Here is a 57,391-nt window from a genome sequence, read left to right as displayed (position 1 = left end):
AAGTGTAGATACCTCTATGGGCCTCACCCCACTTGAAGGTCTGGTGATGGGTACCCGTAGTGGTGATGTTGATCCATCTTTACACACTTTCCTGGCCAGCAACCTGGGTTGGGATATCTACAAAATTGACAAGATGCTGAACAGCCAAAGCGGTCTACTCGGTTTATCTGGCCTCTCTAACGATATGCGCACCCTGATTGAAGCCTCTGAACAAGGCAATGAAGATGCAGCTCTGGCGATTGAAGTATTCTGCTACCGTTTAGCGAAATCTTTAGCAGCATTAAGCTGTGGCTTACCGCGTCTAGATGGCCTGTTCTTCACAGGTGGTATTGGTGAAAACTCGGCTTATATCCGTGAAAAAACTCTGTCTTACTTACCACACTTCGGCTTTAACTTTAGCAAAGAGAAGAATGACAGCCTGAAACGTGGCACCGAAGGTCGTATCGATAACGGTACTGGTCCACAAATCTGGGTGGTTCCAACCGATGAAGAAGGCCGTATCGCCAAAGAAACCAGCGCGGTGGTGGAGTCTGAGTTGGGAGCAACTCCGGCAAAAAAGTCTGAATTAGAAACTGCGATTGCTTAAGCAATCGCAGTTTTACCCTGTTTACTTTTGGCTGATTTGAATAATACCTTATGAAAACAATTCTACTTGTCCCGACTGGAGAAGGTGTTGGTCTAACATCTGCATGTTTAGGTCTGGTGTATGCTTTGGAATGCCAGGGCATTAAACCCGGTTTCGTCAAACCTTTCTCTCAAGAATTACAGCCTGAAAACGAACGGACGACAGCGCTGTTTGAGCATGTCTCTAAAACCAAAACGGTTCAACCCATTCCTTATGCACAGGTGGTGCATCAACTAAGCCATGACCAGCAAGATGAATTGCTGGAAGAAGCGGTTCGCTTACACCGCCAAGTGGCCAAACAGCATGACCTGATTATTGTCGAAGGCCTGTTACCGAATTTCCGTGACAGCTTCGCAGATGACCTGAATGCCCTGCTGGCTCAAGCCCTAGATGCACAGGTAGTGATTGTCAGCGGTGCCGACATCAACAATCCGCTTCGCTCTGCTGAACGAATTGAACACCAGATTCGTAACTTCGGTGGTGCAGAATCGAACCGTTTACGCGGTGTGCTGTTTATGCGTACCAAAGGTTTGCCAGAAGATTCTGCGCAAATTCCTGTGACGATTGATCCAAACCTGCGTTTACTGTCAGATACCAGCAAGTTTGTGGCCAGCATTCAGCAAACTTATAGCTACATTGGCACAGAAAAACTGCCAGTGATTGGTTTGGTACCATTTAGTAATACCCTGAGCGTGCCGCGCCTGTCTGATCTAGCAGCGCATATTTCTGCCCAGTGGATTCATGAGGGCGAAGCCAATACACGTCGTGTGTTACATAGCAGCCTGATTACTTCGAATATCGAGCATGAACTGCACAAATTCGTGGCCGGTGAACTGATTATTACCGCAGCTGACCGTACCGATGTACTACTGGCCAGCAGTCTGGCAAACAGCAACGGTATTCCTTTAGCAGGCTTAGTCTTAACCGAGCAGCATCAACCGAATGAACAGGCCTTAAATTTCTGTCAAACTGCCATCAAGCAAGGTTTGCCAGTATTACATACCCCTTTAACCACCTTTGAAACTGCGCAACAGCTCTCGACTTTCGGTAACGAAATTCCGGTCGATGATATTGAACGTGCCGAACAGGTGACCCGTTTTGTGTCCAGCCATATTGATCCGGAATGGTTAAACTCGTTGATTAGCGGTGCGCATAGCCCACGTTTATCGCCTTCTGCCTTCCGTCATGAGCTGGTACAAAAATCAATTGCAGCGAAAAAACGCATTGTTTTACCTGAGGGTGATGAGCCACGTACAGTTCAGGCTGCGGCCATCTGCCAATCGCGTGGTATTGCGCACTGTATCTTGCTGGCCAAACCTGAAGCCGTAGTTGAAGTGGCCAAAGCCCGTGGTATTGAATTGCCGCATGACTTAGAAATTATTGATCCGGATCTGATTCGCGAAAACTATGTCGAGAAAATGGTTGAGCTGCGTAAAGGCAAACTTAACGAATTACAGGCACGCGAACAGCTTCAGGATACGGTGGTTTTAGGTACCATGATGCTGGCACTGGATCAGGTTGATGGCTTAGTTTCAGGTGCAGTACATACCACGGCCAATACCGTACGTCCGGCCTTCCAGCTGATTAAAACTGCACCTGAATATTCACTGGTATCTTCAGTATTCTTTATGCTGCTGCCAGATGAAGTTTATGTGTATGGTGACTGTGCGATTAACCCGGACCCGGATGCAGAACAACTGGCTGAAATTGCCATTCAATCTGCTGACTCGGCCAAAGCCTTTGGTATTGACCCGCGTATTGCCATGATCTCTTACTCAACCGGAACTTCAGGTGCCGGTGCCGATGTAGAAAAAGTAGCGCAAGCGACTGAAATTGCCAGACAGCGCCGTCCAGACCTGCTGATTGATGGCCCGCTGCAATACGATGCTGCATCGGTTGAAAGTGTTGGTCGCTCTAAAGCGCCAAACTCTCAGGTGGCTGGTCGTGCCAATGTGTTTATTTTCCCTGACCTGAACACGGGTAATACCACTTATAAAGCAGTACAACGTTCTGCCAATGTGGTGAGCGTTGGCCCAATGTTGCAAGGTTTGAACAAGCCAGTGAATGACCTGTCACGCGGTGCATTGGTCGATGATATTGTGTTTACCATTGCTCTAACTGCAATTCAGGCTGAACAGCAGTCGAGCTAAGCAAATATCTGCCTGATATTCAAATCAGACCATTCAATGATGTAAAAATTGAATGGTCTATTTGTATCTGAACTATGTTTACTGTATCTTTTAGATTCGTTATTTTATGTATACGACTCATTGATATATAAAGTAATTTTTAGCTAAAACTTTAAAAATAAAATAATTTCTAGCTCATTTTTTAGAGGAAATAAGACATGATTCGTCAACTCATGCTACTTGGCTGTTTCACCTTGACCAGCACCTTTACTCAAGCTGGCTGGCTCACCAAAGCCATTGACAAATGGAATTCGTCGAGCGACCTAAATGAAAACATTTTTGTTCAATATCCAACAGTTCAAGAGTATTTTCACGATAAATTTAAAAGTCCACGTCAAATTACATTGAATAATGTTTCATACAAAGCTGGTGTGGTGATGTATGAACGCGCTCAACAATATTGTGAAAAGGACTTGGGACAACTCGTTCAAATTGAACAACATCCTAAATCTTTATATCCATATCGTGGGGCAGAAATTTTAGATACACCAAACTTACAAAAATATTATGGTTTATTTGAATGTCAAAATATTGCCAATCCTTGGAAAGTCTATTTTGATCATCAAAATCAACGCATTATTCAAAGCTTAACGCCAATTTTATCTGTCGATGTCAGTTATGTATTTGAGTAATGATCATGAATAAGAAAATTTTAATCATCACATCAAGTCTGTTGTTACTCACAGGCTGCCAAGTGACAGGCGAACAAAATAATCTTTATCAAAAAGTTTTAAGCTATTCAGGTCAATCTACCAAAAGTGACCCATTAAATGGCGCAAAAAATCGTTTTAGTATTATTGTGCCAAAAAGTAGTGTCAATGAAACCACACGTTTTAAGGGATTGGTGTCAAACCAAAACTACTTTTCTAGTTTAGCGCGTAGTCAATATTTTGATCATATTTGGAAACGTTATTATTCATCTTTAAGATCACTCTCTGATACCACGACAAAGCTGCGTATTTGTAACAGTACTTTTGCTGAAGATCGAAGACAGCCTTCTTCTGTCTCCAACTCATGCAGTGAAGTCACCTTAAAAACGCATGTCAAAGATATGGGTTCAGCCTATCAGATTAATTTTGAAGGTATTAACGTCGACCAGCATCAGCAAAGTTTTGCACTCTCAAAAATTGAGGTTCCTAATGTCTATAGCTCCGTTGGCGTACTGGATCAAAACCTTTTGAAATCCACCTTCGGATATTATGATCGTATTGAATTTAAGTCGAAGCTCAAAGCTGAACAATTAGCACAAAAACTTGGGCATCAATTTGGTTCAGTCCAAATCTATAAAGATAATGGTGAAATATATCTTCAAGTCAATTTTGACCATGAATATCGAGTCGATCAAGCTGTCTCACCGATTAACTGCAAAACCAACCCTACAAAGCCAAATGTTGCACCGATCGTCAGATGTGATTATGCAATTTTTTCTGCCAAAGGTATTTCAGACTACCGTCAAAATAAAATACAAACAGAAAATTTTATCAAAAAAGTCTTTTTAAATTAGGATGAAAATAAAAAATGAAAAAAATACTTCTTATACTCATGAGTATCATTACGATCCAAAGTGTATACGCAGAAAACTTTAAAACTATGCTGAGAAATAATGGAATCACCTTCCAAATTGATTTAGATAGCATTAAGAAACAAGGGCAATATCACCATGTCGTTGTGGCACAAAAATTTAACAGCAGCAAAACAGAAGGTACACTCAAATATAATGAATTACGCTCAGATTTCATTTTGGACTGCGCTTCAAACCGTGAATACATTTCACGCTTAAGCCGTTACCAAAATGGCAGCATGGTTTGGGAAATGGCCAATCCAGAAAGCTTTAAACTGGAGAAAAACGATTCCGGCATGATTGAATATATTTGTGAAAATGAAATTAAATCTTAAAAATTAATTTTTTGTGATTTTAAATATTCGATTATTTTTATGATCAATACTAAAGACATAAAAAAAGAAGATAAAGCTTAAGCTTGATCTTCTTTTTGGCCATACATCCAAGTTGCAGCGATATATACACAAAAGCCCGCAACCATCAAAATACCTGTTGTCATCTTTAAGGTCTCATTTTTGGATGTGACAATTATGCGAAAGTTTTATGACAGTTATATGACAAAACCGAAATATTTAAATTTTATTAAATAATTAAAATTCAACAACTTAATGAAATTTCATCTAAACTTAAGCTGTAATATGACATTAATTTCAGCTCAAATATGACAAAACCGCCCGCCAAATACAGTAAAAATCACCCAAAATCCCGCGTAAAAGCACCACTATAAACTTTCGGCCAATCCGCTTCTAAAACGCCCACAATGCCGTCATTTTGTCTTATAATTTAGCCCGCTAGCTATCAGCCCGCTCAAGAGAATTTTGATATGACAACTATTATCAAGCAAGATGACTTGATCACATCGGTTAAAGATGCGCTTCAGTTCATTTCTTACTATCACCCACAAGATTTCATCCAAGCGATGAGCCGTGCGTATGACCGTGAAGAAAACAAAGCTGCAAAAGATGCGATTGCACAAATCTTAATTAACTCTCGTATGTGTGCAGAGGGTCACCGCCCAATCTGTCAAGATACCGGTATCGTCAACGTATTCGTTGAAGTGGGCATGGATGTTAAATTTGATTTAACAATGAGCTTAGACGACGCAATTAACGAAGGTGTACGCCAAGGTTACTTAGAAAATTCGAACGTCCTGCGTGCATCTGTACTTGCTGACCCTGCATTTGGTCGTAAGAACACCAAAGACAACACCCCTGCGGTGATTTACCACAAACTGGTTCCAGGTAACAAAGTCGACATTACTGTTGCAGCCAAAGGTGGCGGTTCAGAAAACAAATCTAAACTGGCAATGCTCAACCCATCTGACTCTATCGTAGATTGGGTACTGAAAACTGTTCCAACCATGGGTGCAGGCTGGTGTCCACCAGGTATGCTTGGTATCGGGATCGGTGGTACTGCTGAAAAAGCCATGATGCTTGCCAAAGAAGCACTCATGGAAGAGATCAACATGGACGAACTGCTTCGTCGTGGTCCACAAAATAAACTTGAAGAACTTCGTATTGAAATCTTCGAAAAAGTAAACGCGCTGGGTATTGGTGCACAAGGTCTGGGCGGTTTAACCACTGTACTTGACATCAAGATTAAAGATTACCCTTGTCACGCTGCGGGCAAACCAGTCGGTATGATTCCAAACTGTGCTGCAACGCGTCACGCACACTTCACTTTAGATGGTTCAGGCGTTGCCCATATTCAGGCACCACGTCTTGAAGATTATCCTGAAGTTACTTGGGACTCATCTTCGTCTAAACGTGTTGACCTCGACAACATCACCCAAGAAGAAATGAACTCTTGGCAACCAGGCGATACACTGCTGCTAAACGGTACCATCTATACCGGCCGTGATGCTGCACACAAACGTATGGTTGACATGCTCAACAATGGTGAAGAATTACCGGTTGATTTAAAAGGCAAGTTCATCTACTACGTAGGTCCTGTTGATCCAGTGGGTGATGAAGTGGTTGGTCCTGCAGGTCCAACAACAGCGACTCGTATGGACAAGTTCACTCGTCAGGTGTTAGAAGCGACTGGTCTTTATGGTATGATTGGTAAAGCAGACCGTGGTCCTGCTGCCATTGAGGCGATTAAAGACAACAAAGCAACTTACCTGATGGCTGTCGGTGGTGCTGCGTACCTGGTATCTAAAGCAATCCGCGAAGCTGAAGTAGTTGCTTTTGAAGACTTGGGTATGGAAGCGATCTACAAGTTTGTAGTAAAAGACATGCCTGTATCTGTCGCAGTTGACGTAAACGGTACTTCTGTACACGCGACTGCACCAAAAATCTGGCAAGCTAAAATTGGCAAGATTCCAGTGGTTGATGCCGCTGCTGGCTAATGAATGCTGTTGAAGCGATTAAAAAAGCACCCAAATCTGGGTGCTTTTTTTTATTTCTCGATTCAAGCATTTTTACCAGGTGCGTGGGTCCCACAATTTAAATGGCTTAGTCAACTGCACATCGCTGGCCGGGTCATAATCGGCATGTTTGATTTTTTGTGCCTTGGAGCGAATTTTACCGGTGCTCTGGTCTTCAGCCACAAAATTATAACTGTGCGATTTCAATTGAGTAAAAGCAATTTCATTGAGGCCTACCGTTTCCGGCATCATGATTAAGGGACCAGAAATCGTGCGGCGGGTACTGCTATTTTCTTCATCATATTTAATAAAATAGGACTTGCCTGCTTCAACGGAAAAATCCAGATACTTCGGCTTTTGGAAATGCTGCACACCTAAAGGACGGCTGGTAGATAAACGATAATCCCCGGCAGGCAATTCAATCCAGTAATAATGATTATGCAGCAGGCTTGGAATGCGTTCGCTATTGATAAATAGGCTGGAGGCTACAATTTCCTGACGGTTCCAGCGTGAATCCGGACGATATAAATACACCACAGCGGCCTGATCATGCTGCGGCTGAATGGCTTGAAAGCGCTGGCCTAATTTCTGATTGACCCAACCGCCAATGGTAAACATGCCAAAGCGGTACTGTTCCAGCAAACTCGGCTTTTCGTTCTGATCAATAGCTTTTAACGTAGAGGTGGGCGGCAGTTGCGCCTCGGTTGACGACTTCCCATGACAGCCAGCCAATGCGACAGCCAGAAATACGATTGATATAGCACGCATGAACATCCCTCATTCCTTCGTTTTTATTTTTACACTTAACACTTTTTCAATATTTTTATTGGGTTGGGCATCCAGGCCCTGATGCAGAGATTAGCACTCTGTCTTATTTTTTCAAATAAAAAAACGTGCGAAAACCGTTGATTTCCGCACGTTTCTGACGAATAGCGTCTTAAGCCGTTTTTGAATTCACGACTTTTAAATCGGCTTTCGGCTGTTCTACCACAGCTTCTTTGCTTTGACGTTCCGCTTTTAATTCTGGCTTGGCCTGACCATTAATCACTGCTTCAGTGATGATGACCGTGCCTACATCACTACGACTTGGCAAGTCATACATGATTTCAAGCAAGGCGTTTTCCAGAATTGAACGCAGACCACGCGCACCTGTATTACGTTCCAAGGCTTTTTTCGCCACTGCACGTAATGCAGCATCATCAAAGATCAGGTCGACATTTTCCATCTCGAACAGATATTCGTATTGACGCGTCAAGGCATTCTTCGGCTCGGTCAGAATCTGCATTAATGCGTCTTCATCCAGCTCATCTAGCGTTGCAATGACTGGCAAACGGCCAATAAATTCCGGAATTAAACCGAATTTCACCAAATCTGTTGCTTCAACCTGACGGAACAGTTCAGACAGCTTTTTACTTTCATCCTTGTTACGTACTTCAGCGGTAAAGCCAATACCACCTTTTTCCTGACGTTGCTGCACAATTTTCTCTAGACCCGAGAATGCACCACCACAGATAAACAGGATGTTTGAAGTATCAATCTGGATAAATTCCTGCTGCGGATGCTTGCGGCCACCCTGCGGCGGAATAGACGCCACTGTGCCTTCAATCATTTTCAGCAAGGCCTGCTGCACACCCTCGCCCGATACATCACGGGTAATCGACGGGTTTTCAGACTTACGGGTAATCTTGTCGATTTCATCGATATAGATAATGCCTTTTTGCGCCTTTTCGACATCGTAATCGGCTTTTTGCAGCAGCTTCTGCACGATGTTTTCTACATCTTCCCCCACATAACCGGCTTCGGTTAAGGTGGTGGCATCGGCCATGGCAAACGGAACATCCAGCAAACGCGCTAAGGTCTGTGCCAATAAGGTTTTACCCGAACCGGTTGGACCCACCAGCAGGATATTACTTTTGGCAATTTCGACTGCATCATTGGTTTTCTGACCGTTATGCGTCACTTTCAGACGCTTATAGTGGTTATAAACTGCCACCGATAAAGTCTTTTTCGCCAGGTCCTGACCAATCACATACTGATCCAGTGCAGCGCGAATTTCATGCGGTTTTGGCAACGGACGGGCGGCCCAGTCACTCGACTCAACTTGTTGACTGGTCTGAACCAGATCCAGGCATACGTCCACACATTCATTACAGATATATGCGTCCTCGCCTGCAATCAGCTTCCCGACTTCAGACTGCGTTTTACCGCAAAATGAACAATGTTTTTGTCCTTGAGGATGTTCGGACATATTCTCTCCAATTTAAATCTTTAAAACTTATGGACGCTTAGATAACACTTCGTCCACTAAACCGTATTCTTTGGCCTGCTGTGCAGTCATAAAGTTATCACGGTCGGTATCTTTGGCCACTTTTTCATAGTCCTGGCCACTGTGCTCTGCCATCAAACGGTTCAAGCGCTCTTTAATGAACAGGATTTCACGCGCATGAATTTCAATATCAGAGGCCTGACCACGGAAACCGCCTAAAGGCTGATGAATCATGACCCGGGCATTTTCCAGGCAGTAACGTTTACCTTTAGCACCGGCATTCAGCAGGAATGCACCCATTGACGCTGCCTGACCCATACAGTAAGTCACCACATCTGGCTTGATAAACTGCATGGTGTCATAAATCGCCATACCGGCAGTAACTGAGCCGCCTGGCGAGTTAATGTATAAATGAATATCCTTATCTGGGTTCTCTGCTTCTAAAAACAACATTTGCGCCACAATCAAGTTGGCCATGTTGTCTTCAACCTCACCCGTTAAAAAAATCACCCGTTCACGCAAAAGACGTGAATAAATATCAAAAGAACGCTCACCACGAGATGATTGCTCAACGACTACTGGAACCAATGCGTTATCAATTGATGGAACATACATACGTTTATTTATTCCTAAATTCTTGTGAGTTCACCCATGATCACAATATGAGGGATAATCATCTAAATTGCAAAATATTCACCCACAATTCATGGATATTTTTTGCATAAGCTTTGTAAACTTTAAAACCATCCAAGTTTTTATATTATATAAAAAAGGCGCCTTAGGCGCCTTTTTTACTTCAGCTGAAATTAGCCTTGTTGACGAGCTTGTTGCTCTTTCAATAAGTCTTCGTAGCTGACTTGTTTGTCAGTCACTTTTGCAGCTGCAAGAATGTGATCAACTACTTGGTCTTCTAACACAACTGCTTCAATTTGAGCACGTTGCTGTTTGTCATTTTTGAAGTATTCAATTACTTCGTTTGGATCTTCATAAGAAGATGCCATGTCTTCGATGTAAGCATCAACACGTGCAGCATCCACTTCAAGTTTCGCGTCTGCTAAAACTTTGCTCACCAATACGCCAAGTTTTACAGATTTTTCAGCTTGTTCTTTGAACAGTTCGTCTGGAAGCATGCTTGAGTCAAATGCTTTCGCACCTTGCGCACCAAACTGCTGAGTGAACTGTTGGATCATTTGTTGACGTTGACGGTCAATTTCTTGCTTAACCATAGATTCTGGAACTTCGATTTCGTTCGCAGCAACCAGTGCATCAAACGTTGCACCTTTCACCTGGTTACGAAGACCGTTTTTCACTTCACGTTCCATGTTTTTACGAACGTCAGCTTTTAACTTTTCAACGCCTTCTTCTTCAGTTAAACCGAAGATTTTTAAGAATTCAGCATCAACTTCTGGAAGTTTTTGTTTTTCAACCAGTTTTACATTGATTTTGAACTGAGCTGCTTTACCTGCCAGCTGTTCAGCTTGGTAGTCTTCCGGGAAAGTTACATCAATAACTTTCTCTTCGCCTTTTTTCATGCCCACGATGCCATCTTCAAAGCCCGGGATCATACGGCCAGAACCTAATACCAGTTTGAAGTCTTCAGCAGAACCGCCTTCAAATTTCTCGCCATCTACTGTGCCTTCGAAATCAAAAGTTACTTGCATGTCTTTTTTCGCCATGCCTTTGGTTTCAGCCCAAGTTGCGCGCTGCTTTTGCAGGTTTTCGATCATTTGATCTACATCTTTGTCGCTAACTTCAGATGCTTTACGCTCAACTTCCAGACCTTCGAATTTCACTTCAACTTCTGGATAAACTTCAACAGTCGCTTCATATACTAAAGCGTCGTCTTTCATTTCAGTTTTTTCAATATTTGGCATACCAACAGCATTGATTTTTTCTTGTTGGATTGCTTCAAATACGGTGTCACGAATGATGTCGTTTACAACTTCTTGATAGATACCCGCGCCATATTCACGACGTACAACGTTTACAGGCACTTTACCTGGACGGAAGCCGTTAATCTTCGCAGTTTTAGCTGTGCGTTTTAAGCGAGCTTCGAACTGCTCGTTAATACGGCTCGTCGGTACAGATACATTTAAACGACGGGCAACGCCCGAAACCGCTTCAGAAGTTACTTGCATGGCTTCCTCGATATTTAGTAATAACAGTTTTTAAAAAAGTGCCATATTATATGACAACATTTAAAGATATACAAAATAACAAGCGATCAGAACAATTTTTCGGCTTAAATTCTTCATATTCCCTTCGCTATTTTTATCTATTGTCTAATATTTGTTGCAAATGATAAGTACTATCATTAATATTCAATGGTTTTTAACTCATATTTTTAACTATTCTTCTTATATCCCAATACTGGAATTCGGTTATGCGCACCTTTAACCTTCGCCCGCTTTCGCTCGCGATTCTTGGAATTTCTGCTAGTTCCGCATTTGCAAATACAACCACTGAAACAACAGCTGACCCGACACATCAATTATCCACAATTGTGGTCTCTGCGGCGGGTTTTGAACAAGATATTAAAAATGCACCTGCTTCTATTAGTGTGGTCACAAAAGAAGATATTGAAAAGAAAAATGCCACCAGTATTGCTGATTTGTTAGTTGATGTACCTGGTATTGATATTCGTGATGGTGTAGGCAAAACCTCCGGCTTAAATATTAAAATGCGCGGTTTAGGTAACGAATACTCTTTGATTTTAATTGATGGACGTCGCCAAACCACCTCTTCTGATGTTGCGCCTAATGGTTTTGGTGAATCGTCAAATGGTTACTTACCGCCTCTTTCATCAATTGAACGTATTGAGGTCATCCGTGGACCAATGGCAACCCGCTATGGCTCAGAAGCGATGGGTGGTGTAATCAACATCATCACCAAAAAAGTCAGTAATGAATGGAATGGCAATGTCACGGTTAGTGGCAATGCAATGGAACATAATGGTGAAGCTGATTCCTGGAAAACTAGCGTTGTTGTTAATGGTCCGATTATCAATGATCGACTTGGTATGCAACTACGTGGCTCATATTTAGACCGTCAACGTTCAGAGCGAGTACCTGGCTCAACAGGTCGTGATCCACGCCCAAGTAAAGCAGACAATTATGATGCAGGTGCTAAGCTTACTTACCAGTTAAATGATACAAATACTTTATGGATAGACGGCTTCCATTCCAGTCAAAAATATAAAAATGAAGACAACCGTTTAGGTAATATTGATAAACCTAACAAAGCAAATGGCTATAAAGATGAATTAGAGTTTAACCGTACACAAGTTTCTGTAGGACATGATGGTGACTATAGTTTTGGTCAATGGAAAACTTATGTTAGCCATACTGAAACAGAAACTATAGGCCGTACGATTCCTAATGGCACCTTCCCAAACAATGCATATGAAGGTCAAGATCGTACTTTAGAAAATACAGATTTAGTTGTTGACTCACACATTGTCATGCCTTTGGCAAATCACACCGTGACTGCAGGTGCTGAATATAAAGATGCAATAGTTGCTGATGATATTGCAGGTATTGGCCAAGAATTCTCTAAAGATTCCTGGTCGTTATACGCAGAAGATGAGTGGGCATTACGAGATAATCTCCGCTTTACCTTTGGGGGACGTTACGAAGATCACTCAGGTTTTGGTGGACAATTTAGTCCACGTGCTTACTTAGTTTGGAACACCAACGATATCTTCACTGTGAAAGGTGGTGTGAGTACAGGTTATAAAGTTCCATCTCCAAAAGCTTTACATGACGGAATTATTAACTACAGCGGACAAGGTGAAACTCCGACTTTAGGCAACTCAAACTTAAAGCCTGAAACTTCGATTAACTATGAATTAGGTTTTAATTTCCAACCTAGTGATCAATTAAATCTAACTGCAACAGCTTTCTTTAACCAAATTGAAGACAAAATTATATCTTCACGATTCAACTGCCCGGCCTCTCCTGAATGTGCCAATTTAGCTACAGGTGTGACCGAATACACACAAAGTGCCAATGCAGATGAAGCTGAAACAAAGGGTTTAGAAGTTAGCCTAAATTATTCAATATTGCCAGAATGGGATATTAAAACAGCCTATACGCTGATGGAAACTGAGATCACCAAAGGTAAAAATAAAGGCGCTTACTTCAGCAACGTACCAAAACACGCGCTGAATACGACCTCGACTTGGCATATTAACCCTGCTTTAGATATCTGGTTACAACACGAATATCGTTCAAGTAAAGACCGATTCCAGACCCAACCCAAAACACCAGCATCTGGACTTGGTTCTTCAGACTATCAAGAGTCTTTGATTTTTGGAGATAAATTTGCAGGCTATAACGTGTTTAACTTAGGTGCAAGTTATACAGTGAATGATCAGATCCGAATTAATATGGCGGTAAATAACTTATTAGACAAAGATTTTACTGAAGACAATCAAACCTACCAATATGATTCAACTGATAAGAGCGGTAATCCAATTATCGCCAGCGCAACTGCTTACAAATACTTAGACATTGCCTCTGGTATGTCTGGTACTTACCTCCCAGGCCGCAACTACTGGTTATCTATCTCTTATGACTTCTAATCCAGATTTCACATAAGAACCCAAAACCCTGCCCCGGCAGGGTTTTTTAATTCCAAAAACCGATCAAATTAAATCAAAAATACGATTATTCAAATATTCTTATTGATTTATTTCATTAAATACGAACACTCCATAAATATTTTCTTAATTGTTTAGCTTGTTTTAACCAATTTCCATATTGTTACTGAGAATTATTATCACTAAAATTCGCATTACTTATTGAACGCATACAATAAGTCCATCATTACTCTGCATTTGAACTGCGCACTCAAATCATTGTGGTAAGGGAATTTTGTCATTCATATCAGGAAATACACCACCATGGCACAGATTAAGAGCCGTAAACATCAACGCACTGCATCATTCGTTGCCCTTGCAGCCACCCTGCCGCTCATGGCACATGCAACCACAGCAACCGAAGAAGTCACCCAGCTTCCTGAAATCACGGTAAAATCTCAGGCTGAAAATAAATATAAAACCAATCAGCTCAGCTCCGCGAAACAGACCCAGCCACTGGTCGATACCCCACAAACAGTTTCTGTTATTAATCAAACCCTATTAAAAGAACAAGGCGCGACATCACTGGTTGAAGCGCTACGCAACACCCCGGGCATTACCTTACAAATGGGGGAAAACGGCAATACCAGCGCCGGTGATACCTTCCAGATGCGTGGTTTCTCGACCCAAACCTCTACCTATGTCGATGGCATCCGTGATTTGGGCGCAGTCAGCCGCGATGTATTTAACCTGGAACAGGTTGAAGTCGTGAAAGGCCCGGCCGGTGCCGAAGCCGGTCGTGGTTCAGCATCCGGTTATATCAACCTGGTCAGCAAACTGCCACATCTGCAAAACAGTAGCGAAGTCTCTGCCAGCTACAATACCGCAGAAAATGCCCGCCTCTCGGCCGATATCAACCAAGCCATCAATGACAATACCGCTTTTCGTCTCAATGTCATGGGACAAGAAGGCGGCGTGCAAGGCCGTGATGTGCTCGAAAACAACAGTTATGCCATTGCCCCATCTGTTGCCTTTGGCCTGAATACTCCGACCCGCCTGTATTTATATTCACAGCACGTCCGTCAACGTAATATTCCAGACGGCGGTATTCCAACCATTGGTATGGAAGGCTTCTGGAATGCCAATCCGGATATTGCCCAAGCTGGCAAGGTTAATCGTGAAAACTATTATGGCCATGTAGATGATTACGAAGATGTCGATGCCGACATGTTCACCGCGAAAATTGAAAGTGATCTGGCAGATAATCTAAAACTGACTAATATCACCCGTTTGGGTCAAACCCAGATGAACCGAGTCCTGACCGGGATTAACACCATTTCTGCACATGATTCGACCAATCCAGCCGACTGGACCATCAGCCGTTCACGTCAGGGGGTTGATCAGGAAAATAAAATCCTGGCCAACCAGACCACTTTAAATTTGAACCTGAAAACCGGTGCTATTGAACATGATGTGGTAGCTGGCCTGGAATTTTTAAAAGAGCAGCAATACACCCGCAATCTGGCCACCCAAATGCCGGATGGGCCTCCAGTATCCACCACTGAAGCCAACCTGTATAACCCAAACCCCAATGATCCAATGGCCGACCTGATCTATAACGGTGCTTATAGCGATGGTGAAACCCAGACGGCTGCGGCTTATCTGTTTGATACCTTAAAGTTTGGCGAACGCTTCCAGTTAAACGGTGGAGTACGGGTAGATTATTACGAAACTGACTATCAAGGCCTGTCCTTACCTCGCGGCACAAATGCCCTTGTAGCTTCAGATATCAGTGCACATGACACCCTGCTGAGCTGGAAACTTGGCGGTCTGTACAAACCAACTGCTTACAGCAGCGTTTATGCTTCTTATGGCAAATCCTTAACCCCACCGGGCAGCACCAACTTTGTGATGTCTGAGTCGGGCATTAACAGTGCAGCGGCAGAACCGCAAGAAACCCATCATTATGAACTGGGTAGCAAATGGGATCTGCTTGATGGTCGTCTAGCCCTCAATGCCGCAGTCTATCGCACGGAAAATGAAAACCAGTTTACCCAGGATGCGATTACCCAGGAATCCATCCAGGAAGGTAAAACTATTGTCGATGGGGTTGAGCTGAGTGCAGTCGGCCAGATTACCGATGCCTGGAATATTTCTGCCGGTGTGGCGCATATGAAAACCAAACAGGAAGATCAGCAAAGTTTCCGTGACAATGTCATGACCCGTACCGATAGCGTGCGCTGGTCACCGGAATGGACCGCCTCATTATGGACCACCTATGACATTGCCGGCTTTAAACTGGGTCTGGGTGCACGTTATGTCGATGAGCAAAAACGTGTCGTCACCGACAGCACTGCTCCAGCCAATATGCCAAGCATTCCAAGCTATGTGGTATTTGATGCCATGGCCGGTTATCAGTTCAATGAAAATGCCTCACTGAACCTGAATGTCTATAACCTGGCAGATGAAGAATACATCAGCACCTTGAACAACGGCGGTTCGCGTATGACGCTTGGTCAGGAGCGCAGTGCCAGCCTGACCTTTAACTATAAGTTCTAAGTTTTATTTTGTTCTGTTGAAGCAGCATTTATCTGAAATGCTGCTTCATTTTTTATTTGGCTTTATGATGACAGACAGCGCTCTGTCTGAAGGATGATTCAAGTCTCATGATGCTGCATGTTCCTCAAGTTCTCAGTAAAGCGGCCGTGGCTGATATTCGTCAGCAGCTTAACCAGCATACCGCCTGGATTGATGGCCAGCACAGTGCCGGGCCACAGGCAAAAAAAAGCAAACACAATCTGCAATTTGACCCACAGCATCTGGTGTATCCAGCGCTGGCTGAACAGATTGAACAGGCACTGAGACAGCATCCGCTGGTACAATCTGCGACCTTAGCCAAACATATTCTGCGGCCAATGTTTAACTGCTATCAGCAGCAAGGGACGTATGGCAATCATGTCGACAGCGCGGTGCATTATTCGGCTGCACATCAGCAGCTGATTCGTACCGATGTTTCCATGACCTTATTTTTGTCTGAACCGGAAGAATATCAGGGCGGCGAACTGGTGATTGAAGACACCTATGGCGCACATGAAGTTAAACTGGATGCCGGTGATGTGATTCTCTATCCCGCCACCAGCCTGCACCGGGTAGAACCGGTCACTGCCGGGCGGCGCATTGCCGCCTTTACCTGGGCACAAAGCATGATTCGCGATGACTGGCAGCGCAGCATGCTGTTTAATCTGGATATGACCATTGGCCAACTGCGTCAGCAACTTGGCGATAATGAACAAGTGCTGCAACTGACCGCGCATTATCATAATCTGCTGCGTCAATGGGGCGAACTATGACATCTGCCCAGCCACTGCCGCCACTTACCCAGATTCCAGCCTATCTGCAAACCATTGCTGACTATGAAGCTCAGGCCAGCAAACATTTAACGCCGGCCACCTGGCACTATTTACAAGGCGGCGCCATGGATGAGCGCAGCCTGCAACAGAATCTGGACCAGTTTCAGCAGCTGCAACTGCTGCCCAGAATGCTGCGTGACCTAAGCCAAGGCCATACCCGCTGCGAACTGTTCGGGCAGGAATTTCCCCATCCAATTTTTCTAGCCCCGGTTGGCCATCAGCAACTGTTTCATCCACAGGGTGAACTAGCCACTGCCCTCGCAGCAGAAGCGGTGGGCAGTAATCTGGTCCTGAGTCATTTAAGTACTACCGATCTGCGTGAAGTTGCGCCAACAACCCCTCTTAAATGGTTTCAGCTGTATTGGCAAGGCAATCGCGAACAATCGCTGGCACTGGTGCAACTGGCAGAGCAACAACAGTTTAAAGCCATTGTGGTGACCGTCGATTCACCGCATAGCGGCGTTCGTGACCGTGAACGTCGGGCCGGTTTTCAAGTGCCGGCGCATCTGCCTCATCCGCATCTATCTTCCTTTACATCCCCCATCCTCAGGCCAGAGCAACATCCCCTGTTTGATGGTCTGATGCAACAGGCACCGACCTGGGAAGATATCGCCTGGCTGGTACAGCAAACGTCTTTACCGGTGCTGCTCAAAGGCATTGTGCATCCTGAAGATGCTCAACTGGCATTGCAATACGGTGTACAGGGACTGGTCATTTCCAATCATGGTGGCCGGGTGCTAGATGACTGCATTAGCCCACTGACAGCTCTACAGATGATACGCGCACAACTGCCGGCAAATTTTCCCTTAGTGCTGGATGGTGGCATCCGCCGCGGCTCCGATATTTTTAAGGCGCTGGCCTTGGGCGCATCCGCCGTGCTGATTGGCCGGCCGTATATTTATGGTCTGGCAGTAGCCGGTGCGTTAGGTGTGGCGCATGTGATTAAAATTTTGCGGGAAGAACTGGAAGTGACCATGGCTTTAATGGGAACGGCGCGCCTGCAAGAGATCAATAGTCGCTATATTTTTCACAAAAACTAGATCCAGTGAAATTTTTTATCTCCACAACCTTTAATGATGCAAATTAAGAGAATAATTTCCACTTCAGTTGGCTTATATTTATCTTAGGAATTTGCAAGACCGCGAACGGTACCAGCCAGGTAGCAACTCTTTCTGAGAATGTGGACTGATCCTAATATTTTCCGGAAATACGCTTGTAAATTGATACCATAGATACCATCTATATAAGTAGTACGTTGCTTTTTTATAAGCTTAAGCAACCCATGCTTCACAAGGAGTTACCTCATGATGTTGGCTGATCCAAGTAAAAAATATCGTCGCATGTATCAACGTGTTGACTTGCCAGACCGTCAATGGCCGAACAACGAAATTACAAAAGCACCTATCTGGATGAGCACCGACCTGCGTGATGGTAACCAGGCAATTTTCGAACCAATGAGCATTGAACAGAAGTTCAAAATGTTCCAGATGTTGGTGAAAATTGGCTTTAAGCATATTGAAATTGGCTTCCCGTCTGCTTCACAAATTGACTTCGATTTCACCCGTAAATTGATTGAAGAAAACCACATTCCAGATGATGTGTATATCGAGGTTTTGGTTCAGGCACGTGACCATTTGATTCAGCGTACCTTTGAAGCATTGGAAGGTGCAAAACGCGCGATTGTACATATCTATAACTCCAACTCGCCAACCTTCCGTCAAAAAGTCTTGAATGTTGATGTCGCGGGTGCCAAACAGTTGGCCATTAACGCTGCTGAAAAAGTGAAAGAATACGCAGCGCAATATCCAGAAACGGACTGGATTTTCCAGTACAGCCCGGAATGTTTCACCGCAACCGAATTGGAAGTGGCTAAAGATGTCTGTGACGCCGTGACTGAAATCTGGGAAGCTTCTCCTGAAAACAAAGTCATCTTAAACTTGCCTGCGACTGTAGAAGTTTCGACTCCAAACGTATATGCCGACCAGGTCGAGTGGATGCACCGCAACATCAAACGTCGTGACGGGGTGATCATCTCTGTTCACTGTCATAACGACCGTGGCTGTGGTATTGCTGCCTCTGAATTGGCAATTATGGCCGGTGCTGACCGTGTTGAAGGTTGTGTGTTTGGTAACGGCGAGCGTACCGGTAACGTTGACGTGGCAGCAATTGCCTTGAACATGTACACCCAGGGCGTGGCACCAGAATTGGATTTCTCTAACATCAACGAAATTATTGCGACCGTAGAAGAATGTACCGGTTTACCTGTGCATCCACGTCATCCATATGCCGGTGATTTGGTGTTCACGGCGTTCTCGGGTTCACACCAGGATGCAATTAAAAAAGGCTTTGAATACCAGAAAAACGAAGAAATCTGGGATATGCCTTACTTGCCAATCGATCCGAAAGACTTGGGCCGTGACTATGATGCCGTGATTCGGGTGAACTCGCAGTCAGGTAAAGGCGGGATTGCTTACTTGTTAGAATCGAACTACAACGTGGTGTTGCCGCGTCGTGTACAAATCGAGTTCTCGCAAGTGGTGCAGCAAGTGACCGATGAAGAAGGCACTGAAATTTCAGCACAGCAAATCTGGTCATTGTTCCAGCAAACCTATGTCGATGCCAAAGATTCACATTATTCTGCCAAGAGCTATAAATTGTCTGATGACAATGGCAAACAGGTAATTGAACTTGAAGTGGTGGTGAATGGCTCGACACAGCAGTTGCGCGGTGAAGGTAACGGTCCGATCTCGGCCATTTTGGATGCCTTGCAGTTACCAATTGATGTCTTGAACTATGAAGAACGCGGCATCAGCTCGGGTGCCAATGCCAAAGCCTTGGCCTTGGTTGAGTTGCAGGTGAAAGGTACCGGTAAATCTGCCTTTGGTGCCGGGGTGCATGACAACATTGTGACTTCATCCATTGAAGCCATTATTGCCAGCACTAACCGTCTGATTGATCAGGGCGTATTAAGCAAAGAACAATTGGTTGCTGCTGCCGTTTAAGCACATAAAGTACTTTAGAAAGGATACCCCAAGTGGTATCCTTTTTATTTATTCATTCTAAAGATTCTAAGGCGAATTATTCCTGTGTCTTTCCCTGCTAACTCTGTGGGTGTCGTAACGCCACAACAGTTTCAATTTGAAGAGCCGTTAGAGCTGGAATGTGGACGCATTCTGCCACGTTTTGAACTGATGGTTGAAACTTACGGAAGCTTGAATGCCGACAAATCCAATGCCATTTTAATCTGCCATGCCCTGTCCGGGCATCATCATGCGGCGGGCTATCATCATGAAGATGATAAAAAGTCTGGCTGGTGGGACAGCTGTATTGGTCCGGGCAAAGCCATTGATACCTCTAAATTCTTTGTGGTGGCACTGAACAATATTGGTGGCTGTCATGGTTCGACCGGTCCAACCTCACCCAACCCGGAAAATGAAAACCGCCCTTATGGTCCGGATTTCCCGCTGGTGACGGTGCGTGACTGGGTCAAAACCCAGGCCATGCTATCAGACCGCTTAGGCATTCAAAAATGGTATGCAGTGATTGGCGGTTCTTTGGGGGGCATGCAGGCCTTGCAATGGTCGGTTGATTATCCGGACCGTCTGGAAAAATGTGTGATTATTGCCAGTGCGCCAAAACTGTCGGCACAGAATATTGCCTTTAATGAAGTCGCGCGTCAGTCGATTCTTTCTGATCCTGATTTTCATCATGGCCGTTATCTGGAACATGACAGCTATCCAAAACGTGGCCTGATTCTGGCGCGGATGGTCGGACACATCACCTATCTGTCTGAAGAAGCCATGAAGCAGAAATTTGGCCGTGACCTGAAACTGGGCAAATTCATGTACGGTTTCGATGTCGAGTTTCAGGTGGAAAGCTATTTGCGCTATCAAGGTGAACAGTTCAGCCGTAACTTTGATGCCAACACCTATTTAATTATGACCAAGGCGCTGGATTATTTTGATCCGTCGCGTGAATACGAACAGTCGCTGGTACAGGCCATGGCCCATACCCAATGCCAGTTCCTGGTGATTTCGTTTACCACCGACTGGCGTTTCTCGCCTTCGCGTTCACAGGAAATTGTCGATGCGCTGATTAGCAACCATAAACCGGTCAGCTATTTAGATATTGATGCCGAACAGGGCCATGACTCCTTCCTGTTCCCGATTCCGTTATATGTCAAATCTTTAAGAGCATTTTTGGGAGGTGCAGAACACCTCAAGGCAACCCCGCAGGAGGCTGTGTAATGCGTATTGATCAGCAACTTGCCGAAAAGTGGATTAAGCCCGGTTCCCGCGTTTTAGACCTCGGTTGTGGTGATGGTGAACTGCTGGCCCACATGAGTAAAAAGCACAATATTCGTGCTTACGGCCTGGAAATTGACCAAGAAAAGATTGCAATTGCCGTCAGTCGGGGGTTAAATATCATCCAACAAGACTTAAACCTCGGTTTAAGCCGCTTTGCCGACCAGTCTTTTGACTATGTGGTCATGGCACAAGCCTTGCAAGCTGTAGATGCACCTGACGTATTATTGCGTGATATGGTGCGTGTCGGAAAACAGGCGATTATTACCTTTCCGAACTTTGCCCACTGGAGGACCCGTTCTTTCCTGGCACTGAAAGGAAAAATGCCGGTTTCAGAAGCTTTGCCGTATATGTGGTACAACACCCCGAACATCCACCTCTGTACTTTCCGTGATTTCGAAGCACTCTGTGCTGAAAACAATATCCGTATTATTAATCGACTCGCTGTGAATGGGGATCAACAAGTTAGTTTACTCAGTAAACATATCCCGAATCTGTTTGGTGAAGTCGCAATTTATCGAGTGAGCGCTCTATGAAAAAATTATTATTAAGCACGACGCTACTGGTTGGACTTTTTAGCCTGCAGGTGCATGCAGATTATGTGGCACCAGGCAGCTCGGTGTCGAGCCAGGCCGCCCAGTATTCGGTGATGGACATTCAGGGTCTGATTAAAGCCGCCAAAGCCGGTCAGGCCGGTGCGCAGTTCTATCTGGCAACCAAATATCTGCATGGTCAGGATGTCGCCAAAGATGAACGTCAGGCCTTTGCCTGGTATAAAGCCGCTGCCGATCAGGGACTGTCTTCAGCCCAATTGAACGTAGGCCGTATGCTGGCTGATGGCATTGGCACCAAAAAAGATGAAGTCCTGGCCCGTCAGTATTTTGAAAAAGCGGCCAGTCGCGGTGATAACCGTGCCAGCTTTAACCTGGCGATGATGGAAGAGAAAAAGAAAAACTATATGGGCGCTTATCAGTGGTATGAACTGTCTACCCGTGATGGCATGCTCGACAATAAAGTAATTTCTTTATCTGAAGGCAAAAAAACGGCCTTGGCCGCCAACCTGACCCAAGAACAGATTCGTCAGGCACGTGACCGTGCCGACAAATGGATTCAGGCACAATAAGCCAGGTTCAAAAACACTAGCACCTTCGGGTGCTTTTTTCATGCCTGCTGTCTGGCGGTTTTCGGTTAAACTAGCCTGCATGTTTTCAATCATGAGTAATTCGAGATGACTGCACCTGCTTGGCTCTCTCAAGTCACCCTGGTTCTGGCCAGCAATAACAAAGGCAAAATTGCGGAATTTGAAAAACTGTTTGCAGAACTGAATTTACCGGTTGATGTCATCCCGCAAGGCCAACTCAATATTGAAGATGCCATTGAAGATGGTCTGAGCTTTGTTGAAAATGCGATTATTAAAGCGCGTCATGCCTCTAAAATTTCTGGCAAGCCTGCGATTGCTGATGATTCTGGGATTTGCGTACCGGCACTGGGCGGCGCACCGGGAATTTACTCTGCCCGTTATGCTGGCGCACATGGCAACGATGCTGCCAATAATGAAAAACTGCTGGCAGACTTACAGCCTTTACGCAAAGACGGAACCGCTATTGAAGGCATGTTTGTCTGTGTTCTGGCCCTGGTGCAGCATGCCGAAGATCCTTTACCACAAATTTTCCAGGGCATCTGGCAAGGTGAAATTCTGGATGCACCACGTGGTGAAAATGGTTTTGGTTATGATCCACTGTTCTGGTTACCGGAGCTGGGTATTTCCAGCGCCGAGATGAGCAAGGAAGAAAAAAATAAGATCAGCCATCGAGGTCAGGCGATGCAGCTGTTTAAAGCGAGTTTGGAGAAGTAACATCCTTTTAAAACTCCTCCCTTTGAAAAAGGGAGGCTGGGAGAGATTCTTCTATACATCTTTCTTCTGACGCTAAAATATTGCTCATTTCTACAAAGGGTTTCCGTAAATCCCCCTCTTTAATAAAGAGGGACTTTCAAAAACTTTTATACCCTCTCTCTAACTCTCTCCCAAAGGGAGAGAGAACTTTTTGATTTATAAACCCGGCACCAATATATGCACCACCACGCCATATACGCCAATCAAAATTGCACTGGCAATCGTTCCTGAGGCAATATATTTGGCCGAATCACCGGTGCCCTGATAATGGGTTTCTAGTGCCACAATATTGGCAGCCGGTGGCAGCAGGAAAAACATCAGCATGACGGCATAAATCAAGGTCTGCTGCGGAATGGGTAAACACCAGTACGCCACAGCACATAGCAACAAGGCCAGCGGAATACGTGCGACCAGTAAACCCAGGCTACGCTTTAAGTCAGCCCAGCCAATCCGAACTTTACTCAGCCACATCCCCAGCACGCACATGCCGGCAAAGGTCACCAGTACTTTATTGCTTTGGTAAATCACTTGTAGCCAGGTCTGATGTTCAAACTGGCTCACATCCCAAAAAGATAGAATACCCGCCAGACTCAGGGCAATCACCGGCGGTGAAAGCAGCACATTTTTAACAATAAACTTTAATTCTTGCCGGGTTTGGCTCACCGCCATCACCGCACAGACATTGCCAAATAAGGATCCGCCAATATACAGCGCCACAATAATACTGCTGGCCGCAGGTCCAAACAGGGCCAAGGCAAAGGGAAAACCCAGCCAGGCCCCATTTAAATAACTGAAGCACAGTGCGATCAGTTTATCTTTTTGCAAGACATAAAAGACCGCAAAGAAAAGGATGGAACTGATCAGACTAAAACCAATCAGCCACAAGCTGCCGTCCTGATAAAACACCATGTTGTAGATAATCAGTAACGGAATAAACAGCCGGGCCAGTAACATCGCTAGCACCGGACGCAACGGCTTTAAATACGCGACCCCGAAGTATCCAATCAGAAATGAAATTAGCGGAAGCAGCAGCGCCATGCGGGTACACAGGAAGGCAGAAAAGTGGTGATTATCCTAACATAATTGATGGCACAACATGCTTTTAGCCCATCTGCTGTCTTTGAATCGCAATATTCCTGTCACCTCGCTGTCATCTAGACCTGTTGAGATATGTCTTGAATTAAAAAGAGGTAAATATTATGGCTGGTTTATCGATCTGGCACGTTCTGATTTTTGCAATTGTGGTAATTCTTCTGTTTGGTACATCTAAACTGAAAAACCTGGGTAAAGATGTGGGCGGTGCGGTTAAAGACTTTAAAAAATCAATTAAAGATGATGAAACGACCACTGCGGCCCTAAACGAGCCACGTACCATTGAACATCAAGCGACATCATCTGATGTTAACACGACTGTAAAACAATAATTTTTCAGGTAATTTTGTTATGCTCAATATTGGAATGGCGGAGCTGCTGTTTTTCGGCATCATTGCATTATTGGTGCTGGGTCCAGAAAAGCTGCCTGAAGCTGCACGTTTTGTTGGAAAGTGGTACGGCAAAATTAAACGTACCATCAGCAATGTGCAAAATGATATTGATCGGGAACTTCGACTTTCTGAACTGCGTGAACAGATGCAACAGGAAATGGCACGTATTCAGGAACTTGAGCAAAAAATGCAGTCTCAGATGCATGAGCTAAAACAACAAAAAATATTCGCGGAAGAACAACCGAACCAGACCGCTGCAACGGATAATAAAAATTTGCCGACGCGTTATACCTTTATTGCCCCGCAACCTTCGCTGTTGCTGCGTCCTCAGCATCAACCGCTAACCGCGACTGAAGCTATCCCTCCGACCACGTCACAATTTACCGATTATAAGGTGGCTGTATGAGTCAAAGTTCTCCTTCTCAATTGCCAGCGACGACAGTGGGCGAGCAGGCTGCTTTAGAAGAAATGCCGATCACCAAACATCTGGTGATTCTGCGCAAGCATTTATTTAAGATTGTGGGCCTGGTTATTGCGCTGTTTTTCTGCTTATTGCCTTTTGCCAATCGCACCTATCAGATTTTATCTGAACCGCTGCGTGCGCAGTTGCCGACCTCATCGACCATGATTGCTACCGATGTCACGGCCACCTTTATGGCACCGTTTAAGCTAAATTTTTTTGTGGCGTTGATGATTGCGATGCCGTTTATTATTTATCAGCTGTGGGCTTTCGTAAAACCGGCCTTATATGAAAAAGAGAAAAGTCTGGCATTGCCATTGCTCATAAGCAGTATTGCCCTGTTTTATATTGGGATTTCATTTGCTTACTTTATTGCACTGCCGTCAATTCTGCACTTTTTCATCAGTGTGTCACCGGAAACAGTTGCCCCGATGACGGATATTAATAGCTATCTGACTTTTTGTTTGAAACTGTTTTTGGTGTTCGGGTTTACCTTTGAAATTCCGATTATTACCCTATTGCTGATTTTAATTGGTGTGGTTAGTACCCAGCAGCTGGTCGAAAAACGTCGCTTTATTATTGTTGGCTGTTTCTTTGTTTCGATGTTTGTGACCCCACCGGATGCGCTGTCGATGATTATGCTGGCCATTCCAATGTGGATGTTATTCGAATTGGGCTTATTTGCAGGCAAGCTGATTGAAAAGCGTCGGCTGGCTGCAGAATAAGTTTTTACAAACCCGATTAAAAAAGAGCAGCTCCGGCTGCTCTTTTTTATTTTAGTAAACCATTGTTCTTATTTAACTTTTTTGAAATATTTTCTTCAAGGTACTGTCATATTCAGCGGGTAGTTTATTTCTAGCTTTTAAGCAGCAACCAAGCCATTAAAGAAAAGCTAGGACTTTTAAATGAACAACGATGAAATGATTCCGTGTCAGGATCTGACCGAAGATAGTAACACTTCAAATAATACGCATTTTCAAACGATTCTTGATCAACATATGAATCGTCGTGGTTTTATTGCAAAAACTACAAGTGGGGCAATGGCATTAGCATTTGCAGCAAGCGTGAGCGGCTGTTCAGATGATGATAATGATTCTGCTAATTCAGGTGAAAATCCAACTACTCCTCCAGACACAACCTCTCCTGACCAGCATGAGTGGAGCGATCTGAACGCCCGCCCGAATAAATTAACCTTTGAACCTGTGAGAAAAAATACAGCGAACTTCTTCAGTGTTCCTGCAGGCTACCAGCTAAAAGTGTTATATGCAGTAGGCGATCCAATTAACCCTACTTATCCAGAAAAAACCGATGCTGAACTACCATCAGGTGCATCTTATCAATTCCGTGCCGGCGATAACCATGATGGTATGAGCTTCTTCGGTATGCATCCAACCAACAAAAACTATGCTGCCAAAGAATCAAAACAAGGCTTGCTGGTATTAAACCATGAGTATCTGCAGCAATCTCAGTTACATACCCCTGTGGGCACGATTTCAGTAGATGGCATCCGCCCTGAAGATCAGGTTTTACGTGAAGTAAATGCTCACGGTGTATCTGTTGTTGAAATTAGCAAAGATGAAAATACCCAAGACGTTAAAATTAATTTAAATTCTGAATTTAACCGTCGTATTACTGCCGCAACTGAAATGGAAATCCGTGGTCCAGCGCGCGGTTCTGATCTGGTTAAAACCCGATTCTCTCAAGACGGTACTTTAACACGTGGTACATTTGCAAACTGCGGTAACGGTTATACACCTTGGGGGACATATCTGACTGCAGAAGAAAACTGGAGCGGTTATTTCGCTCGTCAAGCCAATGACACACGTGCCATTGCAAAAGAAGAAATTGCCTTATCACGTTATGGTCGTGGTGGTGCTAATGCCCGTTCTTCGCAATATTTATGGAATACGCCAGTTGCCGAGTTAACTGGTGACAAAGATCTGTATGATCGTTGGGATATTTCAGTTAAAGGTGAAAACGCGCTAGCAGACTACCGTAATGTCATGAACACTTGTGGCTTTATTGTTGAAATTGACCCGTTTAGCGCAACTGAACGTCCAGTAAAACGTACTGCACTCGGCCGTTTTGCACATGAAGATTGTCGTTGTAGTAACCCGATCCCTGGTCAGCCATTAGCGTTCTATATGGGTGATGATGCGACAGGTGAATATATCTATAAGTTCGTATCAGATGCAGTGTGGGACCCTAAAGATGTCAACGGCGGCTATGCCGCTGGCGACAAATATATGAATAACGGTACATTATATGTTGCCAAGTTCAATGATGATGGTACCGGTGAATGGTTAGAACTGTCGCATAACCAGAATGGCCTCACCTCTGCGAATGCAATCTATCCTTTCTCCGGTCAGGATGATGTCGTTGTTCATGCCCGTCTTGCTGCAGACCACGTTGGTGCAACCAAAATGGACCGCCCAGAATGGGTTGCAGTGAACCCTGAAAATGGCGAAGTTTATGTCACCTTAACCAATAACAGCAGCCGTGGTCGTTCGTATCCAACTGATGCCGCTAACCCACGTAGCTATATTGACTTCAAGGGCACAAGCGCAAGTAGTTCCGGAAACATGAATGGCCATATTATTCGCTTCCGTGAAGAAGGCGACACGGTAGCCGCTACAGCATTTAAATGGGATATCTTCTTATTTGGTGCTGAAGCACGCGCTGAGTCAAACATCAACCTGTCTGGTCTAGACGATATGAACGACTTCTCTAGCCCGGATGGTATGTGGTTTGACCCACGTGGTATCCTTTGGATTCAAACCGATGATGGTCAATATACAGATGAAACCAACTGTATGATGCTTGCAGCACTTCCAGGTTCAGTCGGTGATGGCGGTACCGCGATTGCAGCAAGTACCAAAGCAGGTGGTCAAGAAACAATTGTGGGCGCACAGCTTTCTAATGACCGTGTCCGCCGCTTCCTGGTTGGTCCATCTGGCTGTGAAATTACCGGGGTAACCATTACACCTGACTATAAAGCGATCTTTGTCAATGTTCAGCATCCAGGTGGTGCTTGGCCAGCAAACCAAAGTACCCGCTACAGTGCGTTAGGTAAAGTTCCTCGTTCAGCTACTGTAGTCATCACCCGTAAAGACGGTGGTCCGATTGCAGGTGAGGCACTAGAGCAAGCATAAAACGCTTTCTCTTAAGCATCCTTAAACTTAAAAATACCGGCTTGATGCCGGTATTTTTTATTTCTGTAGTGGAATATTCAGCTCCACGATCTGTCCGGCGGTTTCACCCTGCTGGCTTTTCTCTAACCAGTGCCATTGCTGAGCATTTAATCTTAAAATATTGGAACAGCGTGTACCATACGCCGGACTCTGAATAAAGGTCGACGACAATAACTCTTCCAGCTCGACAGAAATACCGGTTTCTGGCAATAAATCTGCAATCACCTTGCGTTCATCTTCCAGAATATCCCAGGCAGCATGCTGCAGATCTGCTTCTGGCATCTGGGCTTGCTGTAACATCGGTAAAAATTCCTGGGTAAAGCGTTTACGCAAATGGCCAGTTTTTTCCCAGTGCTCGCCCATTAAGCCATTGGACACTACATATACGCCTTTGGCTAGTACTTGCGGCGCTTCCCCTCGGTTGCTCATATACACCGCCTGTTCCCGGTCGCCGACAAATAAATTAAAGCCGGCATAATCGCACTGGCGCGGCTCCAAGGCTTGCGCAAAGCGAATTGGACTTAATTCAGATTCTAGAAAATCCTGAATCAGATGCCCGCGTGAAGTCGGATAATTGTGCTGATCCTGTCCATTACGAAAATTGGTAACAATGGCCCAGCGGCCGCTGGCGGTCACGCCCATCCAGGTGCCACCCGACTGCAAGTCCTGTCCGGCATAAATCGGGCTATTTTCCCAGGCATGCAACGCCGCAGTCGGACGCTGATAAAACTCATCACGGTTTGAAATTAAACATAAAGGCAGCTCATCCAGAACCTGCCAGGCAAAGGCCACAATACACATAATTTCCTGCTCGCTATCTTTACACATTGAATGTACAACATTTTTCATCTTATTCAGCTAAAATCTGTGCAAAACAGAATGACAAGGAACAGGAATGCTGACCTATCCAAATATTGATCCGGTGGCGATATCGCTGGGTCCCTTACAAGTCCACTGGTATGGACTGATGTATTTACTGGCCTTTTTATTTGCCTGGGGTCTGGCCACTTATCGCGCCAAGCAGCGTGGCTGGACACCGGACATGGTTTCGGACCTGATCTTTTACGGCGCGCTGGGTGTGGTCATTGGTGGCCGCGTCGGCTATGTGTTCTTTTATGGCTTTGAGCAGTTTCTGGCCAATCCGGTGTGGCTGTTTCAGGTCTGGACCGGGGGCATGAGTTTCCACGGTGGTTTCCTGGGGGTCATGCTGGCCATGCTGTTCTGGTGTAAAAAATACCAGATGACCTGGTTCCAAACCCTGGACTTTATTGCACCCTGTGTCCCGACCGGGCTCATGTTTGGACGTATCGGCAACTTTATTGGTGGCGAGTTATATGGCCGTCCGGTCAGTGATCCAAACTTTGCACTGGGCATGATTTTCCCGACCGATCCACTACAGCTGGTACGTCATCCATCACAGTTGTATCAGGCGCTGTTTGAAGGGCTGCTGTTATTTATTCTGCTGTGGTGGTTCAGTTCCAAACCGCGTCCACGTATGGCGGTTTCGGCACTGTTCCTGATTGGTTATGGTCTGGCGCGTTTTGTGGTGGAATTCTTCCGCGAACCGGACAATGGTCAGCTATTTATTGCCTGGATGAGTAAAGGCCAATTCCTGAGTCTGCCAATGATTCTGGTCGGTCTCTGGATGATGTGGTACGCCTACCAGAAAAAAATCTATGACTGGGGCCCACAGAAAAATAGTTAAACCGGAGCGAGGCATTGGCCTCGCTTTTTTTATACCATTTTTGCTAAAGTGCATGCACCCTTGCACAATTCATCTGGTGGGCTATGCTCGAATTCTGGTTTAATCCCAACGTATCCGTACTGCAAAAACTCATGCTGTTTATTCTGATTGCAGTGGTCACCGGCGTTTTATACTGGATGCAACCGCTGGCCTATGATGCCATCCTGATGTTTATGGGCACCGGAATTATTTTTCTGATTTGCCGTTACTGCAAAATTCATTTTGCGGCACAACGTCCCACCGGTTTACTGTATCGCCTGCTGACCTGGATTCCGATTGCCCTGCTGTTGGCACTAATTTTCATGAATATGCAACAGGGTGAAATTTTATTACCGGGTGCACAAGGACTTGGCTTTATGGCTCTGGCAATTTGTCTGTTCTCGCCACTGTCATTGCTGCATCAACATCAGGATCAGGCATAAATGCTCAGTTTCTGGTATTCCGCGCGTTGTCATCGTCAGCTCAAACTGATGATCTGTATTGGTACCTGTCTGCTGATTTATCTGGCCTCGACGCAGGCACAGCTGCCACCGTTTTGGGTCATCCTCAGTCTGATTCTGGGCATGGGCTTACATCTGCTGTATCAATGGAGCAATCGTCGTTCCTGGCCAGAACATCAGCGCAGACTGATGTACGGGGGATTGAATCTGGCACCACTGCTCCTGCTGGCCGTATTGCTGCTGTTTCTACCGAAAATGCAACTTTGGGCCATGGCCTTGCAAGCACTCGGCTTTATCTTGGTAGGACTGTTTATGGTGTCGATCTACCAGCAACGTGCCAAACGGTTTGACTCCTAAGCTTTATTTTCCTGTCCAATTTTTTGCATTTTAATAACCTGTGTAGCAGTTGCTGCACAGAAAACCGGGCTGAATTTACACTGCATACATGCCGAAACAGGAGCGCTAACAACAATAACCCGAATCCCGTTCAGCCTGCTTAGAATAACTGCAGTCTTTATGAAAATAATTCAGGAAGTTGTTTATGAATTCAGAACTGAACACCATTTCCGGTTTTAACCTGCAACGTTATTTGGGCACCTGGTACGAAATTGCCCGTTTGCCAATGCGCCATGAACCCGAAGACAGTACCGATATTTCCGCCACCTACAGCCTGAATGAAGATAGCAAAGTGCGTGTGCAAAACCGCCGTCTGGATGGTCAGGGTCAACTAGATGAATCGATTGGTGAAGCCACCCCGGTCGATGCTGAACATGGCAAGCTGGAAGTCAGCTTCTTGCCAGAAGGCCTGCGCTGGATTCCGTTTACCAAAGGTGATTACTGGATTTTAAAACTTGATCCGGAGTATCAGACCGCACTGGTCGGTGACCCGAGCCGCAAATACTTATGGTTGCTGCATCGTCATCCACAGCTGGATGAAGCCACACAAAATGAATATCTGGCGCAGGCCAAAAGTCTGGGTTATGACCTGAGTGATCTGATTTACACCCCGCACACCGGCCGGCCAACCGCATAAGCTGCCACTATTTTGCTGAGGCATCTTTTTTAAGATGCCTTTTTTAATGATGATGAATATTCATCTCGGCCCGGCATCAATGTTATGATGGCTGCACTTTTATGTGCTCATTTAAAGCCAAGATCTTCAACACAGCCAGCCTTTTGCGCTGCAATGAAGGTCGACACAGGAGCCACATCACTATTTGATTGAGAGAATTTCATGCGCCAATATCTTGACCTGTTACAATATATCCTTGACCACGGCGGCGACAAAGGCGACCGTACCGGCACGGGAACCCGTTCTGTATTCGGTCATCAGATGCGCTTTGATCTGTCTCAGGGTTTTCCGCTGTTAACCACCAAAAAAGTGCATTTCCGTTCAATTGTGATTGAACTGTTATGGTTCCTGAAAGGTGATACCAACGTTCAGTATCTGCAGGACAACAAAGTTACGATTTGGGATGAATGGTCAACGGCAGAACAGACGGCGCGTTTCGGCCGTCCTGAAGGCGAGCTTGGTCCGGTATATGGCCATCAGTGGCGTAACTTTGGCGCCAGCAAAAATGCCGATAACAGCTATAATCAGGATGGTTTTGACCAGATTTCCTGGCTAATCAATGAGATTAAAACCAACCCGAATTCACGCCGTTTAATTGTATCGGGCTGGAATCCGCAGGAAGCCGGTCAGGTGGCATTACCACCTTGTCATACCCTGTTCCAGTTTTTTGTTCATAACGGCAAACTCTCTTGCCAGCTGTATCAGCGTAGTGCCGATGTCTTCCTGGGTGTACCATTCAATATTGCTAGCTATGCGCTGCTGACCCATATGATTGCCCAGGTATGTGATCTAGAGGTTGGTGATTTTGTCTGGACCGGCGGCGATACCCATTTATATGCCAACCATTTTGAACAGGCACAACTGCAACTCAGTCGTGAACCGCTGGGGCTGTGCCAGCTGAAACTGAACCCGGACGTCAAAGATCTGTTCGCGTTTAAATTTGAAGATATTGAAATTGTCGGTTATGAGTCACATCCGGCAATTAAGGCCCCGGTAGCGGTTTAAAGCCAATTAATTCCGGACAAATGCCCCATCCCCCTTTCATCGAGGGGGATTTTACATTTTAATAGGGTTAATTTTTCGCATGAGATATGGATGAAACAGCATGGCATTTCAAGGTTTAGAAGTTGTACACGTGGTGGCCATGGATCAGCAGCGCTGTATTGGAAAAGCCAATGATTTGCCATGGCATATTTCTGCCGACTTAAAACATTTTAAGGAAATTACCCAGGGCGGCGTGGTAGTGATGGGCCGTAAAACCCTGGAATCAATGGGTCGTGCCTTACCGAAACGTGTCAATTGGGTGATTACCCGAGATCCAAATTGGGCCTTTGAGGGCACCAAAGTCGCCTATTCAATTGAAGAAGCTTTAACTCAGGCCGTGGCTGATGTGCAGGCTTCAGAAAAGCCGGACAGTATTTTTATTATTGGCGGTGGTGAAATCTTTAAACAGACCATGGATATTGCCGACCGTCTGGAACTGACCCATGTCGAGCTGGATGTGCAGGGCGATGCACATTATCCGGAAATTCCGGCAGCGTTCCAGAAAGTCAGTGCCGAGCAACATTTGGATGACAAAACTGGCATTGCATTTGAGTTTGCCAGCTACCGAAAATAAAGCTTATTTTTCTGAATGAATTCATCAGCATGCAGACACCCCAACAGCCCGAACTGGCACAGCGTTTGATTCAAGGCAGTTTGCATGGCCTGTTTAGCCTGTTTGTAATTGGCAGCTCGATCTGGCTGGTGCTGATTTTGTGGTTTCAGCAGCCGTTTGGACTGCTGTTTAGCCGGATCCTGATTGGCCTGTGGATTGCCTTTGCCATGAGCATTCTGGGCATCTATATCAGCCGGCATCTGATTAGCCGTAAACTGGATGTGCTGATTTATCTGCTGGTGTTTCTGTGCAGCCAGCTCTGGTATTTTGGCCTGCCACCTCGCCAGGACCGCGACTGGAATCCCGAAGTGGCGCAGCTGTTACATTCCGAGCGTCACGGCGATCAGGTGATTCTGCACAATGTGCGTAACTTTGACTGGCATAGCGATGGTTCCTACGAGCAGCGCTGGGAAAGTCGGCGTTATGACCTGAACCAGATTCGGGGCGTCAATATCATCACCTCCTACTGGATGGGACCACAAATTGCCCACACCCTGGTCAGTTTCGATTTTGCCAATGCCGCACCGCTGACTTTTTCGATTGAAATCCGCAAAGAACGCCATGAAGAATTTTCTTCGCTGGGCGGATTCTTCCGCAAATATGAACTGAGTCTGGTGGCAGCGGATGAAAAAGATATTATCTATACCCGCAGTAATATTCGCGGCGAACAGGTCTATTTTTTCCCGCTGAAGATGCCACGGGACATGCAAAAAGCCCTGTTTCTAGAATATCTGGCCAAAGCCGATGAACTGGCACAACAGCCCAAATGGTATAACACCCTGACCAGTAACTGCACTACCCTGGTCTTTGACATGGTGCAGGCAGTATCCAACCAGACCTTGCCCACCGATTATCGCCTGCTAGCTTCGGGTTATTTACCCAATTATTTGTATGATTTACAGGCGCTTGATCAGAGCTTGAGCATTGAAAGCTGGTATCAGCGCGCTTATATCAATCCACGTGTGGAACAGCCGGGCCAGCTGGATAGTGCACAATTTTCAGCACTAATCCGGCAGGGTTTGCCCGCGCCATCCGCTCCTGGCGCTCCGTCAAATCAATGATACAATTTTAACTGGCGATCAAATTTAAAATTGGTTTAGATACATCCATCAGCTTTAAAATAAAGAAAAATCCATATGCTTAAACATCTTGCTGCCGTTGCCCTTTTAGGTTCAGCCCTAGTTTTTAGCGGCTGTGAAACTTTACCAACCCCGGGTGCTACCGTTGAAACTGCCAATCTTGTCCAGCTGCAAAACCGCACTTGGATTGTGACCCAGATTGGCAATACCGCGGTTCGCACCGAACCGACTGCCCACAATATTCCAAGCCTGCAATTTGATAGCGCCACCCAACGCGTTAGCGGTGCCGATGGCTGTAACCGGATTATGGGCAGCTACAGCGCCGGCCGTGACACGCTAACGCTAAGCCAAATGGCTGGCACCCGTATGGCCTGCCTCAACAGCAATGGCATTGATCAGAAATTCAATGAAGCACTGGCCAAAGTGACCCATTATCAGGTCTTTGGTAAAACCCTGAAACTGCTGGATCGTTATGGTAATTTGCTGATTCAGCTGGAAAGTGCCGTACAACCGCGTTAATACCGCACCGGCCTGCCTCTTTGTAGGCCTTTTTTATGAACGATTGAAAACAGAAGGCTGACCCTATGCAACAGGCAATTTTTGGTGGTGGATGTTTCTGGTGTACCGAAGCGGTATTTCTCCAACTGCGCGGTGTGGCCAAAGTGGTGAGTGGCTATGCCGGCGGCCAGATGGACAATCCGAATTATGAAGCGGTATGCAATGGTGATACTGGCCACGCCGAAGTCATTCTGATTGATTTCGATGACAGTCAAATCAGCTATACCCAGCTGTTAAATGTGTTCTTTGCCACCCATGACCCGACCACGCTTAACCGTCAGGGCAATGATGTCGGCAGCCAGTATCGTTCGGTGATTTATTATTTAAATCCGGAGCAGCAGCAACAGGCCGAACAGATGATCCAGCAGCTCAAAGCCGAGGACATTGCTGTGGTCACCGAAGTGACCGCTGCACCGCGTTTTTATCCGGCAGAGGCCTATCATCAGAACTTCTTTGCCAATAACCCGACGCAAGGCTATTGCAACTTTGTAATTCCACCCAAACTGATGAAGCTGCACAGCAAGTTTCAGGATTTACTCAAAGACTGAAACCAGGAAGGCTCGAAAAGCGCCATAAAAAAGGACTGTAATTGCAGTCCTCGTCGTCTGGGGAGGCGGTTAAGCCTGAACAAAAGTGCTCCAGACAAATTCCCGGGTTTTGCCCTGCAAACGCATACTTAACTGGTCATTGGCCTTTAAGGCACCCACCCCGGCCGGAGTACCGGTCATTACCACATCGCCCGGTTCCAAACTAAAACTGTGGCTAATTTCAGCCAGTAGCGCACCAATTTCAAAAATCAGCAGCGCGGTATGCCCCTGCTGACGCAGTTCGTCATTAATATGCAGCGTATAGTGCACATCTTTCCAGTCATTAATTTCTGCAACATCGACCCAGTCTGCCAGTACACAAGCCCCATCAAAGGCTTTGGCTCGTTCCCATGGATGGCCTTTCTGTTTCAGTTCATCCTGCAAGTCACGCAAGGTGAGGTCCAGCCCCAAAGTCACCGCCCCCACGGCCTGCAAGGCTTTTTGCGGATCGGTTTCTGCCTTTAAGGGCTGGTCAATACGCAGGCTGAGTTCACATTCATAATGACAGCTGCCCCAGGCCGGATTCCAGGCAATCCCGGCAGATAACGGACGCAGGCTGCTCGGCGGTTTGATAAACAGCACCGGACGATCAGGAACCGCATTGCCCAGTTCTTTGGCATGATCCGCATAACTGCGACCCACACAGACAATTTTCGATGGACGTGTATTCATGATCTTCCCTCTTATGATGTGATGGTTTTAACAGGCTTATTTTTTAAAGGTATTTTCAAACAGGGTCTGATCGGCTGTGCTTTCAAACACGCGTTTTGGCACAATAATCACCATGCGGTTTTTCAGCTCAATCATATAGGTCAGCTTGCCTGAAGCAAAATTCTGCACTTCGTTATAATGCACCACTTTGTCACGGCCATTGGCAGAAATCTCGGCATAATCCTGATACAGCGCAATGCCCTGTTCGCTTTTTCCAAACTGGTATTTGACAAACTGACGCTTAAACATCATTGGCAGGAACCAGTAGCGCATCAGCATCTGTAGCACCAGAAAAAATACCCCCAGCGCCAGATAGTAACGACCTACACCATCGAGGCCCAAATAAATGCCCCAGGCAATAATCCCGACACTGATTAACGGGGTAATAAAACGGGTAAACTGTTTTTTACCAAAGGTGGCCAGAGCAAAGCCATCCTGAGATTCTTCCAGATTTAAAAAATAACGTAGCGACAAGGCAGGCTTGAGTTCCGACATCGGCTCATCATCAAATCAGTTAAATTACGCTAAATATTACACCAGAATAGGTGATTTCCTTATTCTTTTTCTCGCCAGTGCTGTCATGATGATGCTGCAACCACCATTCAAAAAATAACCCGATTCAAAACGGGATGATTCGCTCACCTCCACAGCAAAAACAGGATGTTTTATGCCACAGACGCACACCCGATTGATCGCCCTGCTTTGCAGTCTGCTGCTGCCGGTTTCTGCCTGGGCCAGTTTAGTTCGCTGGACAGGAAAAATGCCAGGCAGTTTACAAGGCTATGGCAGCAGTGCCGAGCAGCTGGCCGCGCTGACCGGAGATGGAATTCTGATTTATGCGCATGCCGCGCAACCGATTCAGCTGCCAACTTTCGCATCCACAAAACGCGGTAAATTTTATAGTGCTGCGGTGGTGCTGCCAGTGCCCAGTCACAAAGTTGCGGCGCTGCTGAGTGATTATTCAGGCTATGCCCAGCTGTTTCCGACCTTAAAAAGCGCCAAGATGCTGGAGCAGCGCCAGCACATCAGTCAGGTCAAATACCGGATTCATATTCCCACGCCCATTCCGGTGCTGAACTTTAAAGACGATGTGATTCTGCAACATCAGCGCACCGACAACAGTATTGAAACCCTGGTGATTGACGCACCCATTCCGTATGGCGCCGGAAAAATAGAATGGTTTGCCTTGTCGGCCCATCAGACGCTGGTCACGGTCACGCACTGGGGAGATTTGGCGCAGCCCAAAGGCTTTTTATTTCGTAACATCCTGAATGCCCTGCCCGATGCCAAACTGGGCCTGCCGGCCGGCACCAATGCCTTTATTCTGGAAGCACTGCAACGTAAATTTAAAAGCACAACACCCCGAGCCTTACCCGCCGGCGACGTACCAGCCCCTGAATTAAGTGTCAGCCAGATGAACAAAATCCGGCAGATCAGCCAGAAATCACAAGAACCCGTATCCTTTATTTTACCGGCCTATCAGGTGTCCTATGGTGCAAAGCAGGAAATCATGCGTTTTAGCAGCAGCTATCAGTACTATGCCCAGCCGGCCAGCAAGCTAAAACCCTGGCTTGAACCGCAGGCCTACCAGCACCTGTTTCCACGGCAAATTAAAAAAGTTCATATTCAGCAGCCCTCTGCCCGGCAGCTGGATGCCAACTATAAAATTTCGGTCGGACTGGGCGTGATCCAGATACCGTTTGATTTTAAACTGCGTTTTCAGGCACAAGGCGCTCTGGAGCAGCAGTTTCAGGCGGTGGGGGGAGATTTACGCTATGTGCAAGGCGGCATGCAGATTTTGCCGCAAGCCGAGGGCAGTTTACTGAATGTGACCAGCGCCATGAACATTGATGCGCAGGCACCGTTTTTATTACGCGCCATGCGCAGTATGCCGTATCACGAGCTGCTGCCGGCATTGGGTGGCAATACCGTGCTGACCTTAAAGATTCAACAGAAGATCAAATAATGCGGGAATGTTTTAGTAAATTATAGACACAAAAAAACCGCAACATGTGCGGTTTTTTCAGAATTCTTTATCAAGATTGGTGCGCTCAGAGAGATTCGAACTCCCGACCCCTTAGTTCGTAGCCAAGTGCTCTATCCAGCTGAGCTATGAGCGCGACGTCTTGATGGGGTGCATTATACGGGCTTTTCGGTATTTGTTAAGTCTTATTTCATAAAAATGCAACCAAATGGATAGATATTGGACAAATCATGTATTTGTGCGCTGATTTTATACAGGTTTTAAATTGCAATTGAAATTGTAACAAATAAGGAAGCCAGCGGATGCAGCTGAGTAGCCAAATTGCAGGCACAAAAAAACCGCAACATGTGCGGTTAATTGTTCAAGTTGGTGCGCTCAGAGAGATTCGAACTCCCGACCCCTTAGTTCGTAGCCAAGTGCTCTATCCAGCTGAGCTATGAGCGCGTCACTTGTGTCGTCTATATTAGACTGCGTTATTTCCCGGTTTACTTATTGGTGCGCTCAGAGAGATTCGAACTCCCGACCCCTTAGTTCGTAGCCAAGTGCTCTATCCAGCTGAGCTATGAGCGCGACATAAGTAAAGTGGCGGTGAGAGAGGGATTCGAACCCTCGATACAGTTGCCCGTATGCGTCCTTAGCAGGGACGTGGTTTCAGCCACTCACCCATCTCACCGTAACGTGCCGCCATAATACAAATTTAACTGTAGCACTGCAAGCGCAGTCACTCTATTTTTTGCAGTTTTTTGCTCAATTAAATATTTTTTAAACAATTTATTGCTTCTAGCCTGGCATTTTCTGCAAATTTATGGGGAATGTGATTTTATCTACTCGCAATCATCTTAAAATAAAGACTTAAAACACATTATTGCAATCATTTACGTGCAGTCTGACGCTGCATGACTTATGCTAAACCTATCTTCTGACTTGAAGCCAAAGACATGATGAAAAACTGGGTCGATCCTGAAGCAAAAGCTGAAGCCGAACGTTACGATAATCCGATTCCAAGTCGCACACTGATTCTTGAAAGTATTGAAAAACTGCAACAGGCCCAGTCGCATGCCGACTTGGTTGAATATTTTGAAATTGCCGATCAGAAAAGTATTGATGCCCTGAGCCACCGCTTAATTGCCATGGTGCGTGATGGCCAGCTCATGAAAGACGGATTCAAGTTCCAGCTTGCCGCCGAGCAGCCTACCCATGAAGCCACGGTCTACATTAATAGCAAAGGTCTGGGTTCTGCTCATATTGACGGACAAAATGACATCCTGCTACCCGAGCGTGAATTGCGTCTGGTGTTTAATGGCGATCGCGTCAAAGTGCGCCAGACCTCGGTCGATCGCAAAGGCAAAGCCTGGGGCTTTATTACCGAAGTCCAGCAGCGCCGTGTGAAACAGATCATTGGCAAACTGTCGATGTATGACGGTGAATATTTTATTCAGCCGGGCAATCCGAACAGCCATCAGCCGGTGACTTTAGAAAAAGAGCTGGTTGAACACGCCAAACTGAATCTGGGCGATTCAGTTCGCGTCGCCATTGATGACTATCCAAGCCGTGAAGAATTTGCCACCGGCCATGTGGTGCAGTCGATGGCCGATAAAGCCGACACTGAAATCATCATTCCACAAACCATTTTAGAGTTTGGTTTGCCGTATGAATTTCCGGACAATGTCTTAAAAGATGCCGACAGTTTTAAAGAACCGTCAGCCAAAGACCGTGAGGGCCGGGTCGATTTACGTGATTTAGCTCTGGTCACCATTGATGGTGAAGATGCCCGCGACTTTGATGATGCAGTGTATGCAGAAAAACGTCCAGGGGGCGGCTACCGCGTAGTGGTCGCGATTGCTGATGTCAGCCACTATGTCCGCACGGGCAAACCGCTGGATGATGAAGCTCAGGAACGCGGCACTTCGGTCTATTTCCCGCATTTTGTCTTGCCGATGTTACCCGAAGCCTTATCAAATGGCTTATGTTCGCTGAATCCGCAGGTTGATCGTCTGTGTATGGTCTGTGACCTGAACCTGTCCCGTGCCGGCCGGGTAACCAAATTCGAGTTCTATCCTGCGGTAATGCATTCCAAAGCCCGTCTGACCTATACCCAGGTGGCGCAATATTTTGACGGCGACAGCGCTGCCATTCCGGAAGACCGGGATGTACGCAAATCGCTGAATACCCTGTTCCAGCTGTATCAGGTACTCAAAGGTTTACGTGCCCAGCGTCATGCTATGGAATTTGAAACCGTCGAAACCTATATGACCTTCGACGAACTCGGCGGAATTCAGGAAATCCTGCCACGAACCCGTAATGATGCGCATAAACTGATTGAAGAGTGCATGTTGCTGGCCAACGTGGCGGCGGCAGAATTTGCGCTCAAAAATGATATTCCGATGCTGTACCGTGTGCATGAACCACCTGAGTTTTCACGGATTCAGAAAGTTCGTGAATTTGTAAAACTGCTGGGACTGAATTTCCCGGAACAGCCAACCCAGGCCGATTATCAGGCCGTGATTGATGCCACCAAAGACCGCATTGATGCGCCAAGTATTCATGCGGTGCTATTACGCTCGATGATGCAGGCCTATTACGGCGCGGCCAATGCCGGCCACTATGGTCTGGCCTATGAAGCCTATACTCACTTCACCTCGCCAATTCGCCGTTATCCGGATCTACTCTTGCACCGTGCCATTAAAGCGCATCTGGCCCAGAAACCATATCCGATTTCGGGTGCCGCGCTGGATGATGCCGGTGAGCATTTCTCGCAAACCGAACGTCGTGCCGATGAAGCTTCCCGCTCTGTGACCATGTGGCTGAAATGTCATTATATGCAGCAGCATTTAGGCGAAGAATTTGTCGGGGTAATTTCTGCCGTGACCGAATTTGGTCTGTTTGTCACGCTGAAAGACCTGTATGTCGATGGCATGATTCACGTCAGCCAGCTGGGCGATGACTTCTTTATGTTTGATCAGGCCAGCCAGTCACTGGTCGGTCAGTCACGCGGTCAGACCTTTAGTCTGGGCGATGAAGTCAAAGTCAAGGTGGCCGGAGTCAACCTGGAAGAACGCAAGATTGATTTCGAGCTGGTCAAACAATGGACCCATGCCGGTCGTGCGATCCGCAGCCGTGCACCACGCGTGGCCAAAGCCGCGCCGCGTGCTGAAGCCACCGAAGAAATCTTTCATGATCGTCCAGTCAAGCTTGCCGTGAGTGAAGATGGCGAACAGCCGTTGAAGAAGAAAAAGGCCAAATCCAAGCCGAGTTCTTATGGCAAAAAGCCGGCGAAAAAAGTCACCGCCAAGGCTGAAAGCAAAGACAAGGTCAAGAAAAAAGCCAAAGTGAAAAAGAAAAAATCCAATGCCAAAGCAAAGGGTGAATGATTTTTGCTAAATAAAAAGAGCGCTACGGCGCTCTTTTTGTTTTAATATATCCATATAAAAATAAGCTACTTAAAAACAATGAATCCGCAAAAGATCTCGAAATATGATTATCACAACTATGTCTTGTTCGCATTTTTCTTGCTGACGATCTCAGCGCTTTTTGCCATCTTTAGCTTAGATTTCACCCCAACGGATCACGTCAAAATATGTGCTTTCATTTTAGCAATCGTTATGTATTTGGTGATTTTGATCTACTTTTATATGCTCCATCGACAGGGTGAATGGGTCATTCCCCGCACATGGAAAAATGCAAAGAAAAAACCGAAATTCTATTTCTTACTGCTACTGCCTCTTTTTGCAATTTTGATTTGTTATTTGAATCTGGTGTTTTATCCCCCTCTACTGCATACCCTTGTTTTTGGTACACCTAGTGTCGTGACCGTTGAGACAAGTGCAGTGAAAGAGCAGACATATAAACATGGCGTCAGCTATTTTTTGGATACAGCGTATGATGGATCTGGTATTTTTCGACTCAGTTCAAATGAATATGAACACTATAAAAATCAGGTTTTACAGATAAAGCTGTCCGTCATCCAAGGGCAATTTGGGACTTACATCAAAAAGATCGAATCCATCCAAATTGTCAAAGCAACACAGAATAAATAGCACCCAAGGCTTGATTTATCCTTCTAGAAGCCTTACTTCTACAAATAACACAGGAAATAAATCGGCAGACCGACATGACATTAGAAAAGGCAACCTTGCCTGTTCCAGAATTTGACCAGATTACGCTGCCCCAATTAAAACAACAGGTTGAACAGACCATCACCCAAGGGCAGGCCTTTTTACAGCAACTCCAAGACATTCCGGCCAGTAGCGATGCACAGTTGCAGGTTCTGGCGCAGGTCGATCATCTGGAAAACCAGATGAGCGAAAGCTGGGGCGTACTCTCGCACCTGAATGCGGTGATGAACAATGCCGAAACCCGTGAAGTCTATCAGGCACTGTTACCTGGCCTGAGCGAATACTATACCCAGCTCGGTCAGCACACGGTGCTGTATCAGACCTATCAGCAGGCTCATGATGCAGTGACGTTTAATGACTTACCCGCAGCGCAACAAAGCGCAATTAAACTGGCGCTGCGTGACTTTAAATTGTCAGGTGTGGCCTTGGAAGGCGAAGCGAAAAAACGCTATGCGGAAATTTCAGCGCGCCTGTCGCAGCTGTCCTCTGACTTTTCCAACCATGTACTGGATGCAACACAGGCTTACTTTAAACCGCTCACAGAAGCACAACTAGCCGGCCTACCTGCCAGCAGTGTGGAATTACTCAAGCAGTATGGCCAGCAACGTGAGCTGGAGCAGCCGGTTGCGACGCTGGATTTCCCGTCCTATCTGGCCATTATGACCTATGCTGAAGATCGCAGCCTGCGTGAAGAGTTATATAAGGCTTATACCACCCGTGCTTCTGACCAGTCGGCCGATCAGGCCTTTGACAATACCGCGGTGATGGAAGAAATTTTAAGCCTGCGTCAGGAAATGGCCCAGCTGCTCGGCTTTAACAACTATGCCGAACTGTCATTAGCCAGCAAAATGGCACCAAGTGTCGAAGCAGTTGAGCAGTTCCTGGTTGAGCTGGCCGAACATGCCCGTCAGCCGGCTGAACAGGAGATTGCCGAACTGAAAGCCATTGCCGCAGCAGATGGCATTCAGCAGCTGCAACCGTGGGATACCAGTTTCTATTCAGAAAAGCTGAAACTGGCCCAGTTCAATCTGTCTCAGGAAGCACTGAAACCGTATTTCCCGGCGCCAAAAGTGGTTGATGGCTTATTTAGCATCGTTAAACGTCTATACGATGTGGATATTATCGAGCGTGAAGCACCAGTCTGGCATCCAGACGCCCGTTATTTTGAACTGCAAGATCAGGGTCAGGTAATTGGCGGTTTCTATTTTGACCTGTATGCCCGTCAGGGCAAACGCGGCGGCGCCTGGATGAGCGGTTTCCGTTCGCGCATGCAGCAAAGCCAGGGCCTGCAACAGCCAATTTGCTATATGGTCTGTAACTTCACCCCGCCCGTGGGGGATCAGCCGGCCTTACTGACCCATGATGAAGTACTGACCTTATTCCATGAATTTGGGCATGGCCTGCATCATATGCTGACGGAAGTCGACAACATTGCGGTGGCCGGCACTCACGGCGTAGCCTGGGATGCGGTGGAACTGCCAAGCCAGTTTATGGAATTCTGGGCTTGGGACAAAGAAAGCCTGGATGTACTCAGTCAGCATATCGACACACAGGCCACCCTGCCGGATGATTTACTGCAGGCGCTGCTGAATGCGCGCTTCTTCCAGTCCGGCATGCAGACCCTGCGCCAGCTGGAATTTGCCCTGTTTGACCTGAATATTCACCGCATGACCCCAGCCTTGACCGCCAGCCAGATTCAGGATGTGCTGAATGAAATCCGGTATAAATATGCGGTGGTGCCAACCACCGATTACAACCGCTTCCAGCATAGCTTCAGTCACATCTTCGCCGGGGGCTATGCGGCCGGTTATTATTCCTATAAATGGGCCGAAGTTTTGGCCAGCGATGCCTTCGATCGCTTCGAAAATGAAGGGGTATTTAACACCGACACCGGAAAGCAGTTCAGGCAGTTTATTCTAGCAGTTGGCGGAAAAGATTCAGCACTTGACGCGTTTATCAATTTCCGCGGACGCGAGCCAAAAATAGATGCATTATTGCGTCATCAAGGTTGGACGAAGCCAATTAAAAACGCTTAAACTAGGGCCTTAATTTGAACACAGGATCAGTATGATGACCATCAAACGTCGTTTCATTGCAGGCGCAAAATGTCCAAAATGCCAGGCTATGGATCGGGTGGTCATGCTGACCTCAGGTGATGATGAATGGATTGAATGTATCGACTGTGGCTATAGCGAAAATCGCCCGACCCATGTCGATGAACCTCAGCCACCGGCAGCGCCTGATGAAGTGGGTGTGATTCAATTTAAACCACGTCATCCTAAGTAAAAAAATTAAGGTTCATTTATTCATGACGCTTGATCAGAGAAATAGCTCAAAACTATTATGGGCCATTATTGGGGGCCTGATCGTAATCGTACTTGTGGTGCTGTCTTATCAATGGATGAGCCAAAACCAGAGCGCAGAGGTAACACCTGAAGCCCAGCTGCTAAGTCAGCCGGCCGCACCGGCTGCCAAAGCCAAAGCAGAACCAGCGGTGCAGCTGGAAGAAGTGCCACAGCAACTGGTGAGTGAAGATATTCTGAAACAGCCGGTTGCTACCAACGCGACCCTGGCCAAAGAAGAAATGGCCAAACTAGAAGACCTGCAGGCACAGCTGGATGATCAGGCCGCACTGCTCAATGCCCAGCACGCCGATGCTGATGAACTGATCCGCCTGAAAGAAGAACAGATTCAGCTGCTCGAAGCCCAGCTCAAACAGCAATAATTATGACCGGCAGTCTGCGTTAAATCGGCTAGAATACATCCTTATTCCTCGCCCGGGTTGATGATGACTGCCTCCACGCCTCAGCATGATCTGATCAAAGCCATTGGCTTACTCACCTCTCTGCTTTTCTGTTTTCGCTGATGGGCGTGTGTATCCGCTACGCCTCGTATACGGTCGACAATGCCGCCATTGTGTTCTTCCGTAATTTTATTGGCCTGTTTATTTTTCTGCCGCTGCTGTTCAATAAAGGCCTCGGCTTTTTTAAAACCCGGCGCCTGTGGATGCATACCTGGCGTAGTGTGGTCGGTCTGCTGGCGATGTATGGCTTTTTCTATGCCATTGCCCAGCTTAAACTGTCCAACGCGATGGTGTTTACCTATTCTTCCCCGATCTTTATTCCGCTCATTGCCTGGTTATTCCTGAAAGAAAAAGTCAGTGCAGCCATGCTGATCGCCGCCCTGTTTGGTCTAATGGGCGTACTCTGTGTGGCCAAACCAGATGCCGGCCTGTTCAATCATCTGTCGATTATTGGTCTGGGCGCCAGTTTTCTGGCTGCAATGGCCTTTGTCACTGTGCGCGCCCTGACGCAAACCGAACCACCAGAACGGATTGTGTTTTATTTCTGCCTGATTGGCCCCCTGATTTCAGTCATTCCAATGTTCTGGCTATGGCGAAGCTATCAATGGAGTGAACTGGGCCTGCTGATCAGTGCCGGGGTACTGGCCAATATCAGCCAGATTTTTATGTCGCGGGCCTATAGTCTGGCACCTGCCGGTCAGATTGGGCCGGTAAATTATATTGCGATTATTTTTGCCGGCATCTGGGGCTTTTTGTTCTGGCAGGAATTGCCAGATCTGTCTAGCCTGCTCGGCTTTGGCCTGATTTTAATTGCGATTTTACTGTGCAGCCCGCTGTTTAAAAAAGCCAGTCCTACACAGGCGCCATAAAAATACCCTGACCTTTCGCAAAAGATCAGGGTATGGTCATCATCACGGTTGAACGGCTGGCTTACTGATACCAGCCAAACAGTTTAAAGAAGTATGGTACATAGGCAATGATCAGCATCGCTGGCAGCATCACCAGAATCGGCAGAATCCAGCGCTCAAAACGATAGTAGAAGGATTTGTGGCGCACTTCGGCATCTGCCGCCGCCACTTCTTCATCGCCAATCGACTGCCTCGCCAGCAAGTGGTTCAGCGCGACCGGCGGGGTGATATAGCCCATTTCAAAGCCAATCAGGGTAATCATCCAGAAATGCACCGGTTCAATCCCATACTGGTAGGCTACCGGTGCCACCGTGGCAGAAATCAGGATAACCGCACCAAACGGGTCCATAATCATGCCGACCAGTACCATCACCAGTACAATCAGGCTAATCACAATAAAGGTACTACTGATATCGGTCGGGAAAGCTTCCATGATTTCAATCCGTTCCAGGAAGCCGCCGACACTGACCGATAAGGCCATCAGAATCACCAGCGCGCCAATATGCCCCACGGTTTCACTAATGGAAATGTGCATCGACTTCCAGAAGCCAACCTCACGCTCCGGCTCGGACACCGCCACGCTATGATCCGCCGACATGCCAGTATCCTCAGTTGCAGTATGTACGCCATCGCGGTATTCCACACCACTGACTGCACTGGCGGTCGCCAGCGCCGGTTGCGATGAATCGGTATATTTTGCTGTCAGGCTTTCATCCCAATGACCTACTGGCGGAATTGGCGCCGGTTCATGCCGCAATTTATCAAACAGGACAATTAACAGCAGAATCACGGGCATCATCACCGGTGCGGTAAATTCGTTCAGGTTGGTGTCCAGCGCATATTTGTAGAACATCCAGATCAGCACGAAAATAATCACATACGGCACCACCGCACCCATGGCACGTAAAGACCGTGGTGCAGCCACAGCTGGCGAAGCAATCCGGAACTTACTTTCAGCAAAGAACAGCGACACCACCAGGAAAATTGTTGTAGTCAGCAGGAACACATACACGCCATAGTGGTACAGCACATCGGTGGTGACTTCCTTGTTTAAAGAGGCAACAACCACAATCAGCAGACATGGACGTAAGACTACCCCCATCGAACCAGATAAAGCCGTTGCTGCCAGGGCAAACTGACGGCGCCCGCCGGCATTCCAGACTTCTTTATAAATGATGGCACCGGCCGCGATCACGAAAATCCCCGAGGCACCGGTATAGGCTGTCGGTAATGCTGCACCAATCAGGATTAACCAGGTCAGGGTTTCTGGTGCCAGATTCCATGGCCGCATGATGTTCAGGAATTTATCCACCACACGGGTCTGCTTCAGCAGCATACCGGCCCAGATAAACAGCGCCAGATTCAGGAAGATGCTGGAGAATTCCACCAGCTGGCCCAGGTAAATCCCCTGCCCCATTGGATAATCCATGAAGAAGGTAAAGGCAATACCGGTAATAATGGCCATATAGGCATACAGCGGTACACTCAGGAAAGCCAGACCTAGACTGCCGCCTTCTCGCGTTGGTGCAGGCGGACGAACAAACTGCCATAAACTGATGAGGGTCAGCGCACTAAACAGGATCATCCACAACCAGTAAATGATCTGCATTTCACCGGTCATCGGCACCCCGGAATTTAGCACCGAACGATACTGGCTATAGGCTGAGAACGCCAGAAAGGCATTGGCCACGGTCATGCAGGTGGTATATATCCGATAATCAATCCGTGTGGTAGGCCCACGCAAACCAATATGATGGGTTTTTAAAGTGGCACTAATCGCCGCAAACACCACCATCAACACCAGCAGCAAGGCACGGTTTTCCGTACCAAATTTAAAGATGCCAAAGAAAGTGGTTTCTACACTGCGATAGGTGCGTAAACTTGGATGCGCCTGCATATGCTGCACAGCCTGATCATAGAACACATATTTTTCTTCACAGACCTGCTGCGCGGCCATAATTGAGGCACGCACATCCGATTCAGACGGGGTTCCAAAAATATCAGCAAATTCATCGGCCGCATTGGCTTTCATTTGTGCCTGCACCTGGCCGTCAATATCCGGGTTGCGGTCACAGTCAGGGGCACTTGGTTCAGCGCGCAAGAATGAATACTGCATACCGGTGGCAGGATCACCGTATAGACGTTCGCCCATACGCAACAGCTGGCCGTGAATCATCTCACCGGTTCCAATGATCAGCGTCAGCAGCAGCAACACCAGAATCACAAAGGCAGAAATCCATTCTGTCCATATATATCTGAGCAGATCCAGTCCGGATCTGCGTTGTCCTTGATTTGACATATTTTTTCCTGTTTTTTTATTTTCGGAAACGGCAACAGGGCCGTATTTCGCGCATCCTGTAGCAAGCAGCCATCCTGCTGCTATTCAAATCTTGTTGTCATTCTTTTCGAATGTGCATCAAAGTACATTCATTTAAAATGACAATATTCATTTTCTTTTTGGTAGAAATGGTCAACCGGATCACTTTTTCAAGCTGTAGGTATAGATCAGATAGACAATCGCCAATCCCGCACCCCAGATCACGCCCAGCAAATGCGCCTCGACCAGTACCGGGCTGCCAATCAGCTCGGCCGTTTCCTTACTGCCAAAGGTATTTTCCCACAGCAGTTTGGCCAGAATCAGCAGCAATACCAGCGCGGCAAACCGGCGTTCTTGAGCATCAAGCAGATGCACCACCGCCACTGCCATATACGCTCCATGCAGCACCCCAGACAGGCCGGCATAGGCTTCAATATGTGGAAACAGGACATAGAAACTGAAACTGATGGCCGGAGGTAATAGTAATAACAGGCTGACAAAATGCCAGGTTTTGACCCGCGGAAAAATAAAAGGCAAACAGGCAAAGGCCAGAATATTCAGCAGATAATGCACCCAGCCCACATGCACCCAATGCGCTGTCCACAAGCGCCAGAATTCTTGTAACAGAGCAGGACGCCAATAAATAAAATGATCCGCAAACACCTGCAAACAGGCCGCCAGCGACATAAACACGGCAATAAAAATAATTTTCTTACTGAAAAAATGAAGTGTCATGTCGTTGTCCCTGTTGAATCTTTTAAGTATAAAGCGTCCTCCTCGTAGCGACTATTTACAGATTGTTGAGTTCCGTATCTGGATCAGCGCTTGTATCTTCACCAAATAAATCATCCAGTTCAGACGCATTGTCCTGCTCATCCCAGAAACGGCTCATGCCATCATCGGCAGTACGTACCCCGGTATTTTCAGTCCAGTAACGGTCTGAAATCCCCTGCACCATGGTGGCAGCCATGCTGTCAATTAGCTTGAATTGCGGGTTAATTGGTTTTTCTTCGGTGCGTGCAGCCGCAAATGATTTTAGCGCATCACGAATTTTGGCATCATCGCCGCTGGCCTGCGCGGCCACTGCATACAGAGCATGCGACAGGCGCACGCCTTTCTGCTCACCAATTTGCATCGACTGTTTCAGGGTCTGATACGGCTCCGGTTTGCCATCTCCCGCACCTGGCAACAAGGTCCAGATCACGGCACGGGTGGCTTGTGGTGCACCCCAGAATTTTTCATTGTTCAGACAGGTCATGCCACGCTCGACCACGGCAGCAATATCTTTAGGCACATGCACCGCACCGCCAGAGTTAATATCATTGGTCATGGCCTGTAAACCACTGATCATGCCAAGCAAATACACGGTCTGATCAATATCGCTGTTCATTTTCGGGCAGCCTTCACCCAGTGGTTTTCTGTATTTCTTTTCCCAGCGATTCTGGAATAACTGATAACCGGTATATTGGCGCTGTGCCGCAATAGCCGCCCAGCGTTTCTGTTCAATCCGGGCATCTTGCGCTTCACTGACCTGTCCGGCTTTTGACGCACGCAAATAACGCAGCTCGGCATCTAGGGCACGGTTTTCCGCACAGATACCGGCGGCTGAATACATCAGCACCGCAACCCGGGTCGGGTCTGCCCCCATATCTTTGGTGGCCATAATTGCAGGGGTCAAGGAATTGCCGCTGCTACAGACCATTTCGGCATCATCCATGGCCAGAATGGGAGGAACAATATGTTTTTCTGTAAAACCTAAAGCCACATTGGCACCGGTTTTCACCACTTGTGAACAGCCGGAAAGAAGTGTTGTTGTGAATGCAATAACCGCCACACCCTGGCAGATTTTTTGGACTTGCGACATTTTCCTGTCCTCTATAATTGTGTTTATGTCCATGGCAACAAACATATCAGATGCATTATCTGAATAAAAGAGCATTTACTCTAATCTGAGAGCTGTACTTTGACATGAAAAGCGGGCAAGAAAATTGACTGAATTTGCAGGAAAGCCAAATTTTAGGCAAAAAAAAGTAGCATTGCGACGGTTCAGCACATGCTACTTATTAACTGGAACCCAATTACGGGCATTTTATTGGTGCAATTCGTTCCTTCAGCAAGCTTCCTCATCATCCAGCCACAATTGAACACAATTGCGATGACCAGAAACATTCACGTGGCGATCACCCTGGCGATTTCCCTGTTTGCTGTTGGTGTCTTTAATATATCTGGATAATTTTCAAACACAAGAGGCTTTTGTCCAACAATCGGTATTTTTTGCCAATTTACCGTGACTGTGTAGGACAAATAAAATGATAGACTTTATAAATTTATTTAAAATCAATATCTTATTTTTATATTAAAATATACAACTGTCTGACAATTAGATGGTTTTTGCCAATGTTTTTAAGGCTTTCCACTCTGCAAACGAAACTTGGTCACGCCAGATGACTGCAGATTTGACCGGTGCATGATGAAAATACAGCACCAGATACAGCTGATGATCCAGAATATGCTCGAGCAGACCGCGTTGAATCTTGGAGCCAGAATTAAACTGCAGACTCCACTCTGCCCCATCTAAATGCGCCAAGGCGGTTAATTGGGAGCGTCGCTGAAACCCGTAATAACTGACAGCCGCCAGGAGCAGACCTAGCAGCCAAAGCAGCGGATGTAATAATTGAAAACTTAAAACAGAAAATAGAATCAGCAGGCTCAGCTGAAACAGCAGCGCCAGACGGCTCGGTTTCAGCTGAAAGTCGCGCTTAGCCGTGGACATAGTGTTTTAATTTACGGATCAGCTCGCGCATTTCCGGGCGTGGCGGTTCAGACACTTCCATAAACCAGTCCAGTAAATCCGGATCTTCCTGTTCAACCAGCGCCGCAAACGTGGCTTTTTCTTCCGGATCAGCGGTTAAATAATAGTTTTTCACATAAGGATCAAAGTAGACATCAATTTCCTTTAAACCGCGACGGGCACGATAAATCACTTTACGCTCTTCTAAGCTAATGTCTTCACTCATGGTTTTGTCCACATCATATTGATATCGCAATTAGTTTAACCCAGCCCAGAAAAAGTTTCGATGAATTTATCGGACTGACCAAAACCGCCAGCAAAAAGCCAGAAATGATGTTTCTGCACATTGTACTGCCGGCTCAGTTTGCTTTAGTTTCAAGGAATAAAAATAAGTGAAGGAACTCTAACCATGCAATCTGCTGCAATTCGCCCACTCAACAACATGTTGCCACGAAAATTATTTCAGAGTGAGCATGAGGCATTCCGCGATACGGTGCGCAAATTTTATGAAAAGGAAGTTTTGCCGAATACGGAAAAATATGAACAGCAACAGCATGTAGACCGCGATTTATGGAACAAGGCCGGTGAACTGGGACTGCTGTGTACCACCATGCCAGAGCAGTATGGTGGCTCTGGAGTAGATCGCCTCTACAGCATGATCCTGATTGAAGAACAGGCCTATGCCGGCGACTCGGCCACCGGCTTCTCGCTGCATTCCGATATTGTCGCCAACTATATTCATAATTTTGGCAACGAACAGCAAAAACAGCACTGGTTGCCGAAAATGGCGACAGGTGAAGTGGTCACCGCCATTGCCATGACCGAACCGGGCACAGGCTCAGATTTACAGGCAGTACGCACCACGGCAGTTTTAGAGGGCGATGAATACGTCATTAACGGCTCTAAAATTTTTATTACCAATGGCTATTTATGCGATATGGCGATTGTGGTGTGTAAAACTGGCAATAGTGACAAAGGTTCTGCCAACCTGTCGCTGATTATGGTCGAGGCAGATCGTGCCGGTTTTAGCAAAGGTAAACCGCTGAATAAAATTGGCATGAAAGGTCAGGACACCTGCGAGCTGTTTTTTGACAATGTCCGGGTACCCAAAGAAAACCTGCTCGGCATGGAAGGCATGGGCTTTATCATGCTGATGAAAGAGCTGGCCTGGGAACGCATGATTGTGGCGATTATCTGCCAGGCTGGTGCCGAAGCAGCCTTTGCACATACCCTGCAATACACCAAAGAACGTAAAGCCTTTGGCAAACCGATTGGCGCCTTTCAGAATACCCGCTTTAAACTGGCGGAAATGCGCACTGAAATTGATTTCTGCCGCGCCTATCTGGACCGGTGTATGGAACTGCAGCTCGAAGATCAGCTAAGTGTTGATGCAGCAGCGGCGGCCAAATACAAAATCTCGGAGCTGTTTTCCAAAGTGGTGGATGAATGTCTGCAATTGCATGGCGGCTATGGCTATATGCTGGAATATCCGATTGCCCGTGCGTATTTAGACAATCGCGCCAACCGGATTTATGCCGGTACCAATGAAATTATGAAAGAGCTGATTTCCCGCTCCCTATAACGCATTACAAGCGTAGAACCCGATATAAACAACAAGGAAGCTCAATTGAGCTTCCTTTGTTCATTGCACGATCATGATGATGTGTGCTTAAGACACCAGTTTAGGTTTACGTGCAGACTCACTGACTGCTTTACGGAACTTCAGCACCGGATCAGCAAATGAAGCCTGTTTTAAATCCTTACGGTCTTTCAGGTAATTATTGCTCACCCGCCAAGGCGCATGTTTACCCTGCTTTGGCATCACATTCGCGGCACGGGCAATATAACCCGAAGTTAAACTACCCATCACAGTGTCTTCCATCAACTCTGAAGGATCACCTTCCGCAATCACTTCGGTATAGCCTTGCTGATCCATATAATTAATCAGACGGCAGATATAATCCGCAGCAATATCAACTTTTAAAGTCCAGGAGGCATTGATATAGCCAATAATCATGGCCATATTCGGCACATCGCTGACCATCACACCTTGATACAGCATATGTTTCGAGGTATCCAAAGGCTGATGATCAATGGTGGCTTTAACCCCGCCTAAAATCTGAATTTGCAGACCGGTAGCCGACACAATCACATCTGCGTCGAGATGTTTGCCAGATTTTAACTGGATGCCCTGTTCGGTAAAGGCTTCAATCTGGTCGGTTTCAACACTGGCCTGCCCTTCACGCAGCACTTTAAACAAATCTCCATCTGGCACCACACACAGACGCTGATCCCATGGATTATAGCTCGGGCTAAAGTGTTTCATATCCACTTTGCCTTTCAGCTGCATCTCAATTGACTTTAATAAAAATTTACGCAGCAGCTTCGGCTGTTTCTGTGCCAGCGCATACACACCGCGTTGCATACCAATATTTCGTGCCCGCGTCAGCTTATAAGCCAGCTCCTCCGGCAACACCTTGCGCATGTTGTTATAGATAAAATCTACCGATGGAATGGAAGCAATATAGGTCGGTGAGCGCTGCAGCATGGTGACATGCGCTGCACCGCCTTTGACCATTGCAGGCACCAAGGTAATAGCGGTAGCACCACTGCCAATAATCACCACTTTTTTACCAGAATAATCGAAGTTTTCCGGCCAATGCTGTGGATGAATAAAAGTACCTTTAAATGCCGACTGATTCGGGAAATCCGGCTGGAAGCCCTGATCATAATTGTAATAACCGGTACACCCCAGAACAAAATTGGCGATCCAGGTCTGTTTTTTGCCCTGTGCATTTTCAATCACGACAGACCATTTCTGGGTCTGGCTATCATAATTGACAGACAGCACCCGATGCTGGAAATGAATTTTGGATTTCAGTTGATACTCTGCAATCACTTCTGACAGATAGTTCTTAATTGAAGCGCCATCAGCCAGAATGCTGTCTTGCGTCCAGGGCTTAAAATTAAAGCCAAAGGTCGACATATCCGAATCGGAACGAATACCCGGATATTTAAATAAATCCCAAGTGCCCCCAAAGCTCTCACGACGCTCGATAATTTCAAAGGTGCGCTGCGGGCAGTGTTTGGAAAGATGCGCGGCCAGACCAATACCAGAGATGCCCGCACCCACAATCAGAATATCAACATGCTTGTCCATTTTGTTTTTATACCTGTTCAACGTTCTGTTTTTATTAAAGCACAAATTTGACAATACTCAATGTCAAGTTTAATAAAAAGCGATAAAATTTATATCAATTCGGGACACAACAGAAAAATTGTCTGACAACTGGCCATAAAAAAAAGGCCGGTTTAAAAAACCGACCTTTTTTAGAACAACTGAACTGCTCTTGCGAAATTATTTAACTTCGCGATCTACAAGTTCAACGTAAGCCATCGGTGCAGCATCACCTGCACGGAAGCCCGCTTTAAGAACACGTAGATAACCGCCGTTACGTTCTTTGTAACGAGGGCCAAGAACGGTAAATAATTTACCAACAGTTGCTGCATTACGAGTACGAGCAAACGCCAAACGACGGTTTGCAACTGTATCGTTTTTAGCTAAAGTGATTAAAGGCTCAGCAACGCGGCGAAGTTCTTTCGCTTTAGGCAAAGTTGTTTTAATTAACTCGTGCTCAACTAAAGCATTGGTTAAGTTTTGGAACAACGCCTTACGGTGGCTGCTGGTACGGCCTAATTTCACACCACTATTACGATGACGCATGGTGAATAGTCCTACTTAATTAACGGCTACGATAAGCGAAGCGGTCGTCCATGCGGAGACTAGCTGGTGGCCAGTTCTCTAAACGCATGCCGAGCTGCAAGCCTTTCGATGCCAGAACATCTTTGATCTCAGTAAGCGATTTTTTACCCAGGTTAGGTGTTTTAAGTAACTCAACCTCGGTGCGCTGTACAAGATCACCAATGTAGTAAATATTTTCTGCTTTCAAACAGTTAGCAGAACGAACAGTAAGCTCTAGATCATCTACTGGACGAAGCAAAATTGGGTCAACTTCTTCACGAGGTTCTTGAGCCACAGGTGCCTGATCTTTCTGAAGGTCAACAAAGATTGCAATTTGTTGTTGCAAGATTGTTGCCGCTTTGCGGATTGCTTCTTCAGGATCAACAGTACCGTTGGTTTCAAGATCAATGATCAGCTTGTCAAGGTCAGTACGTTGTTCTACACGCGCATTTTCTACGATGTAAGACACACGTTTGATCGGGCTATAAGAAGCATCTAACTGTAAACGACCCACTGGGCGAGTTTCGCCTTCTGGGAAACGTGAGTCAGATGTTTCATAACCACGGCCTTGAGCCACTTTCAAACGCATTTTTAACGCGCCTGATGCACTTAGAGTGCCGATCAAGTGTTCAGGGTTAACCACTTCAACATTGTGCGGTAAACGAAGGTCAGCTGCAGTAACGTCACCTGGACCTTGTTTTTCCAATGTCAAATAAGCTTCATTTTGATCGAATAGCTTAATAGACAATCCTTTCAGGTTCAGCAAGAGCTCGACGATGTCCTGCTGCAAGCCTTCTAAGGTACTGTACTCGTGCTCAACACCCTCAATTTCAACTTCAACCACAGCTGCGCCAGGTAAAGAAGAAAGAAGGATGCGACGTAAAGCATTACCAAGAGTATGACCAAAGCCACGCTCTAATGGTTCCAGAATAACTTTTGCCGAGGTCCCGCTAACCGCTTCGACCTTGATCGCTTGCGGAGTTAGAAACTCATTTGCAGTACGCGTCATTATTGCTACCTCAAGGATTATTTAGAATACAATTCTACAATCAAGCTTTCGTTGATTTCAGCAGGTAAATCAGAACGATCTGGTGCAGCTTTGAACGTACCTTCTAATTTAGCGTGATCAACTTCCATCCAAGAAGGGATACCACGTTGAGCAGCTAATTCAATTGCGTTTTTGATACGTAATTGTTGTTTAGCACCTTCGTGAACTGCGATCACGTCACCAGCTTTAACTTGGATAGACGCGATGTTAACACGACGGCCATTCAAAGTAATGCTACGGTGAGATACAAGCTGACGAGCTTCTGCACGTGTAGAACCAAAACCCATGCGATAAACGACGTTATCAAGACGGCTTTCAAGCAATTTCAACAAGTTTTCACCTGTTGCGCCTTTAACACGAGCTGCTTCTTTATAGTAATTACTAAATTGACGCTCTAAAACACCGTACATACGACGTACTTTTTGTTTTTCACGTAATTGTAGTGAATACTCAGATTGTTTGCCGCGCGCTTGGCCATGTTGACCAGGAGCTTTAGCGTGTTTTTTAGTTTTGACGTCAAATGGTTTAACGCCAGATTTTAGTTGCAGGTCTGTCCCTTCGCGGCGAGAGAGTTTGCATTTTGGACCAATATAACGAGCCATGAATGTTTCTCCTTACACGCGACGTTTTTTAGGTGGACGGCAACCGTTGTGAGGAATTGGAGTCACATCGGTAATGCTGTTAATTTTATAACCCACTGCACCTAATGCACGAACCGCAGACTCACGACCTGGACCAGGACCTTTTACAAGGACGTCCAAGTTTTTCAAACCGTAATCTAAAGCAGCTTTTCCAGCAACTTCAGCAGCTACCTGAGCAGCAAACGGAGTTGATTTACGTGATCCACGGAAGCCTTGTCCACCTGAAGTGGCCCAAGCCAGTGCATTACCTTGACGATCGGTAATGGTCACAATGGTGTTATTAAAAGAAGCGTGAATGTGTGCAACACCTTCAGAGACGGTACGGGTGACCTTCTTGCGTGTGCGAGTATCTTTAGCCATCTTTTAGCTTCCAGAAATCTTATTTCTTAATTGGTTTGCGCGGACCTTTACGGGTACGTGCGTTAGTTTTGGTGCGTTGACCACGGACAGGCAAGCTGCGACGATGACGAAGACCGCGGTAGCAGCCTAAATCCATTAAACGTTTAATGTTCATGGAAATTTCGCGACGTAAGTCACCTTCGGTCGGAACCTTAGCAACTTCTGCACGAATCGCATCAAGCTGAGCGTCATCTAATTCACGGATCTTAGTGGTAGTAGCGATACCAGCAGCAGCTAAGATGTTCTTAGCAGTGTGGCGACCAATACCAAAGATGTACGTTAGAGAGATAACAGCATGCTTGTTATCCGGAATGTTTACACCGGCAATACGAGCCATTCAATTTTCTCCAAAAAGGCAGTTAAGATAATCAACCGCCCCACAAAAATCTTGAGGGGCGGATAATAACCTAATTAGCCTACTGAAATCAACAGGTCTTGATCAGATTAACCTTGACGCTGCTTAT

56 protein-coding genes, 4 tRNA genes and 1 pseudogene (2 of these 61 cut by a window edge) are annotated in these 57,391 nt (G+C 46.3%); 37 read left to right on the top strand and 24 right to left on the bottom strand.

Annotated elements, in window-relative coordinates:
• The 6 genes from FTT68_RS04975 to FTT68_RS04950 all read left to right on the top strand — a co-directional run.
• On the top strand, positions 1-586 hold the 3' end of the coding sequence (locus FTT68_RS04975; RefSeq protein WP_180006602.1) for an acetate/propionate family kinase. Its footprint begins 635 nt before the window's first position; only the last 586 of its 1,221 coding nucleotides appear in the window; the start codon falls outside the window, past its left edge; it ends in the stop codon at positions 584-586.
• Between the two features lie 50 nt (positions 587-636).
• Positions 637-2,775, top strand: coding sequence for a phosphate acetyltransferase (pta, locus tag FTT68_RS04970; RefSeq protein WP_168396421.1), 2,139 nt, complete (start codon positions 637-639; stop codon positions 2,773-2,775).
• A 197-nt stretch (positions 2,776-2,972) separates the two neighbouring features.
• Positions 2,973-3,446 carry a hypothetical protein gene (locus FTT68_RS04965; RefSeq protein ID WP_075167434.1) on the top strand — a complete coding sequence of 158 codons (474 nt, stop codon included), beginning with the start codon at positions 2,973-2,975 and terminating at the stop codon, positions 3,444-3,446.
• A 5-nt stretch (positions 3,447-3,451) separates the two neighbouring features.
• Positions 3,452-4,318 carry a hypothetical protein gene (locus FTT68_RS04960; RefSeq protein ID WP_163145419.1) on the top strand — a complete coding sequence of 289 codons (867 nt, stop codon included), beginning with the start codon at positions 3,452-3,454 and terminating at the stop codon, positions 4,316-4,318.
• A 14-nt stretch (positions 4,319-4,332) separates the two neighbouring features.
• On the top strand, positions 4,333-4,710 hold the full coding sequence (locus tag FTT68_RS04955) for a surface-adhesin E family protein (protein WP_143217961.1): 378 nt from the start codon (positions 4,333-4,335) through the stop codon (positions 4,708-4,710).
• Positions 4,711-5,198: 488 nt separating this feature from the next.
• Entirely contained in the window at positions 5,199-6,725 is a 1,527-nt protein-coding gene (locus tag FTT68_RS04950) for a fumarate hydratase (protein ID WP_005180157.1), read from the top strand.
• A gap of 72 nt (positions 6,726-6,797) precedes the next feature.
• On the opposite strand, the gene FTT68_RS04945 is transcribed toward FTT68_RS04950, so the two are convergent.
• From FTT68_RS04945 to tig, 4 genes are all read right to left on the bottom strand, one after another.
• On the bottom strand, positions 6,798-7,511 hold the full coding sequence (locus FTT68_RS04945) for a DUF2846 domain-containing protein (protein ID WP_160240957.1): 714 nt from the start codon (positions 7,509-7,511) through the stop codon (positions 6,798-6,800).
• Between the two features lie 169 nt (positions 7,512-7,680).
• On the bottom strand, positions 7,681-8,991 hold the full coding sequence (gene clpX, locus FTT68_RS04940; RefSeq protein WP_016658565.1) for an ATP-dependent protease ATP-binding subunit ClpX: 1,311 nt from the start codon (positions 8,989-8,991) through the stop codon (positions 7,681-7,683).
• A gap of 27 nt (positions 8,992-9,018) precedes the next feature.
• Positions 9,019-9,624: an ATP-dependent Clp endopeptidase proteolytic subunit ClpP gene (clpP, locus tag FTT68_RS04935; RefSeq protein ID WP_005180162.1), complete on the bottom strand. Its 606-nt coding sequence runs from the start codon at positions 9,622-9,624 to the stop codon at positions 9,019-9,021.
• Positions 9,625-9,815: 191 nt separating this feature from the next.
• Complete coding sequence (gene tig / locus FTT68_RS04930; RefSeq protein WP_075167430.1) at positions 9,816-11,147, bottom strand: trigger factor; 1,332 nt, start codon at positions 11,145-11,147, stop codon at positions 9,816-9,818.
• A 245-nt stretch (positions 11,148-11,392) separates the two neighbouring features.
• Between tig and FTT68_RS04925 the strand changes: the two genes are divergently transcribed.
• The 9 genes from FTT68_RS04925 (at position 11,393) to rdgB (ending at position 23,157) form a co-directional block, all read left to right on the top strand.
• Entirely contained in the window at positions 11,393-13,591 is a 2,199-nt protein-coding gene (locus FTT68_RS04925; protein WP_180048349.1) for a TonB-dependent receptor domain-containing protein, read from the top strand.
• 321 nt (positions 13,592-13,912) lie between these two features.
• Complete coding sequence (locus tag FTT68_RS04920; protein WP_180057099.1) at positions 13,913-16,147, top strand: catecholate siderophore receptor Fiu; 2,235 nt, start codon at positions 13,913-13,915, stop codon at positions 16,145-16,147.
• Between the two features lie 107 nt (positions 16,148-16,254).
• Complete coding sequence (locus tag FTT68_RS04915; protein WP_005180172.1) at positions 16,255-16,938, top strand: Fe2+-dependent dioxygenase; 684 nt, start codon at positions 16,255-16,257, stop codon at positions 16,936-16,938.
• Positions 16,935-18,038 carry an alpha-hydroxy acid oxidase gene (locus FTT68_RS04910; RefSeq protein WP_180057098.1) on the top strand — a complete coding sequence of 368 codons (1,104 nt, stop codon included), beginning with the start codon at positions 16,935-16,937 and terminating at the stop codon, positions 18,036-18,038. The genes FTT68_RS04915 and FTT68_RS04910 overlap by 4 nt, the downstream gene beginning before the upstream one ends.
• Before the next feature lie 264 nt (positions 18,039-18,302).
• Entirely contained in the window at positions 18,303-20,000 is a 1,698-nt protein-coding gene (gene leuA / locus FTT68_RS04905) for a 2-isopropylmalate synthase (protein ID WP_005180175.1), read from the top strand.
• A gap of 84 nt (positions 20,001-20,084) precedes the next feature.
• Positions 20,085-21,245: a homoserine O-acetyltransferase gene (locus FTT68_RS04900; protein WP_005180176.1), complete on the top strand. Its 1,161-nt coding sequence runs from the start codon at positions 20,085-20,087 to the stop codon at positions 21,243-21,245.
• A complete protein-coding gene (gene metW, locus FTT68_RS04895; protein ID WP_005180178.1) occupies positions 21,245-21,838 on the top strand; it encodes a methionine biosynthesis protein MetW in 594 nt (197 codons plus the stop codon). Before FTT68_RS04900 ends, metW begins: the two co-directional genes overlap by 1 nt.
• Entirely contained in the window at positions 21,835-22,425 is a 591-nt protein-coding gene (locus tag FTT68_RS04890; protein ID WP_075167424.1) for a tetratricopeptide repeat protein, read from the top strand. The genes metW and FTT68_RS04890 overlap by 4 nt, the downstream gene beginning before the upstream one ends.
• A 105-nt stretch (positions 22,426-22,530) precedes the next feature.
• On the top strand, positions 22,531-23,157 hold the full coding sequence (gene rdgB, locus FTT68_RS04885; protein ID WP_180057096.1) for an RdgB/HAM1 family non-canonical purine NTP pyrophosphatase: 627 nt from the start codon (positions 22,531-22,533) through the stop codon (positions 23,155-23,157).
• A gap of 195 nt (positions 23,158-23,352) precedes the next feature.
• Here rdgB and FTT68_RS04880 read toward each other — a convergent pair whose 3' ends face one another.
• On the bottom strand, positions 23,353-24,234 hold the full coding sequence (locus FTT68_RS04880; RefSeq protein ID WP_180057095.1) for a permease: 882 nt from the start codon (positions 24,232-24,234) through the stop codon (positions 23,353-23,355).
• Positions 24,235-24,395: 161 nt separating this feature from the next.
• Between FTT68_RS04880 and tatA the strand changes: the two genes are divergently transcribed.
• The 4 genes from tatA (at position 24,396) to FTT68_RS04860 (ending at position 28,292) form a co-directional block, all read left to right on the top strand.
• Complete coding sequence (tatA, locus tag FTT68_RS04875) at positions 24,396-24,620, top strand: Sec-independent protein translocase subunit TatA (protein WP_005180185.1); 225 nt, start codon at positions 24,396-24,398, stop codon at positions 24,618-24,620.
• 19 nt (positions 24,621-24,639) lie between these two features.
• Positions 24,640-25,086, top strand: coding sequence for a Sec-independent protein translocase protein TatB (gene tatB / locus FTT68_RS04870; RefSeq protein ID WP_160240949.1), 447 nt, complete (start codon positions 24,640-24,642; stop codon positions 25,084-25,086).
• A complete protein-coding gene (tatC, locus tag FTT68_RS04865; RefSeq protein ID WP_180057094.1) occupies positions 25,083-25,865 on the top strand; it encodes a twin-arginine translocase subunit TatC in 783 nt (260 codons plus the stop codon). The genes tatB and tatC overlap by 4 nt, the downstream gene beginning before the upstream one ends.
• Positions 25,866-26,045: 180 nt before the next feature.
• Complete coding sequence (locus tag FTT68_RS04860) at positions 26,046-28,292, top strand: PhoX family phosphatase (protein ID WP_005180190.1); 2,247 nt, start codon at positions 26,046-26,048, stop codon at positions 28,290-28,292.
• Between the two features lie 57 nt (positions 28,293-28,349).
• Here FTT68_RS04860 and FTT68_RS04855 read toward each other — a convergent pair whose 3' ends face one another.
• Entirely contained in the window at positions 28,350-29,132 is a 783-nt protein-coding gene (locus FTT68_RS04855; protein ID WP_180057114.1) for an NRDE family protein, read from the bottom strand.
• A gap of 94 nt (positions 29,133-29,226) precedes the next feature.
• On the opposite strand from FTT68_RS04855, the gene lgt reads away from it, so the two are divergent.
• From lgt to msrA, 9 genes are all read left to right on the top strand, one after another.
• Entirely contained in the window at positions 29,227-30,036 is an 810-nt protein-coding gene (gene lgt / locus FTT68_RS04850) for a prolipoprotein diacylglyceryl transferase (protein WP_005180193.1), read from the top strand.
• An 83-nt stretch (positions 30,037-30,119) separates the two neighbouring features.
• Positions 30,120-30,497 (top strand): hypothetical protein, encoded by a 378-nt coding sequence (locus FTT68_RS04845; RefSeq protein ID WP_016658550.1) that lies wholly within the window; start codon positions 30,120-30,122, stop codon positions 30,495-30,497.
• Complete coding sequence (locus FTT68_RS04840; RefSeq protein WP_005180197.1) at positions 30,498-30,872, top strand: hypothetical protein; 375 nt, start codon at positions 30,498-30,500, stop codon at positions 30,870-30,872.
• 184 nt (positions 30,873-31,056) lie between these two features.
• Complete coding sequence (locus tag FTT68_RS04835; RefSeq protein ID WP_005180198.1) at positions 31,057-31,548, top strand: lipocalin family protein; 492 nt, start codon at positions 31,057-31,059, stop codon at positions 31,546-31,548.
• A gap of 201 nt (positions 31,549-31,749) precedes the next feature.
• A complete protein-coding gene (thyA, locus tag FTT68_RS04830) occupies positions 31,750-32,592 on the top strand; it encodes a thymidylate synthase (RefSeq protein WP_180057093.1) in 843 nt (280 codons plus the stop codon).
• 100 nt (positions 32,593-32,692) lie between these two features.
• Positions 32,693-33,205 (top strand): dihydrofolate reductase, encoded by a 513-nt coding sequence (locus FTT68_RS04825; protein WP_016658548.1) that lies wholly within the window; start codon positions 32,693-32,695, stop codon positions 33,203-33,205.
• Between the two features lie 29 nt (positions 33,206-33,234).
• Positions 33,235-34,305, top strand: coding sequence for a DUF4105 domain-containing protein (locus tag FTT68_RS04820; protein WP_168399727.1), 1,071 nt, complete (start codon positions 33,235-33,237; stop codon positions 34,303-34,305).
• 75 nt (positions 34,306-34,380) lie between these two features.
• The gene (locus FTT68_RS04815; RefSeq protein ID WP_005180208.1) at positions 34,381-34,842 is read left to right on the top strand and encodes an META domain-containing protein; all 462 of its coding nucleotides are present in this window, start codon (positions 34,381-34,383) and stop codon (positions 34,840-34,842) included.
• Between the two features lie 65 nt (positions 34,843-34,907).
• Positions 34,908-35,429 (top strand): peptide-methionine (S)-S-oxide reductase MsrA, encoded by a 522-nt coding sequence (gene msrA / locus FTT68_RS04810; RefSeq protein ID WP_180057092.1) that lies wholly within the window; start codon positions 34,908-34,910, stop codon positions 35,427-35,429.
• A 69-nt stretch (positions 35,430-35,498) separates the two neighbouring features.
• On the opposite strand, the gene FTT68_RS04805 is transcribed toward msrA, so the two are convergent.
• Together FTT68_RS04805 and FTT68_RS04800 are read right to left on the bottom strand one after the other, a co-directional pair.
• Entirely contained in the window at positions 35,499-36,140 is a 642-nt protein-coding gene (locus FTT68_RS04805; RefSeq protein WP_016658545.1) for a fumarylacetoacetate hydrolase family protein, read from the bottom strand.
• A gap of 36 nt (positions 36,141-36,176) precedes the next feature.
• Positions 36,177-36,674 carry a YcxB family protein gene (locus FTT68_RS04800; protein WP_005180217.1) on the bottom strand — a complete coding sequence of 166 codons (498 nt, stop codon included), beginning with the start codon at positions 36,672-36,674 and terminating at the stop codon, positions 36,177-36,179.
• 172 nt (positions 36,675-36,846) lie between these two features.
• On the opposite strand from FTT68_RS04800, the gene FTT68_RS04795 reads away from it, so the two are divergent.
• Positions 36,847-38,145 carry an SRPBCC family protein gene (locus FTT68_RS04795; RefSeq protein ID WP_180175229.1) on the top strand — a complete coding sequence of 433 codons (1,299 nt, stop codon included), beginning with the start codon at positions 36,847-36,849 and terminating at the stop codon, positions 38,143-38,145.
• Positions 38,146-38,222: 77 nt separating this feature from the next.
• Here the strand turns inward: FTT68_RS04795 and FTT68_RS04790 are convergent.
• From FTT68_RS04790 to FTT68_RS04775, 4 genes are all read right to left on the bottom strand, one after another.
• Positions 38,223-38,299: transfer RNA gene (locus FTT68_RS04790), tRNA-Arg, on the bottom strand.
• A gap of 231 nt (positions 38,300-38,530) precedes the next feature.
• Positions 38,531-38,607: transfer RNA gene (locus FTT68_RS04785), tRNA-Arg, on the bottom strand.
• Positions 38,608-38,656: 49 nt separating this feature from the next.
• Positions 38,657-38,733, bottom strand: a tRNA-Arg gene (locus FTT68_RS04780).
• A 13-nt stretch (positions 38,734-38,746) separates the two neighbouring features.
• Positions 38,747-38,836, bottom strand: a tRNA-Ser gene (locus FTT68_RS04775).
• Positions 38,837-39,101: 265 nt separating this feature from the next.
• Here FTT68_RS04775 and rnr point away from each other — a divergent pair.
• The 6 genes and pseudogenes from rnr (at position 39,102) to FTT68_RS04745 (ending at position 45,950) form a co-directional block, all read left to right on the top strand.
• Positions 39,102-41,534 (top strand): ribonuclease R, encoded by a 2,433-nt coding sequence (gene rnr, locus FTT68_RS04770; protein WP_180057090.1) that lies wholly within the window; start codon positions 39,102-39,104, stop codon positions 41,532-41,534.
• Between the two features lie 78 nt (positions 41,535-41,612).
• Complete coding sequence (locus FTT68_RS04765) at positions 41,613-42,200, top strand: hypothetical protein (RefSeq protein ID WP_004896106.1); 588 nt, start codon at positions 41,613-41,615, stop codon at positions 42,198-42,200.
• A 74-nt stretch (positions 42,201-42,274) separates the two neighbouring features.
• Positions 42,275-44,314 carry a M3 family metallopeptidase gene (locus FTT68_RS04760; RefSeq protein WP_180057089.1) on the top strand — a complete coding sequence of 680 codons (2,040 nt, stop codon included), beginning with the start codon at positions 42,275-42,277 and terminating at the stop codon, positions 44,312-44,314.
• Between the two features lie 40 nt (positions 44,315-44,354).
• The gene (locus FTT68_RS04755) at positions 44,355-44,564 is read left to right on the top strand and encodes a YheV family putative zinc ribbon protein (protein ID WP_171065117.1); all 210 of its coding nucleotides are present in this window, start codon (positions 44,355-44,357) and stop codon (positions 44,562-44,564) included.
• A 22-nt stretch (positions 44,565-44,586) separates the two neighbouring features.
• Positions 44,587-45,003, top strand: coding sequence for a hypothetical protein (locus FTT68_RS04750; protein WP_016658541.1), 417 nt, complete (start codon positions 44,587-44,589; stop codon positions 45,001-45,003).
• Between the two features lie 60 nt (positions 45,004-45,063).
• A pseudogene (locus FTT68_RS04745) lies at positions 45,064-45,950 on the top strand (DMT family transporter).
• A gap of 61 nt (positions 45,951-46,011) precedes the next feature.
• On the opposite strand, the gene FTT68_RS14135 reads toward FTT68_RS04745, so the two are convergent.
• From FTT68_RS14135 to FTT68_RS04730, 3 genes are all read right to left on the bottom strand, one after another.
• Positions 46,012-47,454: a TRAP transporter large permease subunit gene (locus FTT68_RS14135; protein WP_373684728.1), complete on the bottom strand. Its 1,443-nt coding sequence runs from the start codon at positions 47,452-47,454 to the stop codon at positions 46,012-46,014.
• Positions 47,455-48,468: 1,014 nt separating this feature from the next.
• Positions 48,469-49,041 (bottom strand): rhombosortase, encoded by a 573-nt coding sequence (gene rrtA, locus FTT68_RS04735; RefSeq protein WP_160240943.1) that lies wholly within the window; start codon positions 49,039-49,041, stop codon positions 48,469-48,471.
• 55 nt (positions 49,042-49,096) lie between these two features.
• Positions 49,097-50,170: a hypothetical protein gene (locus tag FTT68_RS04730; RefSeq protein WP_005180236.1), complete on the bottom strand. Its 1,074-nt coding sequence runs from the start codon at positions 50,168-50,170 to the stop codon at positions 49,097-49,099.
• A gap of 189 nt (positions 50,171-50,359) precedes the next feature.
• On the opposite strand from FTT68_RS04730, the gene FTT68_RS04725 reads away from it, so the two are divergent.
• Complete coding sequence (locus FTT68_RS04725) at positions 50,360-50,539, top strand: hypothetical protein (RefSeq protein ID WP_127801044.1); 180 nt, start codon at positions 50,360-50,362, stop codon at positions 50,537-50,539.
• A 147-nt stretch (positions 50,540-50,686) separates the two neighbouring features.
• On the opposite strand, the gene FTT68_RS04720 is transcribed toward FTT68_RS04725, so the two are convergent.
• Both FTT68_RS04720 and FTT68_RS04715 read right to left on the bottom strand, forming a co-directional pair.
• Positions 50,687-51,079 carry a hypothetical protein gene (locus tag FTT68_RS04720; RefSeq protein WP_005180237.1) on the bottom strand — a complete coding sequence of 131 codons (393 nt, stop codon included), beginning with the start codon at positions 51,077-51,079 and terminating at the stop codon, positions 50,687-50,689.
• Positions 51,066-51,323: a succinate dehydrogenase assembly factor 2 gene (locus tag FTT68_RS04715; RefSeq protein ID WP_005180238.1), complete on the bottom strand. Its 258-nt coding sequence runs from the start codon at positions 51,321-51,323 to the stop codon at positions 51,066-51,068. Before FTT68_RS04715 ends, FTT68_RS04720 begins: the two co-directional genes overlap by 14 nt.
• 183 nt (positions 51,324-51,506) lie before the next feature.
• Here FTT68_RS04715 and FTT68_RS04710 point away from each other — a divergent pair, with 183 nt between their 5' ends.
• Positions 51,507-52,679 (top strand): acyl-CoA dehydrogenase family protein, encoded by a 1,173-nt coding sequence (locus FTT68_RS04710; protein WP_005180239.1) that lies wholly within the window; start codon positions 51,507-51,509, stop codon positions 52,677-52,679.
• 87 nt (positions 52,680-52,766) lie between these two features.
• On the opposite strand, the gene FTT68_RS04705 is transcribed toward FTT68_RS04710, so the two are convergent.
• The 7 genes from FTT68_RS04705 to rpmJ all read right to left on the bottom strand — a co-directional run.
• Positions 52,767-54,257 carry an NAD(P)/FAD-dependent oxidoreductase gene (locus tag FTT68_RS04705; RefSeq protein WP_180057085.1) on the bottom strand — a complete coding sequence of 497 codons (1,491 nt, stop codon included), beginning with the start codon at positions 54,255-54,257 and terminating at the stop codon, positions 52,767-52,769.
• 198 nt (positions 54,258-54,455) lie between these two features.
• Positions 54,456-54,821 (bottom strand): 50S ribosomal protein L17, encoded by a 366-nt coding sequence (gene rplQ, locus FTT68_RS04700; RefSeq protein WP_004754212.1) that lies wholly within the window; start codon positions 54,819-54,821, stop codon positions 54,456-54,458.
• Positions 54,822-54,840: 19 nt separating this feature from the next.
• On the bottom strand, positions 54,841-55,848 hold the full coding sequence (locus FTT68_RS04695; RefSeq protein WP_005180245.1) for a DNA-directed RNA polymerase subunit alpha: 1,008 nt from the start codon (positions 55,846-55,848) through the stop codon (positions 54,841-54,843).
• Between the two features lie 17 nt (positions 55,849-55,865).
• Positions 55,866-56,489: a 30S ribosomal protein S4 gene (gene rpsD, locus FTT68_RS04690; protein WP_016658534.1), complete on the bottom strand. Its 624-nt coding sequence runs from the start codon at positions 56,487-56,489 to the stop codon at positions 55,866-55,868.
• 12 nt (positions 56,490-56,501) lie between these two features.
• On the bottom strand, positions 56,502-56,888 hold the full coding sequence (gene rpsK, locus FTT68_RS04685; RefSeq protein WP_001040166.1) for a 30S ribosomal protein S11: 387 nt from the start codon (positions 56,886-56,888) through the stop codon (positions 56,502-56,504).
• A gap of 19 nt (positions 56,889-56,907) precedes the next feature.
• Complete coding sequence (gene rpsM / locus FTT68_RS04680; protein ID WP_005012957.1) at positions 56,908-57,264, bottom strand: 30S ribosomal protein S13; 357 nt, start codon at positions 57,262-57,264, stop codon at positions 56,908-56,910.
• 107 nt (positions 57,265-57,371) lie between these two features.
• On the bottom strand, positions 57,372-57,391 hold the 3' end of the coding sequence (gene rpmJ / locus FTT68_RS04675) for a 50S ribosomal protein L36 (protein WP_000867907.1). It continues 97 nt past the right edge of the window; 20 of the gene's 117 nt are visible here — the last part of the coding sequence; its start codon lies beyond the right edge, outside the window; its stop codon occupies positions 57,372-57,374.

It is taken from the genome of Acinetobacter sp. Q85-2, assembly GCF_013420555.1.
Classification (GTDB): domain Bacteria; phylum Pseudomonadota; class Gammaproteobacteria; order Pseudomonadales; family Moraxellaceae; genus Acinetobacter; species Acinetobacter indicus.
The sequence above is the reverse complement of the archived record's forward strand: the minus strand, read 5'-3'. Positions and strand labels throughout refer to the sequence as shown.

What these genes read in the sequence shown, in the direction of transcription:
- clpX (WP_016658565.1), bottom strand. Translation starts at nt 8,991, where the DNA reads ATGTCCGAACATCCTCAAGGACAAAAACATTGTTCATTTTGCGGTAAA.
- FTT68_RS04730 (WP_005180236.1), bottom strand. Translation starts at nt 50,170, where the DNA reads ATGTCGCAAGTCCAAAAAATCTGCCAGGGTGTGGCGGTTATTGCATTC.
- rnr (WP_180057090.1), top strand. Translation starts at nt 39,102, where the DNA reads ATGATGAAAAACTGGGTCGATCCTGAAGCAAAAGCTGAAGCCGAACGT.
- rpsM (WP_005012957.1), bottom strand. Translation starts at nt 57,264, where the DNA reads ATGGCTCGTATTGCCGGTGTAAACATTCCGGATAACAAGCATGCTGTT.
- leuA (WP_005180175.1), top strand. Translation starts at nt 18,303, where the DNA reads ATGATGTTGGCTGATCCAAGTAAAAAATATCGTCGCATGTATCAACGT.
- FTT68_RS04805 (WP_016658545.1), bottom strand. Translation starts at nt 36,140, where the DNA reads ATGAATACACGTCCATCGAAAATTGTCTGTGTGGGTCGCAGTTATGCG.
- FTT68_RS04820 (WP_168399727.1), top strand. Translation starts at nt 33,235, where the DNA reads ATGCAGACACCCCAACAGCCCGAACTGGCACAGCGTTTGATTCAAGGC.
- tatA (WP_005180185.1), top strand. Translation starts at nt 24,396, where the DNA reads ATGGCTGGTTTATCGATCTGGCACGTTCTGATTTTTGCAATTGTGGTA.
- lgt (WP_005180193.1), top strand. Translation starts at nt 29,227, where the DNA reads ATGCTGACCTATCCAAATATTGATCCGGTGGCGATATCGCTGGGTCCC.
- FTT68_RS04760 (WP_180057089.1), top strand. Translation starts at nt 42,275, where the DNA reads ATGACATTAGAAAAGGCAACCTTGCCTGTTCCAGAATTTGACCAGATT.
- FTT68_RS14135 (WP_373684728.1), bottom strand. Translation starts at nt 47,454, where the DNA reads ATGGCCATTATTACCGGTATTGCCTTTACCTTCTTCATGGATTATCCA.
- FTT68_RS04795 (WP_180175229.1), top strand. Translation starts at nt 36,847, where the DNA reads ATGCCACAGACGCACACCCGATTGATCGCCCTGCTTTGCAGTCTGCTG.
- metW (WP_005180178.1), top strand. Translation starts at nt 21,245, where the DNA reads ATGCGTATTGATCAGCAACTTGCCGAAAAGTGGATTAAGCCCGGTTCC.
- FTT68_RS04950 (WP_005180157.1), top strand. Translation starts at nt 5,199, where the DNA reads ATGACAACTATTATCAAGCAAGATGACTTGATCACATCGGTTAAAGAT.
- FTT68_RS04890 (WP_075167424.1), top strand. Translation starts at nt 21,835, where the DNA reads ATGAAAAAATTATTATTAAGCACGACGCTACTGGTTGGACTTTTTAGC.
- FTT68_RS04750 (WP_016658541.1), top strand. Translation starts at nt 44,587, where the DNA reads ATGACGCTTGATCAGAGAAATAGCTCAAAACTATTATGGGCCATTATT.
- FTT68_RS04695 (WP_005180245.1), bottom strand. Translation starts at nt 55,848, where the DNA reads ATGACGCGTACTGCAAATGAGTTTCTAACTCCGCAAGCGATCAAGGTC.
- rplQ (WP_004754212.1), bottom strand. Translation starts at nt 54,821, where the DNA reads ATGCGTCATCGTAATAGTGGTGTGAAATTAGGCCGTACCAGCAGCCAC.
- msrA (WP_180057092.1), top strand. Translation starts at nt 34,908, where the DNA reads ATGCAACAGGCAATTTTTGGTGGTGGATGTTTCTGGTGTACCGAAGCG.
- rdgB (WP_180057096.1), top strand. Translation starts at nt 22,531, where the DNA reads ATGACTGCACCTGCTTGGCTCTCTCAAGTCACCCTGGTTCTGGCCAGC.
- FTT68_RS04945 (WP_160240957.1), bottom strand. Translation starts at nt 7,511, where the DNA reads ATGCGTGCTATATCAATCGTATTTCTGGCTGTCGCATTGGCTGGCTGT.
- FTT68_RS04765 (WP_004896106.1), top strand. Translation starts at nt 41,613, where the DNA reads ATGAATCCGCAAAAGATCTCGAAATATGATTATCACAACTATGTCTTG.
- thyA (WP_180057093.1), top strand. Translation starts at nt 31,750, where the DNA reads ATGCGCCAATATCTTGACCTGTTACAATATATCCTTGACCACGGCGGC.
- FTT68_RS04860 (WP_005180190.1), top strand. Translation starts at nt 26,046, where the DNA reads ATGAACAACGATGAAATGATTCCGTGTCAGGATCTGACCGAAGATAGT.
- FTT68_RS04840 (WP_005180197.1), top strand. Translation starts at nt 30,498, where the DNA reads ATGCTCAGTTTCTGGTATTCCGCGCGTTGTCATCGTCAGCTCAAACTG.
- FTT68_RS04710 (WP_005180239.1), top strand. Translation starts at nt 51,507, where the DNA reads ATGCAATCTGCTGCAATTCGCCCACTCAACAACATGTTGCCACGAAAA.
- pta (WP_168396421.1), top strand. Translation starts at nt 637, where the DNA reads ATGAAAACAATTCTACTTGTCCCGACTGGAGAAGGTGTTGGTCTAACA.
- FTT68_RS04715 (WP_005180238.1), bottom strand. Translation starts at nt 51,323, where the DNA reads ATGAGTGAAGACATTAGCTTAGAAGAGCGTAAAGTGATTTATCGTGCC.
- FTT68_RS04920 (WP_180057099.1), top strand. Translation starts at nt 13,913, where the DNA reads ATGGCACAGATTAAGAGCCGTAAACATCAACGCACTGCATCATTCGTT.
- tig (WP_075167430.1), bottom strand. Translation starts at nt 11,147, where the DNA reads ATGCAAGTAACTTCTGAAGCGGTTTCGGGCGTTGCCCGTCGTTTAAAT.
- FTT68_RS04960 (WP_163145419.1), top strand. Translation starts at nt 3,452, where the DNA reads ATGAATAAGAAAATTTTAATCATCACATCAAGTCTGTTGTTACTCACA.
- FTT68_RS04725 (WP_127801044.1), top strand. Translation starts at nt 50,360, where the DNA reads ATGCTACTTATTAACTGGAACCCAATTACGGGCATTTTATTGGTGCAA.
- FTT68_RS04720 (WP_005180237.1), bottom strand. Translation starts at nt 51,079, where the DNA reads ATGTCCACGGCTAAGCGCGACTTTCAGCTGAAACCGAGCCGTCTGGCG.
- FTT68_RS04845 (WP_016658550.1), top strand. Translation starts at nt 30,120, where the DNA reads ATGCTCGAATTCTGGTTTAATCCCAACGTATCCGTACTGCAAAAACTC.
- tatC (WP_180057094.1), top strand. Translation starts at nt 25,083, where the DNA reads ATGAGTCAAAGTTCTCCTTCTCAATTGCCAGCGACGACAGTGGGCGAG.
- FTT68_RS04925 (WP_180048349.1), top strand. Translation starts at nt 11,393, where the DNA reads ATGCGCACCTTTAACCTTCGCCCGCTTTCGCTCGCGATTCTTGGAATT.
- FTT68_RS04705 (WP_180057085.1), bottom strand. Translation starts at nt 54,257, where the DNA reads ATGGACAAGCATGTTGATATTCTGATTGTGGGTGCGGGCATCTCTGGT.
- FTT68_RS04835 (WP_005180198.1), top strand. Translation starts at nt 31,057, where the DNA reads ATGAATTCAGAACTGAACACCATTTCCGGTTTTAACCTGCAACGTTAT.
- FTT68_RS04815 (WP_005180208.1), top strand. Translation starts at nt 34,381, where the DNA reads ATGCTTAAACATCTTGCTGCCGTTGCCCTTTTAGGTTCAGCCCTAGTT.
- clpP (WP_005180162.1), bottom strand. Translation starts at nt 9,624, where the DNA reads ATGTATGTTCCATCAATTGATAACGCATTGGTTCCAGTAGTCGTTGAG.
- FTT68_RS04800 (WP_005180217.1), bottom strand. Translation starts at nt 36,674, where the DNA reads ATGTCGGAACTCAAGCCTGCCTTGTCGCTACGTTATTTTTTAAATCTG.
- FTT68_RS04910 (WP_180057098.1), top strand. Translation starts at nt 16,935, where the DNA reads ATGACATCTGCCCAGCCACTGCCGCCACTTACCCAGATTCCAGCCTAT.
- rrtA (WP_160240943.1), bottom strand. Translation starts at nt 49,041, where the DNA reads ATGACACTTCATTTTTTCAGTAAGAAAATTATTTTTATTGCCGTGTTT.
- rpsD (WP_016658534.1), bottom strand. Translation starts at nt 56,489, where the DNA reads ATGGCTCGTTATATTGGTCCAAAATGCAAACTCTCTCGCCGCGAAGGG.
- FTT68_RS04955 (WP_143217961.1), top strand. Translation starts at nt 4,333, where the DNA reads ATGAAAAAAATACTTCTTATACTCATGAGTATCATTACGATCCAAAGT.
- FTT68_RS04965 (WP_075167434.1), top strand. Translation starts at nt 2,973, where the DNA reads ATGATTCGTCAACTCATGCTACTTGGCTGTTTCACCTTGACCAGCACC.
- rpsK (WP_001040166.1), bottom strand. Translation starts at nt 56,888, where the DNA reads ATGGCTAAAGATACTCGCACACGCAAGAAGGTCACCCGTACCGTCTCT.
- FTT68_RS04855 (WP_180057114.1), bottom strand. Translation starts at nt 29,132, where the DNA reads ATGTGTATTGTGGCCTTTGCCTGGCAGGTTCTGGATGAGCTGCCTTTA.
- FTT68_RS04915 (WP_005180172.1), top strand. Translation starts at nt 16,255, where the DNA reads ATGATGCTGCATGTTCCTCAAGTTCTCAGTAAAGCGGCCGTGGCTGAT.
- FTT68_RS04825 (WP_016658548.1), top strand. Translation starts at nt 32,693, where the DNA reads ATGGCATTTCAAGGTTTAGAAGTTGTACACGTGGTGGCCATGGATCAG.
- FTT68_RS04880 (WP_180057095.1), bottom strand. Translation starts at nt 24,234, where the DNA reads ATGGCGCTGCTGCTTCCGCTAATTTCATTTCTGATTGGATACTTCGGG.
- tatB (WP_160240949.1), top strand. Translation starts at nt 24,640, where the DNA reads ATGCTCAATATTGGAATGGCGGAGCTGCTGTTTTTCGGCATCATTGCA.